Raw genomic sequence first — 56,563 nt, 5'->3', positions numbered from 1 at the left:
CCGGCATGGCGCTCTGCGCCGTGATGACGGGTGTGCTCATCACCAACCTGGGCCTTCCCGTGTGGGTCGGCGTGCTCGGCGGCATCGCGACCGGTGTGCTCATGGGTCTGGTGAACGGCGTCAACATCACCTTCCTGCGGTTGCCGCCGTTCATCGCGACGCTGGCCATGATGATGATCGCCGGCGGCCTCGCCCTCGTCATCTCGAACGTCGCGCCGATCTACTTCTCGACCTCGGCTCCCGACTTCAAGAAGATCGCGCTCGGCGTGCTCATCCCCGGCATCCCGAATGCGGTGCTCATCACCGCGGCCCTCGCGATCGTCGCCTGGCTCGTGCTGTCGAAGACACTCCTCGGCCGGTACACGTTCGCGATCGGATCGAACGAGGAGGCCACGCGCCTCTCCGGCGTCAACACCCGCCGCTGGACGATCCTCATCTACATGTTCGCCGGCGCCTTCACCGGCATCGCCGGCATCGTGATCGCCGCCCGCCTCGACTCGGCCCAGCCGCAGATCGGCACGGGTTACGAGCTGCAGGCCATCGCGGCCGTGATCATCGGCGGCACCTCGCTGCTCGGCGGCCGCGGCTCGATCCTCGGCACCGTGATCGGTGCGCTCATCATGAGCGTCCTCGTCAACGGCCTCCGGATCATGTCGATCCAGCCGGAGTGGCAGAACATCGTCGTCGGCGTCGTCGTCCTGCTGGCCGTCTTCCTCGACTCGCTGCGCAACCGCCAGCGCACCTGAGACACGGCGGCGGCGAAACCCGTGCCCGCCGCCGTCCCCGGCTCCGGCCGGACCCCGCGGAACCCTCCGCACAGGCACCACGAATGTCCACCCGCCGGTCCTGGCCGGCACCCACACAGAACAACGGAGTTTCCATGAAATTCGGCAAGAAGACCGCATTCGCGGCACTCGTGGCCGCATCCGCGCTCGTGTTCGCCGGCTGTGCCGGCGGCGGCGACGTGATCGAAGAGGGCTCGGGCGGCGACACCGGCAGCAGCGACGGCGAGATGTACATCGCCATGGTCTCGAAGGGCTTCCAGCACCAGTTCTGGCAGGCCGTCAAGAAGGGTGCGGAGGAGAAGGCCCAGGAGCTGGGTGTCAAGATCACCTTCGAGGGCCCGGCCGCCGAGACCGAGATCGCGCAGCAGCTCGAGATGCTGACCGCCGCGATCGACAAGAACCCGGACGCCATCGCCTACGCCGCCCTCGACCCCGAGGCGTGCGTCGCCCCGCTCGAGCAGGCGAAGTCGAAGGACATCCCCGTCGTCTACTTCGACGCCCCGTGCAACGGCGACGTCGGACTCAGCCTCTCCGCGACGGACAGCAAGGTCGCCGGCGCGCTGGCGGCCGAGCACATGGCCGAGCTGATCGGTGGCGAGGGCGAGGTCGCCATCGTCGGTCACTCGCAGATCAACTCGACGGGTGTCGAGCGTCGCGACGGCTTCGTCGAGAAGATCGAGGCGGACTACCCCGACATCGAGATCGTCGACATCCAGTACGGTGACGGCGACCACCTGAAGTCGGCCGACATCGCCAAGACGCTCATCGCGGCGCACCCCGACCTCAAGGGCATCTACGGCACTAACGAGGGCTCGGCCATCGGCGTCGTGAACGCCGTGAACGAGCTCGGCCTGGAGAAGGGCAAGATCACCATCGTCGGCTTCGACTCCGGTGCAGCCCAGATCAACGCCATCAAGGACGGCACCATGGCCGGCGCCATCACGCAGGACCCGATTGGCATCGGCGCCCAGGTCGTGCAGGCGGCCTACGACGCGGCCAACGGCGACGACGTCGAGGAGTTCTACGACACCGGTTCCTACTGGTACGACAAGAACAACATCGACGACGACAAGATCGCCGCGGTCCTCTACGAGTGACCCGCACGACGGAGCCCCTCGCCTTCGGGCGGGGGGCTTCGTCGTGTTCAGTGGTGTTCCGGGTCCGTGGGTCCGTGGTCCGTAGTCCGTGGTCCGTGGTCCGTGATCCGTGGTCGATCGTCGGTCCGATTGCACGACCCCGGGGCGGATGCACGATCGGAACCCCGGTTTCCTCGTGCGCCCGTGTCGGGGTCGTGCAGATGAACAGGGTCCGGGGGCGGGTCGGGTCGGCCTGGGGTCTGGGGTCTGGGTCTGGGATGGGTCTGGGGTCTGGGGTCTGGGGTCTGGGTCTTGGGTCTGGGGACTGGATCTGGGTCGGGCCTGGGATGGGACCGAGGGTGGGACGGAGGCACGACGTGGGGACCGATGTGTGACCGGGTGGGCGGTTCGGTCGTGCCGTCGTGGCAGGGGTGTGCAGGTGAAACCGGATGGCCGAGTGGAGTCGTTCGGCCGGGGACGGTGAGCCCAAGGTGCGGATGCACGACGCGGGGACCGATGTGTGACCGGGCGAGCGGTTCGGTCGTGCCGTCGTGACAGGGGCGTGCAGGTGAAACCGGAGGGCCGAGCGGAGCCGTGTGGCACGGGGGACGGTCAGCCAGAAGGACGGACGTGAGCACGACGAGGGGCGGATGCACGACGGGGTGACGGGGGCACGACGAGGGGGGGCCGGAACGGGCGTGCGGGCGTGGCGAGGTCGTGCAGGTGAAACAGGGAGACGGAGAGGGGAGACGGAGAGGGGTCAGGGGGGTCAGAGGGGGCGGAGGAAGGTGAGGATCGAGGTGGGCTCGACGATGAGTTCCTGGAGCGCGGCGTTGAAGGGGACGCCGGCGGGTGCGTGGAGATGGGCCTGGAAGGCGTCCTCGTCGCGGTAGACCTCGTAGACGAAGAAGCGGTCGGGGTCGTCGACGAGGCGGTGGGCCTCGAAGACGATGTTGCCCTCCTCGGCGCGGACGACCTCGGCGAAGTCCCGCAGCAGTGCCGCGACGCGGTCGGCGGCCCCGGGCTGCGCGGTGAAGACGGCGTGGAGGACGGTGGGTTCGGGCATGACGACTCCTCGGGTCCGGGTGGTCAGGGGCGGAGGGCCAGGAAGCGCGCCGGCGTCGTGACGAGCATCCGGTGCACCGCGTCATCGCCGACGGCTTCGCGGAGTCGCGGGAGGTAGCGGTCGCCGAGGTAGGCGAGACCCGGCATGCCGCCGTAGGCGATGTACCGGGTGCGACGGGCGACGTCGCCCCCGAGCAGGATCCGGTCGCCGGCCCCGCGCTCCACCACGGCGACCGTGAGCGCCAGCAGCTCCGCGTCGGACCGGGTGCGCGGCCTGGCGAAGCCGTCGTAGCCGAGGTGGGCACCGCGCTCGGCGAGCGAGACGTGCAGACCGGGGTCGGGGTCACGGTCGGCGTGGGCCAGGACGACGCGATCCGCTGCCACCCCCTCGGCCTCCAGGAGGTCGAGGACCTCGTGGGCCGCGGTGCCGAACTCCAGATGCACCATGACGGGCGCTCCCGTCTCCCGGTGCGCCCGGGCGACGGCGACCAGGGTCGTCCGCTCGAACGGGCTGATGCGCCAGTAGTCGGCGCCGCCCTTCAGCATCCCGGCGCGCACGGGCTCCGCTCCAGGGCCCGCGGCGAGGGGCACGTCTGGCGCCTCGAACACCGCGGCGTCATCCGCCGGCATCCCGCGCGTGAGGTCGGACACGAACAGGGCGGCCAGGCGGTCGGCGCCCCACACCTGCATCGGGTGGTCGGGGCCGTAGTGGGCCTCGCGGTGCCGGCCGGTCGTCGCGACGACATGCAGCCCGGTCGCGGCGCTGATGCGGGCGACGGCGGCGGGGCCGCGGCCCAGGCCGAACGGCGTGGCGTCGACCATGGCCTCGAAGCCGCTCGCCCGCAGCAGACCGGCCTCCTCGCCGGACGCGGCCTCGTCGTCGAGCTCGTCCCCGACCAGCAGCGGTGACACCTGGAACAGGTGCTCGTGGTAGTCCACGCGCCCGAGCTGCGACGGGTCGATGTCGCCGAGGACGGTCCGCACGGCGGGCATCAGCGCACCGACTCCGCAGCCTCCGCGAGGCGCTCGACGGTCTCGGGCGTGAGGTCGAGGTCGAACACGTCCGCCACGACCTGCGACCAGCCGTGGATGAAGTACCGCCAGCCGTCGACCATGTGCAGCGCGCGATCGTCCTCCTGCGCCTCGGCCTGGTGCAGGAACTCCAGCGATCCGCGGTAGTTGAACTCCCACACGTACGCGCCCTGGGGGAAGACGACCGCGTCGGTCAGGGGCGACCCGGGGCGGTCCTTGCCGAGCCCGGTGGCGTTCGCGATGACCGATCCCGCGGGGGCGGCCGTGACCAGAGCGTCGGCCTCCTCCGGCGTCTCGGTGACGACGTAGCGGAGCAGTCCCTCCGGGGTGCCGTGCTGGAGGTGCACTTCGCGGAGGTGGTCGAGCTTGTCCTGGGTGCGCGCGGTGACGGTGATGAGCGCGGGGGCGTCGTCCCGCTCGGCGAGGGCCCAGCTCAGGGCGGTGCCGGAACCACCGGCCCCGAGGATGACGACCTCGGCACCGGTGCGCGCGAAGTGATCGGCGGGCAGGAAGTCGCGCAGCGCGAGGTCGACCGTGATCGGGTCCTTCGCGCGGCCGGACAGCGTGGAGCCGCGCTTGGCGATGCTCGAGATCTCGGCGCAGGACACCGCGAACGGATCGAGCTCGTCGAACAGGTCGGACGCCGCCGCGTACACGTTCATCTTGTGCGTGGTGACGAGCGCGCCGCGGTGGTGCGGGTCGTCGCGGATCTGTTCGACCATGGCGCGGTACTGCGCGGGGTCGGCATCCATCGGCAGGTCGTGGCCGACGAGGGTCCGGGTGGGGAGGCCGAGGATGTCGGCCCACAGCGGGAACACCTTCATGATCGACGACGAGGCGGTGGTGACGCCCACGAAGCCCATGTAGTCGGCGGTGGCGGGCGGTGCGGAGGGCGTCGCGGCGGTGGTCATCGGTTCTCCTCGGGGGCGGACGCGGGGACGGGGACGGGGTGGGCGGGGTCGGCGCCACGGAGGACCGCGATCACGTCGTCGAGGGACAGCGCCCCCATGTTGTCGACGGCCTGGGTGGTCTGGGCACCGAGGTGCGGGGTGACGATGACGCGGTCGGCGAGCGCCGGGTCGAGCAGGGGGCTGTCGTGCGCGGCCGTGTCGCCGTCGAGGGTGTCCGCCGCGTACCCGGCGAGGATGCCGTCGCGGAGCGCGTCGGCCACGGCCTGCTCGTCCACGAGGTCGCCCCGGGCGGTGTTGACGAGCACGGTGCCCGGCCGCATCCCGGCGAGGCGGTCCGCGTCGACGAGCTGTTGCCCGCCGGGGGCGTGCAGGGTGATCACATCGGCGGTGCGGAACAGGTCGTCGAGGGTGACGGGTTCGGCGCCGCGGTCCCGCACGAGGTCGGCGGGCAGGAACGGGTCGGAGGCGAGCAGCCGCGGACCGAACCCGCCCAGTCGCCGCGCGACCCCCTGGCCGATCCGCCCGAAGCCGACGATGCCGACCGTCGCGGCGCCGAGCTCCCGGCCGCGGCGCACGGTCCAGTCGCCGGTCCGCACGCGGCGGTCGCCGTCCGGGATGGTGCGCAGGGCGGCGAGCATGAGGCCGACCGCGTGGTCGGCGACCGCGTCGGCGTTCGCGCCGGGGGTGTTCGTGACCGGGATGCCGCGCTCGCGCGCCGCCGCGAGGTCCACCGCCTCGGTGCCGACCCCGTAGCGCGCCACGACCTTGAGCTTCGGGCCGGCGGCGAGGTGCGCGTCGGTGACCGGTCCGGTGCCGGCGATCCAGGCGTCGGCGCCGTGCAGCAGCACCCGCAGCTCGTCGAGGTCGTGATGCGCGGGTCCGCGGAGGATACGGTGTCCGGCCTGCGCGGCGCGCCCGACCAGGTCGAGGTCGCCGTCCGAGAAGGAGCGGCTCGTGACGAGGATGACGCCCATCAGTGCGGCCTTCCGGCGAACCACGGCGCGAGGGCCGTGTAGGCGTCGGTGAAACGCGCGTGGCGCTCGGCGTAGACCGCATGCCGGGAGGGGTCGGGCGTGAACTCGGCGGTGACCTCGCTGAGCGCTCGGGCGGCGGAGAAGTCGGTGAGGCCGAGACCGACGGCTCCCGTGACCGCGGCACCGAGGCTGTTCGCCTCCTCCACGATGGTGCGGCGACGAACCGGCACTCCCCAGACGTCGGCGAGGACGGCGAGGTAGACGTCGCTCTGCGCCCCGCCGCCGACGGCGTCGATGCGGTCGATCGTCGCCCCGGCCTCGCGGAACGCCTGGATGCAGGTGAGGAGGTTGAACGCCGTCCCCTCCAGCACGGCGCGCACGAGGTGGGCGCGCCCGTGGTGGCGGGCGAGACCGACGAACGCGCCGCGCGCGTCGGGATCCCACAGCGGGGAGCGCTCGCCGAGCAGGTAGGGAAGGAAGTAGAGGTCGTCGGTGTCGACATCGCTCGCGGCCTCGGCGACGAGGCGCCCCGTCTCCGGGTGCGCGGGGTCGACGGAGAGGGCTTCGGCGATCCACTGCACGGAGGCGCCGCCGGCCTGCATGGTCGCGGTCGGCACGAACGAGCCCGGGACGACGTTGTCGAAGGTGAAGGTCCGCATCGCGGGGTCGTGCAGCGGGGCGTCCGCCGCGAAGGAGATCCACGACGAGGTGCCGAGGCAGACATAGGCGCCGTCCTCGGGCGCCACGATTCCGGAGCCGACCGCGGCGAGCGGTCCGTCGCCGCCGCCCATGACGACACGGACGCTGGTGTGCAGCCCGAGCGCGTCGGCCGCGGCGGCCGTGAGCGGGCCCGCGATCTGCGTCGACTCCAGGATCTCGGGGAACAGGGCGGGATCGAGCCGCGCGGCGGCGATGATCTCGGGGGACCACGTGCCGGCGACCTGGTCGTACGCGTTCGTGCCGGAGGCGTCCGAACGGTCGGTGGCCAACCGCCCGGTCAGCCGCAGCACGATGAAGTCCTTGGCCACGCACACCCGGCGCACGCGCTCCCACACCTCGGGTTCGTTGTCCCGGACCCACATGACCTTCTCGATCGAATAGGTGGGGTTGAGGCGGTGACCGAGGATGCCGTACGCGCGCTCGGCGCCGACCGCGGCCTCGAGCTCGCGCTGCTGGGCGCCGGCGCGGGTGTCGGCCCAGATGATCGCCGGCCGCGCGGGCTCTCCGTCGGGATCGAGCAGCACGGCGCCCATCATCTGCCCGCTGACCACGAGCCCGGCGACGTCGGCGGCGGCGGTACCGGTGCGCGCGAGCAGATCGCGGGTCGCCGTGACGACCGCGTGCCACCAGTCGGCCGGGTCCTGCTCGGCGACGCCGCCGGCCGCGAAATGCGCCGGATACGGCACCGTGACCGCGGCGATCAGGCGGCCGTCGTCGTGGTGCAGGGACGCCTTGTTCCCGGTCGTGCCGAGGTCGTGGGCGATGATCATGGCCGGAGCCTATTCCGCGTAGGGACGCAGGTCGACGCCGGACTCCGCGCGGAACGCCCGCGAGCCCATGCCGTGCTCCAGCACCCAGCCGTAGTCGTGGCCTGCACCACCCGGGTACACGGCGAGGAAGGAGTAGGGCTCGTCCCCGGTGTTCACGGAGCGGTGCGCCCAGCCCGGCGGGATGTAGCCGATGGTGCCCGGGAGCATGTCGAGCCATTCAGTGCGCTCGCCGTCGAACATGAGCAGTCCGCCGCGGCCGTGCAGCGCGAGGTAGATCTCGCCCTGGTGGTCGGGGTGCTGGTGGCCCTTGGTCATCCAGAGCTCGCCGCCGGTGTCGCCGGGCATGATCGTCGTGATCGACTGCGGCAGCTCCCGCTCGATCTCGGGCACAGGGGAGCTGACGACCGTGTAGACGATCGGGTCCTCGCCCGCGGCGGCGGCCGCCCAGGCGTCGTGGTCGCGGAACAGGCCCTCGAGGTCGGACATCCGCCGGGTCAGCGTGGGGCCTTCGGGGGAGAGGGTGAGCTTCTCGGCGTCGAAGGCGATCGCCATCGGGGAGATCGGCGGGGTCTGGTACTCGGGCATCCATGCTCCTCGAAACGGGTGCTGCGTCGTCGCGCAACCTGTAATGACAAGCTCACTGTACCTGTTATGACAGGTTGCGTCCAGTGCTCTCCCGCGCGCGAGGAGCCGCGCATGCGGCGGTCTCAGCGGGCAAGCACGCGCTCCAGATGTGCGCGCCCGTCGCGGATCGCGGCCGCCGTCACGTCGTCCCACCCGGGATACTCCGCATGGCCGGCCGGAAGCACCGCCAGCTCGAGATCGCGGGCCCCCGCGGCGACCGCGAACTGTCCCTGCGGCGGCACGTACTGGTCCCAGAGAGCCGCCTCCACCCGGACCGGTACCTCCGCGAAGCCGATGCTCGTGGAGGAATCGAACCAGCGCAGCACCTCGCGTGCCTCGGGGTGGCGCTGCACGTGCTGACGCACGGTCTCGCCGCTCCCCAGGCATGGCACCGCCAGCCGTTCGTCGTACTGGCCGAAGCTCGGCACGATCAGGGTGGCCCCCACGAACCGGTCGTCCCACGGCAGGGCGAGGGCGCCGATGCCGCCGCCGAAGCTCTCCCCGACGTAATAGAGAGGAAGCGCGCCGACGACCGAGACGAGGACGTCGGCCGCCAGCCACAGGTCGCGCGCGCACAGGCCGAGCACGTAGCGCTCCGGATCGTCGATGCCCGCGAGCACGTGCTCCGGGGTCGGCTCGGGTGCACCCACTCCCGCGTTCAGCACGCCGAGTCCGCGGGCCACGGGATAGATCGCCGCGACGTCGTCCGGCACCCGCGCGAGGTCGACCGCTTCGCGTCCGCCGTACCCGTGTCCGTGCACGACACCCGCGCGGGGCGTGCCGTGGAGGGGCTCGACGACCCAGGCGCGCAGTCGCACGCCGTCGACGCCGGCATGCTCGACGACGGAGACCCGACGGCCCTGCTCCTCGGAGGTTGACAGGATGACGGGGGACGCGTCCACCGCGGCGGCCTCCCGCCGCCAGCGTCGCCAGCGGTCGACGAACCCGGGCGGCGCGGGCACCGGGAGCACGGCACGGAGGTCGGCTTCGGTCCGGCCGTAGCTGCCGTCGAATGCGGCATCGGGGAACCAGGTGGCGTAGGGCTCGGGGAAGGTCATGCGGGCTGAGGGATCCTGTTCCGGGAGTGGGGCGGGCGGGGGTGCGTGGCAGACTGGAGGCTCCATCGGAAGGAGACCGCGTGCTGGTCACGGAACGCCGCGAGCGCATCCTCGCCCTGACCCGCGATCGCGGTACCGCCTCCATCGTCGAGCTCGCGGCGACGCTGCAGGTGAGCGAGATGACGGTGCGGCGCGACATCGATCAGCTGGCCGAGGAGGGTGCGGTCGAGCGCATCCGCGGCGGCGTGCGGGCGCGAGGTCATCAGCGCCTGGCTCCGGCTCCCGCGGCCTCGGCCGAACGGCGTGCGATCGTCGCGGCGGCCGCGGATCTCGTGGAGCCCGGCATGGCCGTCGGCATCTCCGGCGGACCCACGGCGCTGGCGCTCGCGCGGGAGCTCGTGCGCGTCCCCGAGCTCACGATCGTCACGAACGCTCTGCCGGTCTCCGACCTGTTCTCGCCGCCGGATCGCGCGGACGCTCCGTACACGCAGACGGTCGTGCTCACCGGGGGCGTGCGCACGCCGTCCCAGGCGCTCGTCGGGCCGGTCGCCGTTCGCGCCCTCGAGCACCTGCACTGCGACCTCGTGTTCCTCGACGCCCACGGCCTCGACGAGCAGGCCGGCATCACGACCATGAACCTGCTGGAGGCCGAGACCAACCGGGCGCTCATGGCTGCAGGGCGGGAGGTCGTCGTCCTCGCGGAGCACAGCCGCTGGGGCGTGGTCGGACTCACGACCGTCGCCGACCTCAGCGACATCGACCGCCTCATCACCGACGACGGCCTCGACGACTCCGCGCGGGAGCTGCTCGCCGCCCACGTCGGTACCCTGCACGTCGCGCCGCGCGACGGCGGCGACGAACGTGCGCTCGCGGCGGCCCTCGCGGACTGAGTCCGCCGCCGTCATCGGGCCGTGCTCGCCCGCGGGATCAGCCGGGCGCCGACCGTCACGTGCCGCACCGGGAGATCGGCTCCCGGGGGCGCGGCGATCTGCCGTTCCAGCTCCGTGAACGCGGCGTCCACGAGGCGGGCGTGGTCGGGGGCGATGGTGCTGAGGGCGGGGACGGCGAAGCATGCGGCGCGGATGTCGTCGATGCCGACGACGGCGACGTCTCCCGGCACGTTCCGTCCCTGGGCCTGAAGGGCGGCCAGGGCGCCGAGGGCAACGGAGTCGTTCGAGCAGACGATGCCGTCGAGGTCGGGGACCGCGGCGGCCATGGCGCCCGCCACGCGTTCACCCTCCTCGGCTGTGAAGGCGTCGACCTGCGCGGTGAGTGCGGGATCGGCGGGGATTCCGGCGGCGGCCAGCGCCTCCAGGTATCCGGCATGCCGACGGTCGGCGGCGTCCGACGGGCGGGCATCGCGGCGACCGACGAAGGCGATGCGGCGGCAGCCGACCGCGAGCAGGTGCTCCGTGGCGGTGTAGGCGGCGGCCCGGTTGTCGATCGTCACGTGCGTGAACGGGCTCACCTGGATGTGCTCGCCGAGCAGCACGAGCGGCCCGGGGGAGGTGCGGCGGGTGAGGTCGGCGACCGTGAGCGAGCGCGGGATGTGGATGAGCCCGTCGATGGGTGGCAGGCCGACGCCGTTGGCGACGTCGATCTCGCGGCCGTGGTCGCCCTCGGTCTGCACGATGAGCACCGCCAGCCCCCGGTCGTCGGCACCGCGGACGATGCGGGAGCCGAGCTCCGCGAAGTACGGCTCCTCCAGATGCGGCACCGCGAGCGCGATGAGTCCCGTGCGGGTGGCCCGCGCGACGGGGAGCACGCGGCCGCCGGGCGAGGTGGTCACCTGCGGCCTCCTGGAGGGACGACGGTCTCCGCCGGGACGACGGATGCCCTTCACGTTAGCGCCCTCCGTCACGATTGCACTCGGAACGCGATCACGCGTGCCTCCGCGACGCCGTTCGTCCGCTCCACCACGAGGCGGGCGGCCGTGAAGGCGCCGAGGTCCGCCGGCAGCGGATGCACCCGCAGGCGATGGCGGTTGTCGTGCTCCTCGGCCACGGTGCGCCACTCCTCGGAACCCGCCTGCTGCACCTCGACACGGTAGTCGCGCACGAGCTGGGGCAGCACCTCGTCGGGGCTGCGGTGGTGATGCAGGGTGTTGAGCTCCAGGTCCACGTCGTCGTCGAACACGAGGCGGATTTCGGAGGCCGTGACCGGCTGCTCCCAGTCCAGGCGCAGCCACTGCGGACCCTCGGCCTCCGGGGCGGACGCCCACAGGTGCGGTCCGCCGAACGGACGGTTGTAGCCGGAGACGGCGCGCTCCGGCGCGACGGCCTCGGAGTCCGGGCTCGTGCGGAACGCGGGCACCCGGCCGCGCAGCGGCTTGGTCGGCCACTGCACGAGGAGGCCGTCGCGGTCGACCTGCACGTTGCGGTCGTCGTTGTCGACGCGGTGCACGAGGGTGAGCACCCCTGGCGGCAGCTCGGAGGCGAGCTGCACGTGCACCTGCGGGTTCGCGCGGAGCACGACGATCGCGTTCTGCGGCTCCTCCGGCGCGAAAGGCGTCTCCGCCCGCACCCAGGACGGGCCACCGGCGGCGACGTCGATCACCGTGCGGTGCTCGAGCACCGCGGGCACGATGTTCTGCGGACGGCCGGTGGACCAGACCTCCACCATGACCTGCGTGTCGGCCTCGGCGCTGAGCAGGAGCTCGGTGGTGTCGAGGCGCGGGTGCACGGGGACGACGATGCCGAGGTCGTCCGTCAGGGTGTGCGGGGTCGCCGCGGCCACGGTGCTCTCCGGGGTGCCGATCGTGCGCAGGGTGCTGGACGCGGTGACGGCGGCGGTGCGGGCGAGGTCGGAGGGATCCTCGTTCGCGACTCCGATGAGGGAGGCGTCGGCGCGCAGCAGCGTCTGCCGGAGTTCCGCACGGTGGTTCTCGTACAGCTCCCGGGGCGTGGCGTCGTGGGCGTAGCAGAGGGCGGCGGCGGTGCCCGCGGCCTCGCCCATCGCCGCGCATGTCGCCATCACCCTGGCGGCACCGAAGGCGATGTGCGTGGCCGAGATGTCGCGGCCTGCCATCAGCAGGTTGTCGACGTTGACGGAGTACAGCGAGCGGAACGGGATCTCGAAGACGCCGTCCGAGAAGCGCTGCACCGCGCCCGCCCCCGTCGCGTACATGCCCTCGGCGGGATGCAGGTCGATGGACCAGCCGCCGAACGCGATGCCGTCGTCGAACGACGTCTGCTCCAGGATGTCCTGCTGGCGCAGCGTGTAGTCGCCGATGAAGCGGCGGTACTCGCGCTTGCCGGGGATGTTGCCGATCCATTCCAGTGTCAGGTTGTCGGCGTCGAACTCGCCGGAGTTCTTGATGTGGTCCCAGATGCCGAGGATCACCGCCCGCAGCTCATCGCGGATCGCCTCGTTGTCGTCGACGATGTCGAGCGTGCCGCCCCACTCGATCCACCAGTAGTGCGCCCCGCTGTCGCCGCTGCGGATGATGCGCGACGAGGGGATCGGGGTGGTCGAGATGTCCTTCGCGCTCTCCGGCGCGACGTACTTCACCGGGTGCCCGAGATCCTTCGTATAGAAGAGGAGCGTCGAGCCGAGGAACTCGCGCACGGGCTGCTCGGGCGCCCAGTCCTCACCGAACTCGCTGCGGCTCTCCTTGCCCAGCCGGTGCCGGGCGCCGACGAGACGGCCGACCAGCCCGTCGCCCGTGCAGTCCAGGAACAGGGGCCCGCGGAAGACCGTGCGGATCTCGGAGCCCATCGTCCAGCCGGTGACCGACCGGACCCGACGGGCGTCGTCGGGTCCGGTGGCCTCGGCCTCGAGCACCTCCGTGTTCAGGAACAGCGTGAGGTTGGGCTCGCGGCGCACGATGTCGAGCACCACGTCGTCCCAGTACACGGGGTTGCCCTCGGGGTTGCGGAACTGGTTCTCCCGGTACATCTCGCCGATGATCCCGGTCTCCCGCGCCCACCGCTGGTTGCCGTGGGCGGTCGCTCCGCACACCCAGACCCTCACCTCCGACGAGGAGTTGCCGCCGAGTACCGGCCGGTTGTTGATCAGCACGGTACGTCGGCCGAGGCGGGCGGCCGCGACGGCGGCGCTCACTCCGGCGAGGCCGCCGCCGACGACGATGATGTCGGCTTCGACGGTCTGGGTGCGCATGGGGATGGGTTCCTTTCGGGAGGGGTGGTGGTGCCGCTCAGCGCGCGGCGATCGCTTCGATCTCGTAGACGCGGGCGACGTCGGTGGCGGAGTCGGACGGGTCGGTGATGAGGAGTCGCACGGCGTCGGCGGTCCGTCCCTGGGCGTCGACGACGACCGTCGTCTTCGTGTTGCCGGTGATGGTGCCGACAGTGACCCAGCCGCCGGCGGTCCGGAGCTGCACGGTGAAGTCGCGCAGCACCGACGTCTGCGGCGGCCCGACGGTGTAGCCGCTGCGCACCCGGACGACGTCGAGCGGCGCGGCCTCGTCCCACGCGACCGTGATGGTCGGCTGGGTGTCGGAGGCCGCCGAGATCCACCGGCTCGCATCCGTGCACCCGCCGTCGATGGCCTTCTCCGGGCCGGTGTCGGCGCGGAGCTGGGACGAGGCGGTCGCGGTGCCGCCGAGCGCCAGGTTCTCGCCGCCGGCATCGCCGCGGAGGGAGGCGACGATGGCGGAGAGGCTGGTGGTGCCGGCCTGGCCGTCGCGCGGGATCTCGGCGTGCCGCAGCGTCCCGCCGCCGGGAACAGCGGGGGCGCTGAGGTAGACGACGTCGGTGCCGTCGGCGCGGGTCGCCGCGCGGAGCCGCTGCTGGCCCACGACGGGGTCGCCCACGGTGTCGGCGGTCCATCCGGAAGCTCCGGCGGTCAGCAGCACCGTCTGACTGCGGGTGATTCCGCAGTCCTGCACCGACACCACGGCGTAGACGCGGGTCTCACCGCCCGCGGTCGTCGTGTCGAGGGCGGCGATGGTCTGCACGCCGCCACCCAGGGCGTCCGTGTCCACGAGGGTCTCACTCGTCCAGGCCGAGCCGGTCCAGGTCGCCCATCGCACGTCGAAGGAGTTCTCCGTCTCATCCGCGTACCGGTAGGTCACGCCCACGAGCTCGCCGTCGGCGAGGGCCATCTTCGCGGTCTGCACTGCCGGCACGGCGTCGCCGATGGTCTCGCCGGGCTCGTAGCCGCGCCACACGACGGCGCCGGGGGTGTCCGGGCGGATCGGTGTCGGCAGCGCCTGCCCGGCGACGTCGCGGAAGCCGCCCGTGGCCGGGTCGTACACCGCGTACGAACCGAGGTGACGGTAGGGATCGGCGGGCCACGGACCCCACTCCCACAGCACGTGCACCTTGCCGTCCGTGTCGACCTCGAGGTCGTCCGGGTAGAAGGAGTGGTTCACGGCCGCGGCGATCGTGGTCTCCCGGCTCCACGTCCCGGCGGCGGGGTCGTAGTGGTACAGCACCCCGTCGCGGCGGGCCTGCGGGTCGGCGCCCACCCGCACCATGAGCCAGATGTCGCCGTCGGCGCCCTGCGCGGTGACCGGGTAGGAGATCGCGGCGCCGGCGTCGGGCATCTCGGCGCTCACGTCGACGAGCGAGGTCGCGTCGTAGGGCACGGTGGAGCGGAAGTACTTCCACGGCTCGTGGTGCATGGAGACGAACGCGTGGATGTACCCGTCGCCGTCGATCGCGATGGACGGCTGGTTGTGGCCGTTGTCGTCCGCATACTCCGCGCAGGCCCCGGTCGCCAGGCGCAGGCAGCCCGATGTCCACGTGCCGTCGGCGGCGCGGACGGCCAGGTTCACCTGGTGCTTCGCCGCCACCGAACCGGGCACGTTGTAGGCGAAGTACGTCTCGTCGCCGTCGACGACGAGCGGATTCCACCAGCCGGACTGGTTGGAGCTGTCGACCGTGACGGGTACGGTCTCGACGTCGGGGGTCGCGGCGGCGGCCGGAGCCGGCGCAGCGAGGACGAGTGCGGTGAGGGCGGCGGCAGCGGTGGCGCCGGCCTTCCAGCGGAGGGTCATGGCGATGCTCCTCAGCCCAGCAGCTTCTGCGCCTGGCCGCCGGCCTGCGCCATCGCGTCCTTCGCGCTCTGCTGTCCCACGAGGACGGCCTGCACGCGGTCCGCGATCACGGTCTCGATCTGGGCGTACTGCGGGTACTGCCAGAACGGGTTGGTGGTCGCGGTCGCCGTGATCTTCTCGGCGAAGCGCGAGCCGAACGCGTCGGACGCCACTTCCTTCGAGGCCTGCGCCTCCTCGGTCACGGGCGGCAGTCCGCGCAGCTCGTAGTCGCCGAGCACCGCCTTCAGGTCGCTCGTGGCCCACTGGCCGAAGTCCGCGGCCGTGCGCGTGCTGTCGCCGGCTCCGCCGCCGACGATGGCGATCGCGCCGCCCCAGACGAGAGCGCGCGGGGTGTCGCCCTTCTTCAGGACGGGGCGGGACTCGGGCACGAGCTTGGAGGCGAGGTCCGGATCCGGGGAGTCCTTCGTGACGGACGCGCGGCCCACGGGGGCGTCGTCGTAGATGGCGGCGCGGCCCTGGGAGAACAGCGAGCGGGCGTCGAAGCGGTCGACGTCGGCGGCGATGAGCCCCTGGTCGTACAGCGACTTGTACCAGGTGACCGCCTCGATGCTCGCGTCGTCGCCGATCGTGACCTTGCCGTCCTTGACGAGGTCGCTGCCGAACGTCTGCATCCAGATGAGAACGTCCTTGAGCTGGGCGGCCTTGGTCGAGGCGGCGTAGGGGATGAGGCCGCCGCCGAGGGCCTTGAGCTTCTTCAGCGCCGCCTCGAAGTCGTCGACGGTGGTCGGGAACGTGGAGATCCCCGCCTTCTTCAGGAGCTCCGAGTTGGTGATGAGCCCGATCGCGCCGATGGTCCACGGGAACGCGTACTGCTTCCCGTCGAGCTGCGTGGCCTCCAAGCTCGACGCGGTGTAGCCGCGGCCCTTCGTGAGTGCCGAGACGTCCTCCAGCTTGCCGAGCGCGGCCAGCGAGGCGAGCCAGGCGACGTCGACGTGCGCGGCGCCGGTGAACTGCCCGCCGCGCACCTGCAGCATGAGCTGCTTGAAGTACTCGTTGTAGGGGAAGGAGACCTCGGTGATGCCGACCTCGTTGGTCTTCTTGTAGCCGTCGAGCAGCGCGCGGGTCGCCGGGGCGGCGGCCTCCTCGGTCAGCGACCAGCTGGAGAAGGAGAAGTCGGTGGCGGTGAAGTCGCCGGTGCCGAGTCCGGCGCCGGGGGAGGAGGACGGACTGCCGTTGCCGCCGCCGCTCGGCATGCAACCGGCGAGGAGGAGGCCGGCGGCGCCGAGCCCGGCGAACTGCAGGAGCTGGCGACGGGAGACGGTGGTGTTCTCGGGCATGGGGGTGCTCTCTCTTCTTCGAGGGACTGCGGATGAGGGGGTGGTGCGGGTCAGCCCTTGACCGCGCCGGCGGTGAGCCCGCCGACGAGGAAGCGCTGCAGGGCGATGAACGCGATGGCCACGGGGAGCGAGACCACCAGCGAAGCCGCCATGAGTTCCGGCCAGGCGGTGGACGCCTCGCCGATGAACGTGTTGACGAGTCCCGGCGGCAGGGTCTGCTTGTCGGGGCCGGCGAGCGTGAGGGCGAAGATGAAGTCGTTCCAGCCGCGGACGAACGCGAACAACCCCGCGGCGATGAGGCCGGGCGCGGCCAGCGGCAGCACGATGGAGTGGATGATGCGCATGCGGGAGGCCCCGTCGACGCGGGCGGCCTCGATGAGCTCGTCCGGAATCGTGTCGAAGAAGCCCTTCAACATCCACACGCACAGCGGCAGCGTGAACGTCGTGAACGACAGCACGAGCGCCGTGTAGGTGTTGAGCAGGCCGTATGCCGAGAACACCGCATAGAGGGTGATGAGCAGTAGCGCCTGCGGGAACATCTGCGACGCCAGCACGAAGTACATGAGGCTGCGGCGGCCGCGGTAGCGGAACTTCGAGAACGCGTAGCCCATGTACGCCGACACCAGGACCGAGAGGATCGCGGTGATGACGGAGACGACGATGCTGTTGCGGAGGTAGCCGAACAGGGCCGGGTTGTTCGCGAGGGCGGCGTAGGCCTCGAAGGTGATCTCGGTGGGGAACAGCTTCGGCGGGTAGCTGAACACCTCCGTGCGCGGGGTCAGCGAGGTCGCGAGCAGCCAGTACACCGGCAGCAGCGCGAACCCGCCGAACACGACGACGGCGATCCAGGCGCTCACGGTGGAGGCGCGGTGGTCGGCGCGGTGGCGCCGACGACGGGGTGCGGCGGGCGGGGCGGAGACGGCGGCCACCGTCTCCTCGGTCAGCACGGCGGTCATCGCTTCTCTCCCTTCTCGGACAGGCGGACGTAGACGACGACGAGCGCCATCAGCAGGATCATCCAGAGCAGGCCGATCGCGCCGGCGTGGCCGAGGTCGAAGCCGTCGAACGCGGTCTCGTACACGGCGGTCGCGAACGTCTGGGTGGAGCCGGCGGGACCGCCGCCGGTGAGGACGTAGATGATGTCGAAGTGCTGGAAGTTCCAGATGAACTCCAGCAGGATCACGAGGCCGATGATGCCGCTCATCTGCGGGACCGTGATGGAGAAGAAGCGGCGGACGGTGCCGGCGCCGTCGATCTCGGCGGCCTCGTGCAGCTCGATCGGCACGGTCTGCAGGCCGGCGAGGAGCATGACCATCATCCAGGGGAACGACTGCCAGGTCTTCGCGACGATCACGGCGATCATGGCGGTGGTGGGGTTCGCGAGCCACGCCTGGGGGGAGTCGATGAGGCCGACGGTCTCCAGGGCCGCGTTGAGCACGCCGTAGTTGGCGTTGAAGATCCACATCCACAGGAACGACACGACCACGCCGGGGATCAGCCACGGGATGAGCATGAGGCCGCGGAGCACTTTGGCGCCGCGGATGCGCGTGTTCAGGGCGAGGGCGAGGCCGAAGCCGATCACGAACGGCGCGATGGTCGTGCCGAGGGTGAAGACGAGGGTCTGGGTGAGGAGGGGGAAGAACTCGCCGGTGAGCACGTCGACGATGTTCTGGAAGCCCACGAACTCGCGGCCGGGCTCGACGAGGCTCTGCTTGTAGAACGCGGTGATGAGGGCCGTGATCAGCGGGTACACGACGACGGCGGCGAGGAGCGCGAGGCCGGGAGCCGTGAGGAGGAGCGCGAACATCCCGTCCGAGAGGCGACGGGGCCGGCGACCTGTTCCTATCTGTGAGGAAATGGTCTGTTCTGTCATCTAGGTCATCCTTGGCCTGGGGTGATGTGTCCGCACTCTCGCGGTGCGGTCTCGGGCTTCCTCAGTATTTCCGGCAGATTACGGCGACGTCAACTGGAGAGCGCAATAGTCAGAAAGTGGTGGAAAGTGTTTGTTTTGTGAACTGACTCCTTCGGAGGGAGCCCTCGGTACGATCACGACATGGGGTTCTCACTGCTCGGCCTGGCGGTGAGTCTCGCGATCTTCCTGCCGAACCTGCTGCTGATCCCCTTCCCGCCGAGGCCGAAGCTCGAAAGCCCGGCGGTGCCCCGTGTGCTCCTCGTGTTCGAGAGGGCAGGGCAGGCGCTCTGCATGACGGTCCCGGCGATCACGGCGACCGGCGCAATCGCGTGGGGGTGGGCGGTGCCGGTGGCGCTGGCGGTGCTCGCGTACGGGGCCCTCTGGATCCGCTACCTGCGTCGCGGCCGGCCCGCGTCGGCGCTGTTCGACACCGTCCTCGGCATCCCGGTCCCGATGGCCCTCGCGCCGGTGGCCGCCTTCCTCGGCACAGCGGCTTGGCTGCAGAACCCGTGGATCGCGCTGGCCGCGGTCGTCCTCGCGGTCGGGCACATCCCGACCTCCCTCCTCGCGGCTCGGGATCACTAGGCGTACTGCTCAGTGTGGGGCGGGCGTTCTGACACATCGCCGACCCGAAACGATCAGTATCGATCCTTGCTAGTCGATTATCGATTGGCTACGGTCGGAGCAGCCGCTCCCGCGGCGCCGCGCGCATCGGCCGTGCGGGAAGCGACAGTTCGGAGACGCGATGAAGCGTGTACTGGCAAGCCTGACCCTGGCGGCGGTGTTCGGATCCGCCCTCGGCGCGGCGATCCCGTCGGCGGCTGCGGCCGCGGACGATGACGCCCTCTACCTCGCGCCGGGAGGTGACGACGCGGCCTCCGGCACGATCGACGACCCCCTCGCGACGCTGGAAGGCGCCCGCGACCGGATCCGCGCGCTGAAGGCGGATTCCGCGCTCCCGAACGACGGCCTCACGGTGTACCTCCGGGAGGGCACGTACCCCCGCTCGGCGTCGTTCGAGATCGGCGCGCAGGACTCGGGCACTGCCGACGCCCCCATCACCTACCGCTCGTACCCGGGGGAGACTGCCACCCTCACCGGCGGTCGCGAGCTGCCGCGCGACCAGTTCGCCGCGGTCGACGACGCGGCGGTGACCGACCGCATCATCGACCCAGCTGCCCGCGACCGTGTCGTCGGGATCGACCTCGCCGACCTCGGCATCACCGACTACGGCCAGCTCAGCCGCCACGGCTACTGGAAGGCCAACGACGTCAGCACCACCCCGCCCATGGAGCTGTTCATCGACGGCCAGGGCATGACCCTCGCGCGCTGGCCCAACGCCGACGCGGCCACCCCGACCGTGCAGATGGGCGACATCATCGACGCCGGGCCGGACCGCAACGACGCCGACCTGCAGGAGCGCGGCGGCACGTTCAGCTACGGCTACGACCGCCCGAAGCACTGGACGCAGGCCGAGGACGTCTGGCTGGACGGCATCTTCGGCTACAGCTGGGAGTGGTCGTACAACAAGATCGAGAGCATCGACACCGAGGCGAAGACCATCACCCTCCGCTACGGCGAGATGTCCGGGATCATGAAGAGCTGGTTCCCCGACTTCCACTTCGCGCAGAACCTGCTGGAGGAGCTCGACGCCCCCGGCGAGTACTACATCGACCGCGACGCCGGGAAGCTGTACCTCATCCCCAACGCCGCGTTCACGTCGGGTCGCGGCGCCGTGACGGTGACGACCCTCGACGAGCCGATGCTGCGCGCCGACGGGGCCTCCTACGTGAGCTTCGACGACCTCGTGATGGAGTACGGACGCGCGACGGCCGCGGTCATCCTCGGCGGCTCGCACGTGACGATCTCGCACAGCGACATCCGCAACTTCACCGACGGCGGCGTGCTCATCAACTCGCCAGGCCGCTACACCTACGACGGCATCCCGGTGAACCGCGGCGGCCGCGACCACGCCGTCACCGACAGCCGGCTCACGCACGTCGGCGGCGTCGGCGTGGTGCTCCAGGGCGGTGACAAGACGACGCTCGAACCCGGCCGCAACCGGGTTGAGAACTCCGAGATCGCCGACTTCGCGTACTACCACAAGGCCTACAACCCCGGCGTGATGTTCGACGGCGTCGGCAACATCGCCAGGGACAACGAGATCCACGACGCTCCCCACCCCGGGATCATCGTGCACGGCAACGACCACCTGTTCGAGCGCAACGAGGTGTACGACGTCTGCAAGCAGTTCCACGACCTCGGTGCGATCTACATGAACTCCGGTAAGACCCCGCAGCAGCGCGGCCACGTGTTCCGTGAGAACTACTTCCACGACATCGGCGTCGGCATGGCGGGCGTCGAGGGCATCTACGCCGACAACTTCACGTGGGACCTCACGATCGAGAAGAACGTGTTCGTGAACATGGGCAACGGCGCGATCAAGAGCGGCTCGGCCGACTACATCGAGGCGCGCAACAACGTCTTCGTCGACGCGTACGCCCCGTACGACAACTACGAGCAGTGGATGGGCGACCAGGAGGGCAACGTCGTCGACCGCGACTACATGCCGGCCTGGGAGAAGGTGTTCGCCGACAACAACGACTTCGTGGGCACGCCGTACCTGACCAAGTATCCCGAGCTCGCGCACTTCTTCGAGGACGACCACCACTTCCCGAACCACAGCACCTTCGCCGAGAACGTCGTGTGGAACCCGAACCGGGCCCGGATGGCCGGCGTCAACGAACACGGCGCGAAGGACGGGAAGAACCTCCTGAACTACGAGGACAACTGGGTGGCCGACGCCGACCCCGGCTTCGTGGACGCCGCGAACGGCGACTACACGCTGAAGGCCGATGCGGCCGTGTTCGACCAGATCCCCGGCTTCGAGTCCATCGCCTTCGGCGAGATCGGGGTCGACGGCGCGATCGGGCAGACGCAGCAGCCGCAGACCATCCCGCTCGAGGGCATCGCGTTCGACAGCGACACGCTCACGATCGACGCGGGCGACGAGGTGCGCGTGCGCGCCGTGCCGCTGCCGTGGAACGCCGACGACGCCGCGGTGACCTACGCCTCGGCCGATGCCGCCGTCGCCACCGTGAACGACAAGGGCGTGGTGCTCGGCATGGGCCCCGGCACGACCACGGTCACGGCGACGGCGAAGGCCGATGCCACCAAGACCGCGACCATCGAGGTGATCGTCGAGGAGGGCGACGGCGTGCTGCACTTCACCGACTTCGAGTCGGGGGCGAACGGCTGGCCGACCGACCCGAACCGCTCCATTCAGGTGGATGCATCGGGCGACAAGGTGTACCGCATCCTCAAGGGCGCCAACAGCATCCTGCCGCGGGACTTCACGGAGTTCGTGCTCGACTTCGACGTCACGGCGCCGGCGACGACCCCTGCCAACGCGGGACTCATCGTCTACGACCGCAACGGCAAGGGCGGCGGCTACATCCGCTTCCGTCAGGCCGCGGCCGGTCCGACCTGGACGATCTTCGACGACGCCTGGAAGGTCGTCGCCGAGAAGGTCGTGCCGGCGGCGCAGGGCCTGACCCCCGGGGAGACGTCGCACGTCCGCATCGCGGTGCAGGACGGGCAGATCCGGATCTCCGTGAACGGGGCGATCGCGCTGGAAGGCGCCGACCCCGGCCCCGGCAAGGCCGGTCGGGTCGGGTTCTACGTGGAGAACTACGCCTCGCTCGACTTCGACGACATCGGGTTCTCGCTCTCCGGCGTGCCGGTCACGGGCGTGAGCCTGGACGCCGACGCCGTGGGACTGACCGTGGGGGAGCGGCGGTCCGTCGCGGCCACGGTCGCCCCGGAGGACGCCAGCGACGCCCGGGTCACCTGGACGACCGATGCGCCGGAGGTCGCCACGGTCTCCGGCGGCCGGATCGCGGGGGTCACGGCCGGAACCGCGACGATCACCGCGACCTCGGTCGCCGACCCGAGCCTCAGCGACACGGTCACCGTCACGGTGGACGATGCCGAGTACCCGACCACCCGCCTCGACGGCCAGCTGAAGGACGGGGCGAACTGGAGTCAGTCCGACCACATCGCCGTGGACGACACCGGCGTCGTGATCAGCGGCCAGGGCGTGCACGGCTACGAGGCCGAGCGCTTCGGCGACACCCTGCTGCAGTTCGAGGCGGAGGTCGGTGCCTTCGACGGCGGCTGGTACGGCTTCCAGGCGCGCTCCGATCAGACCGGGCTCCCCGCCTGGCAGAACTCCAACACCGGCTACCTCGCGGTGATCAAGGAGGACGTGATCGAGTTCCAGAGCTGGACCCCGGGCCAGACCATGCTCGACAGCATCCCCAACACCGTCATCGAACCGGGCTCCACGCACCGCATCGAGTTCGGGGCCGTCGCCGAGGACGGTGGCACCCGCATCGTGCTCCGGGTGGACGACGTGACCGTGTGGAACATGGTCGACGCCAGGGAGAACCTCCGCATCGGTGCCGACGGCTTCTTCAACGTCTACCACTACGGCAAGACGAACACCCTGGCCGTGCGGCCGACGCCACCGCCCGCGACGGTGACCGGCATCTGCTGGGCCCCCGAGGCAGACCCGAAGACCCGCTACGTGCGCGGCGAGGCGCTCGACGTGACCGGCATGCTGCTGGGGGTGGACTGGAGCGACGGCTCCCGCACCACGCAGCAGGTGACGGCGGACATGGTCAGCGGCTTCGACAGCAGCAAGGTGCGCCCGCACCACACGCTCACCGTGACGTACGCTGGCGCGAGCGTCGAGCTCCCGATCTCGGTGCGACCCAAGCTCAAGAACGACGAACAGGACGTGCCACGATGCGGGTGACCTTCATCGGAGACTCGATCACCGACGCGGGGCGCGATCGCTCCGACCCCGGGTCCTTCGGCGATGGCTACGTGTCGCTCCTCGCGCCCGAGCTGCAGGCGGCGGGAGCCACGGTCCGCAACCTCGGGATCGCCGGGGACCGCGCCCGCGACCTCGCCGCCCGGTGGGACGCGGAGCTGCTGCCGACGGCGCCGGAGCTGCTGACCGTGTACGTCGGCGTGAACGACATGTGGCGGCGGTTCGACAGCGACGACCCGACCCCGGCCGAGGACTTCGAGGCGACGCTCGGCGACCTCCTCGGCCGCGCGGTGGCGGCGCACGCCCCGCGGCTGATCCTCATGGAGCCGTACTTCCTCCCGGTGACGGAGGAGCAGCGCGCATGGCTCGACGACCTCGACGGGAAACGGGCGGCGGTGCGGGCTCTCGCCGCGGAACACGGGGCGGCGTTCGTGCCGCTGCACGATGTCTTCACGGCGGCCGCGGAGGAGCATCCGGTCGTCGAGCTCGCGCCGGACGGGGTGCACCCGACGCCCCGCGGATCCGCCCTCATCGCGGATGCCTGGCGCACGGCCGCGTCCATTAGCGATAGTCGATAATGGACGTAGACTGATGGTCATGACGGATGCTCTCGGCACGGCCGGACTGCAGCGCGGACTGCTGTCTGATCAGATCTACGCGCTCATCAAGGCGATGATCAAGGACTCCACGCTGGCTCCCGGCGAGCAGCTCGTGGAGTCGCAGCTCGCCCGGCAGATGCAGGTGAGCCAGGCGCCCGTGCGCGACGCCCTCAAGCGGCTCGCCCACGAGGGTCTCGTGTCGCACGTGCGCCATCAGGGCAACTTCGTCGCGAGCTACTCCGCGGAGGAGGCGGCGCAGGCCAAGGTCGCCCGCGTCGAGCTGGAGGGGCTGGCCGGACGGCTGGCCTGCGGAGCGCTCGACCCGGCTCGCCGGGCCGAGCTCGTCGGCCTCATCGCACAGATGCACGAGGCGGCCGAGGCGGAGGACCTCGCCCGGTTCCGCGAGCTCGACTTCACCTTCCACCGTGCGGTGATCGAGGCCAGCGGCAACGTGTACCTCCCCCGCATGTGGGACCTCCTGGAGCCGAGCCTGCGCGTCATGCACGTGCTCGGCGACCCCACCTTCACGGGGGACTGGCACGAGGTCGCGGATTGGCACAAGGGCCTGCTCGACACGCTGGACGACGGTGATGAAGAGGCCGCGTCCTCCCTGTTCCGCGCCCACGCCGCCGGCACCCTCCTCGACTGACCCCCGCGCGAGTTCGCAGTTTCGCACCGGGGTCGCACGGCTGGCCGGAGCCCCTGCGACACGGGGCGGATCCGCGACGGGGGTGCGGAAGTGTCCCGGGGTGGGGAGTCCCTGCGCGGGGTCGCAGTTTCGCACCGAGGTCGCACGGGTGACCAGAGTCCCTGCGACGCGGTGAGGATCTGCGACGGGGGGCTAGGCCGTGAAGGGGGAGAGGCGGTCGGCGGTGCCGGACCAGAATGCTCGAGCTTCGGAAGGGGACAGGGGAGGAAGGGCCCGCCGGGTCGCGGCGAGCACCTCCGCGTAGGTCGTGGTCCGCGTGGACATCGGCCAGTCGCTGCCGAACATCAGCCGGTCCGCGCCGAAGAGGGTGAATGCGGAGCGCAGCAGTTCCTGCGACTCGTCCGCCCCGCGCGCCGCGAGGTCGAGCCCGGAGACCTTCGCCGACACTCCCGGAGCCGACGCGGCCTCGGCGAGGGCGGAGAGCCATGCGGCATCGGCCGTCCGTGCGCCGAGGCCGAGGTGGCAGAGGACGATCGCGGTGCCGGGGTGCCGTCGGGAGAGGGCGGCCGCGGCGGGAAGCTGCTCCGGGCGGATGAGCAGTTCGAGGGTGCGGGCGGTCGCGCCCAGGTGGTCGGCGAGGGCGTCGAGGCCGTCCACATCGGACAGGTCAGCGGCGTACTGCGGCACCGCGGCGCGCACGCCGACCACGGCGGGAGAGAACGCGACTGCGGTGGCGCCGGCGGCCCGTCCCGGCGCGGGGGTGTACTGCAGCACCACGCGCCGCAGGTACGGGTCCCGGGCGGCCGTCGCCGTCAGCCATTCCGCCTCGGCCACCGAGTCCGCTGCTTGCACGGCGATGGCGGAGGAGACGCCGGCGTCCGTCAGCTCCCGCCCGAGGTCTGCGGCCGCGGCATGCCGCGGGAGTCCGAGATCGTCGCGGAACCACGGGATCGGCACGGCGTCCACATCCCAGAGGTGCACGTGGGCGTCGACGATCCGCACGTCAGCTCCTGCGCCGCGCGATCACGCGGCCTCCGCGTCGAGGGTGTCCCACAGCGCGGCGGGCAGCTCGGCATCGAGGCCGTCCACGAACGCGTCCACCTCCGCGGGCGTCCGAGCCCCGACGACCACGGCGTCCGCACCGTGCCGCAGCGGGAACTGCACCGCGGCGTCGGCGAGCCGCACGCCGTACGTCGCGGACACGGCCTGCAACCGCAGCGCCCGCTCCCGGAGCTCCGGGGGTGCGGGCTTGTACTCGAAGAACGGGGAGCCGACCGGGTCGACGAGGATGCCGGAGTTGAACACGGCGGCCGCGAGCACCCCGATGCCGCGGGCCGCCGCGGTCGGCAGCAGCCGGTCCAGGGCGGTGCGGTCGAGCAGAGTGAGTCGTCCGGCCTCCATCACCACGTCGAGCGGCGCCTCGGCGACGTAGCGCTCCAGGGGGTCGAGCCGCCCGAGGCCCACACTGATCGCGCGCACCACTCCTTCGTCGCGCAACTCGACGAGCGCCGGGAGTGCTGTCGCGAACGCCGCCTCCACGTCCAGGGGGTCGTGCAGATGGAGCACGTCCACGCGATCGACGCCCAGCCGGGCGAGGCTGCCGTCGAGGCTCCTCCGCACGCCGTCCCTGCTGAGATCGACGACCGAGTCGTGCCCGCTCGCGGCTCCCGAGACCGGCCGGCCGTCCGCATCGACGAGCACCCGGCCGACCTTCGTCGCGATCACGTAGTCGTCGCGCGGGACGTCGCGGAGGGCGAGGCCGAGCTTCCGTTCGCTCTCACCCGACCCGTACAGGGGCGCGGTGTCGAAGAACCGCACGTCCCGGGCGAGCGCCGCATGCACGGTGGCCACCGCGTCGGCGTCCGCCACGGGGGCGAAGAGGTTGCCGATCGGCGCGCAACCGAGTCCGACGTCGTCGCGCGCGGCGACGGCGGGGTTCAGCGGACGGAGCTCTGGACGGAACGCCATGCCTCGTACTCCTCGCGGCTGTCGGGGGTCAGCGGGTAGTAGTCGCTCAGGCGCGCGCCCTCGTCGAGGCGGCGGCGGCTGAACACCTCCCACTCCTCATGATCGCGCGCGTCGTCCACGACCTGCGGCGCCATCGCCTGCGGCACCACGACGGGGCCGTCGTCGTCGGCGACCACGAGGTCGCCCGGCATGCACAGCGCACCGCCCACCGCGACCGGCACGTCGTATGCCCACGGCACGAGCTCCGACTGCGAGGCGTAGTGCGGGGTCGTGCCCGTCGACCACACCGGGATGCCGAGCTCGCGGATGCGGCCGGCGTCGCGGATGCGGCCGTCCACGACGATCCCCGCCCCGCCCTTGCGTGCGAAGTAACGCGCCAGGATGTCGCCGATGCACCCGGAGAAGCGGCTGCCGTAGGCCTGGATCACCAGCACGTCGCCGGGCTGCACGGCCTCGAGCACGTGCCACAGGGCGGTGTGCCGCTCGGCGTACTCCTGACCGTCGCCGGAGGCCATGTCCTCGCGCTGCGGCATGAACTGCAGGGTCAGCGCCGAGCCGACCACGCGCTGACCGAGGCTCAGCGGCTCCGGCCCGTCGATGTAGCTGCGGCGGATCCCGAGCCCGTGCAGCTTGGCGCACGCGGTGGCGGAGGAGATCGCGTCGAAGGAGTCGACCACCTCGCGCGAGGGTCGCTCGTAGGCCGCACCCCGCACGGGCAGGGCGAAGTCGGGTCGGATCAGATCGGCGCTCATGCGTCTCCTTCAGGGAACAGGTGGCGCGGCGAGCCGGTCGCCCGCGCGATGGTCAGGTCGAGGTCGGCGCTGTGCGCCGGGGGCAAGGTCACCACGAGGTCGTCGTCCACGTCGAACGTCGTGGTGACGAGCGGGGCGTCCGGGGCCGTGTAGGTGCCCGAGGCGCCGGGCCAGAAGCCGGGCTCCTCCCCGGTGGCGGTCACCTGGACGATCCGGTCGAGCCCGAAGCGCCCGCCGCGCAGCCGCACGGTGCGGGTGTGCACGGCGGAGGTGTTCACGAGCTGCACGCCGATGCCGTGGTCGTCGAGGCGGTGCACGAGCGCGGCGACGTCCTCCGGGAGCCCGGGTCGCGCGCGGTCCACATCCTCGTAGCGCAGAGCCGTGAAACCGAGTCCGCCGTTGTAGAGCACCTGTGGAGCCCCGCCGACGAGCTGGGTCAGCACCTCGGTCACGACGGGGTTCACGCGCTGCCAGAAGTGCAGGTGCGCGGCGTCGGGGTCGCGGTCGTCGGCGAGCATCATCGCGGCACGGCGCGCCACCTGGCCGAGCGCCATCTCCAATGCCCGCACCGGGTAGTCCGGAAGGTCGCCGGAGAGATACGCGAACCAGCCGGCCTCGTGGCCCGCCTCCTCCTTGTCGCGGAACGGCGCGACGAGGTCGGTGGAGTCGGGGAGACCGGCGATCGCCGTCTCCAGCCGCTCCCGGTCAGACGCCCGTCGCGACCACCACCAGAGCCACAGAGGGAGGTCGAGTTGCAGCGGACCGTAGTCGAACCAGCCGTCCGCGCCGTGACGGTAGGGGACGAGCAGACCCGGCTCGGTGGCGGCGGCACCGAGCCGGGCCATCCATCCGCCGCGCAGGCTGTAGGTGGACTCGGCGACGCTGCCCGTGCGCGCCTCGGCGAGCACGGTGTCGAGCATCGTGCGCACGAGGTCGAGGGCGGCGTCGTCGCCTGTGACGAGCGCGTGGTTGAGGGCACCGATCAGGGCGCTCATGCCGACCGAGTGCAGCCCGTGCGGCCAGGCCCAGCCGTAGTGCCCGCCCCACCAGCGGCCGTCGTGGAGGGAGCCGACGGTGCCGTCCGGGCCGACGTTGTCGGGGAGCAGCCCGCCGTCCGCCCGCGCGCGCCAGCCGTCGACGTACCGGCGGATCCACGCGGCCGCCTCCTCGTGGCCGTCGTAGAGCCAGCGGTTCGCGGCGAGGGAGGTCGCGGCGAGGTTCACGGCGATGTCACCGGCCGCGCGGCGCTGCATCTCCTCCGCCATGCGCTGGGCGTGCGCGGGATCGGCGAGGTCTTCCCACGAGGCGATCCCGTCCACACCGTGCAGCGGCAGGCCGTAGGGGCGCATCTCGTCCCGGTCGGCCGTGTACGGCACGATCTTCTCGTCGAGCCCCTCGCGGGCGCCCAGCGCGCCGTTGTGCGGTGAGCGGATCATGTTGCGCTCGGCGTCGTAGTTGCCCTTCGCGGGGTCGGTGAAGAGGGCCGCGAACCGGGCGGCGCGCGCGGCGAACGCGGTGTCGGCCGGGTCGGCGGCGCAGATGCCGGCGAGGAAGAGCAGCGACTCGCCTTGGTGGAACCAGTCGTAGCCGTTGTCGTACTCCTCGGCGAGCATGCCCGCCTCGGCCAGCTGCACGGTCACGCCCTCCCAGTGCCGCTTGGCGTCGGCGAGGACCTCGTCGGGGCCGCCGAGCAGGTAGAACGCGGGCCAGTTGAAGAACGGCTCGTACAGGTCGTCCACGCCGTCGCGGTCGATGAACTCGGCGACGCCGCGGAGGCGGCCGTCCGGCAGCGTGTAGCGGTCGCGGAAGAGGCGGCGGGCCTCCTCGACCTCGGCGAAGAGCCGGCGCTGCAGCACGGCCCATGCCGGGATCGTGCGCAACGGACGGGTGAGCGGGGTCTCCGGCACGGTCATCCCTTCGTCGCTCCGGCGACCAGGCCGCCGATGATGTGGCGCTGCATCACGATGAAGAACACCATCGCGGGCAGCACGGCCAGCAGGAGGGTCGGGAACACCTGCGTGTAGTCGGTGGAGAACTGTCCGACCGCCGCATACACCCCGGTGGTCACGGTGTAGATCCCGGAGCTCGGCCCGAGGATGATCTGCGGACTCACGAAGTCGTTCCACACCCCGATCGAGTTGAGCACCACGACCGTCGCGACCACGGGCTTCATGATCGGGAAGATGCACGCCCAGAATGCGCGGATGGGACCGGCGCCGTCCAGGGACGCCGCCTCGTCGATGTCGCGGGGCACGCTACGGAGGTAGGCGGTGAACAGGAAGATCGTCACCGGCAGGGTCGCCGCGGTCTCGAAGAGGATGAACCCGGGGATCGTGTTGATGAGCCCGAGCACCCGCAGCACGAAGACCACAGGGATCAGCGTCACCTGGCCCGGGATGAAGAGCCCGGAGACGAAGAGCAGCAGGAGTCCCAGGTGCCACTTCGACCGTCCGCGCGCGATCACGTAGGCGACGGGCGCGGCGAGGGCGATGCAGCACAGGTTCACCAGCACGACGAACAGCAGCGTGATGCCGTACGCGGCGATCACGTTGAACTTGCTGCTCGTGATCGCGGCCCACAGGTAGTCGAACGTGAACATCTGCGGAGTGATCAGCAGGGGGTTCTCGATGATGTCGGCCTGCGGTTTGAAGGCGTTGATCAGCATCGTGTACATCGGGATCAGCATCGTGATCGCGACGACGCCGAGGACGATCCACCGGATCGCGCTGACGGCGAGGGCCGGGCGGTTGCGGGTCTGCTTCATCAGTCGGTCGCCTTCTGCTCGGCGCGGCGTCGCACCAGGGTGACGGCGAGGCCGACGACCGCGGTGACGATGAGGAGGATCATGGACTGCGCGGCGCCGAAGCCGAGGGCCGAGTTCGCGAAGGAGTCCTTGAGGATCTGGTACACGATGGTCTGCGTCGAGCCGGCAGGCCCGCCGTCGGTGAGCGACAGCACCACGTCGTACGCCTTGAGGAGCCCGACGAGGGTGAGCACGAGGTTCACGGTGAAGACCGGCGCGATGAGCGGCAGCGTGATGGACCGGAACTGCTGCCACCGCGAGGCGCCGTCCACGGTCGCCGCCTCGTAGTACTCCGCGGGGACGGACTTGATGCCGGCGAGGAACAGGATCATGTTGAAGCCGAAGTGCGACCACACGATCGTGAAGATCACGCTCGCCTTGGCGAAGGTCGGGTCCGTGAGGAACGGCATCGCCGGGAGGCCGAGCGTGCTGAGCAGACCGTTGACGGCGCCGGTGGGGGAGAGCATCGCCGACCACAGGAAGCCGATGATGAGGGCGCTGATCACGTACGGGTAGAAGAAGACCGTCCGCAGGATCGTGTTCGAGCGGCCGGGCCCGGAGATGAGGGCGGCGATCGCGAGGCCGATGGCGTTGCAGAGGATCGTGCCGACCACGGCGATGATGCCCGTGAAGATCGCGGCCTGTATCGAGCGCGGGCTGCGGAACGCCTTGATGTAGTTGTCCCAGCCGACGAAGGTGAAGTTGAGGCTGTACCCGTTCCAGTCGGTGAAGCTGAGCACCGCCGCGAGGATCATCGGTATGACGAACATCGCCAGGAACACGGCGACCGCCGGGCCTCCCATGAGGATGCCGGGGATCCGGTTCCGCCACTGCTGCAGCGCGGTGCGGCGGCGCGGGGCGGGGGTCGAGCTCATCGGCGTCGATGGTCCTGTCGGGGAGGTGGCCGCGGCCGGGGGCGGCGCGGTCGTGGTGGGCGGGGTCATGGCGGCACTCTCGTTCTCGGTGGCGCGTAAGCGGGGAGGGCGCTCGGGGCGCCGGGGAGGAGCCGGGGACGGTGCGTCCCCGGCTCCTCGAGGGTCAGCCGGCGTTCGCGGCGAACCAGTCGTCCATGGCCTGCAGCACCTGGTCGGCGGGCGCGCCGCCGAGGAGGGCCTGGGTCTGGGTGTTGATCTCACCCGCGTAACCGTCGGGGAGGGTGCGCTCGCCGTAGCCGCCGCCGGTGGGCGTGTAGGCCTCGGCGGGGGTGTCGGCGACGATCTGCAGCAGCTCCTCGCCGAGCGGCGTCATGTCGTACTCGTAGCCGTCGCGGAAGTTGCCGTCGACAGCGAGCTGGTCGCTCACCGCGGTCTGGTCGGTGGTGAGGAACTCGATGAGCTTCGCCGCGGCATCCTGGTTCTTGCTCGCCTTGAGGATCGAGTAGGGGCTGGCGATGTTGGCGCCCATCGCGGGCTGCTCGTCGGCGCTCATCGCGGGGGCGCGGAAGACGCCGATGTCGGCCGAGTCCGTCGCCTTCGCCTGGGTGCCGGCGAACCAGCTGCCCATCGAGTACACCGCGGTCTTGCCGGAGAGGAAGGCCTGCTCGGCATCCGGGTACTTGATGCCCAGGGCGTCGCCGGGGATGTACCCCTCGGACACCCAGTCCGCGTAAGTCTCGACCGCGTCGCCGTAGGTCTCGCTGAACGTGACGTCGCCCGCCGAGATGTCCTGGAACCACTCCGGGTCGTCGGCGATGATGGTCGGCAGTCCGAGCGCCTGCAGCGTGTGGCTGGTCATCCAGTCGCCGCCGGTCTGGACGGGGGTCCACCCTGCGTCCTTGAGCTTCCCGAGGGCGTCCGTGAGCTCGTCGACGGTCGTCGGCAGCTCCGTGATCCCGGCCTCCTCGAAGGCGGTCTTGTTGTAGAAGAAGAGGCTCTGCAGCTGCACGCCGATGCCGGCCATGTAGTTCTTGCCGTCGATCGAGTACTGGTCGGCGAGCGGACCGGACGACGCCCATTCGTACTGCGAGAGGTCGACGAGCTCGGGAGCGAGCTTGGTCGTCGGGGCGATGGACTGCACGACGTCGGGAGCGTCACCGGCGGCCAGCAGACGCGGCACGGCGGCTTCGACCCCCTCGGCACCCGGGTTCTGGATGACGACGTCGATGTTCGGGTTGGCGTCCTCGAACGGGGCGACGAGGTCGTTCCAGAACTCCTCGGTCAGGTTCGGGGTGACGTTCACGAGCATGCGGACGGTGACGTCGCCGCCGGCATCGCCGCCGTCGTCACCGGCGGTGGTCGAGCAGCCGGCGATGGCGAGGGCGGATACCGCCGCGATGCCGGCGAGGGGGAGGACTCGGGCCTTGATCATCGTTGATCCTTTCCTGATGCATGAGGGAGGGCCGCTCGCGACATTACACTAATCGATAATCGTTTGTGAAGAGCGGGCAGCATCAGATCCCGCTCGGAGAGGGCGGCCTCCGAGCGTGGTGGGTGCCGCGGTCAGCGGGCGGCGCGACGAGCGCGGTAGGCGGCCACGGCATTCCGGTTGGCGCAGCTCGTGGAGCAGTACCGTTTGGAGCGGTTGCGGGAGAGGTCGAGCGCGATCGCCTGGCAGGCCTCGTCCGCGCAGACGGTGAGGCGAGAGCCTTCGTCCGTGCGGATGACGTCGATCAGAGCCATCGCCGTCTCCACGAGCACGCGTTCGGCCAGCGGGCGCTCATCGGCGAGGCCGTGCAGGTGCCAGTCCAGCTCGTCGTGACGGATGAGCCGCGGGGTCAGACGCACCTCCGCGAGAGCGGCGTTCACGTGCCCGGCCATCTCGTCGCGCGGAGCCAGCAGCATGGCACGGAGCCGCGGGCGCAGAGCGCGGAGGTCGTCGAGCTCCACCGCGTCCCTGTCGACCCGTCCCGTGTACGGGAACACCTGGAGGAAGGTCTTCTCGTCGTCGATATCCACGAGGGTGTCCGGCTCTTCCGCCGAATTCGCGAGCCAGACCGCCGCTCGGAGTGCGTCCTCGGTGTCATCGGTGAAGACCATGTTGACAGCTTACTCCCGTCGGCGTAGCGTCATCTCCCATGAGCACCGTGGCTGATGACACGATAAGCACACGGGCGAGTGTGCGTCTCGGCCTCCCGCTCGCGATCGCCGCCGCTTTCGCGTTCGGGTCCTCCGGGGCCTGGGCGCGCGGACTCATCGATGCGGGGTGGACGCCGGGTGCCGCCGTCACCGTGCGGGTGTGGGTCGCGGCGCTCGTGCTGCTCGTCCCCACTCTTCTCGCGCTGCGGGGACGGTGGCGTGCGCTCCGGCAGAACGCGGGGATGGTCGCCGCCTATGGCCTGCTCGCCGTCGCAGCCACCCAGCTCTGCTACTTCCAGGCCGTGGCGGTGATGGACGTCGGGATCGCTCTGCTCATCGAGTACACCGCCCCGGTCGCGGTGCTCCTCTGGCTCTGGCTGCGTCGGGGAGAGCGTCCCACGCGGCGCAGCGTCCTCGGTGCCGGCATCGCCTTCGTCGGGCTCGTCCTCATGCTCGACATCGTCACCGGTGCGCAGGTGAACGTGCCCGGGGTGCTCTGGGCGCTCGGTGCGATGGTGGGGGCCGCGAGCTACTTCGTGCTGTCCGCCCGGGCCGACACCGGCATCCCGCCGATCGCGCTCGCGGGGAGCGGGTTGCTGCTCGGTGCCGTCGGCCTGAGTCTCGCCGCGCTCGTCGGGGTGCTGCCCTTCGCGTGGACGACCGCCGACGTCGACTACCGCTTCGGCGCGGTGCCCTGGTTCGTGCCGGTGCTCGCGATCGGCGTGATCGCGACGGCCCTCGCGTATGTGCTCGGCATCGTCTCGACACGGATGCTCGGCTCGCGGCTCGCCTCGTTCGTCGCGCTCGCCGAGGTCGTAGCGGCCCTGCTCTTCGGCTGGCTTCTGCTCGGCCAGCTCCCCGGCCCGCTGCAGGCCGTCGGTGGCGTGCTCGTGCTCACCGGCGTGGTCGTGGTCAAGCTCGGCGAGCCCCGCCCCGCGACCTGAGCGGCGTCTCCGCGCACAACTTCGGACTCCAGGGCCGACACGCCGGCCCCCGGCCCCGCCGTGCGGCGTGTCCCCGGCGGTCTCCGAAGCTGTGCCCGGATGGGGGAACGGCTGGGCGGAGATTATGTATACGAATGCACCGCCTGAGCAAGACAGGTGGCCTGCTGGGGCCATTTATGTATACACTGGCGATATGGTCCTCCCGGTCGAGCGCACGTCCATGGGTGATCGCGCCTATGCGGCGCTCCTGGACGGCATCCAGTCCGGGGAGCTGCCGGCCGGTTTCGTGCTCGGCGAGGTGGAGCAGGCCGAGCGCCTCGGCGTGAGCCGGACGCCGCTGCGGGAGGCGCTGCGTCGTTTGGCAGCCGACGGTCTGGTCGTGCAGCAGTCGCCCCGCGTCACCGTGGTCGCCGACCTCGACGCCGACGACATCCGGTCCCTGTTCGAGATCCGCCGCGCGCTGGAGGAGACCTCCGCCCGCCTCGCGGCCGTCCGGGGCGACGCCGACCGGTTCGCCGCGCTCGCCGCGGAGTTCGCGCACGTGGACCTCACCAGGGCGGAGGGCCGCGACGCCTACTACGCGCTGATCGCGCGGTTCGATGCGGCCCTCGACGACGCCGTCGCCAACGACTACATCGCCGCGGCGCTGCGCACCGTCCGCACCCACCTCGTGCGCGTGCGGCGCATGGCCCGTGACAAGCCCGCGCGGCTCGCCGCCTCCGCGGCCGAGCACCGCACGATCGCCGAGGCGCTCGCCGCCCGCGACGGCGACCTCGCCGCCCATGCCACGCATGTGCACCTGCACAACGCGCTCACCGGCATCCTCGACTCCCTCCCCGACAGCGAAGGACACTCATGACCGTCACCCACCACGTCCGCGTGCACGCCAGCTCCGAGAACCTCGTCCGTGAGGACCAGCTCGCCTGGAAGATCGCCGAGGTCGCGGTCGACCAGGTCGAGGTCGAGCAGCCCGTCGTCGACATGATCATCAACCGCATCATCGACAACGCGTCCGTCGCCGCGGCCTCCCTCACCCGTGCGCCGATCGTCGCAGCCCGCGCGCAGGCGTTCAGCCACCCCGTGTCCACCGGTGGTGCCGGCGCCAACCTCTTCGGAACACCGCTCGACCGCCGCACCAGCCCGGAGTGGGCGGCCTGGGCGAACGGCGTGGCCGTGCGCGAGCTCGACTACCACGACACGTTCCTCGCCGCCGAGTACTCGCACCCGGGCGACAACATCCCGCCGATCCTCGCGGTCGCGCAGCACACCGGCAAGGACGGCAACGCGCTCGTGCGCGGCATCGCCACCGGCTACGAGATCCAGATGGACCTGGTGCGCGCGATCTGCCTGCACAAGCACAAGATCGACCACGTCGCGCACCTCGGCCCGTCCGCCGCCGCCGGCATCGGCACCCTCCTCGGCCTCGACGTCGACACGATCTACCAGGCGGTCGGCCAGGCGCTGCACACCACGACCGCCACCCGGCAGAGCCGCAAGGGCGAGATCTCCACGTGGAAGGCGCACGCCCCGGCCTTCGCCGGCAAGATGGCCGTCGAGGCGGTCGACCGGGCGATGCGCGGACAGACGAGCCCCGCGCCGATCTACGAAGGCGAGGACGGCGTGATCGCCTGGATGCTCGACGGCAAGGACGCCGCCTATGAGGTGCCGCTGCCCGCTGCGGGCGAGCCCAAGCGCGCGATCCTCGACTCCTACACGAAGGAGCACTCCGCGGAGTACCAGGCGCAGGCGTGGATCGACCTCGCCCGCAAGCTCGGCACGGCGAACCCGGCGCTCCGCGACCCCGCGAACATCGCCTCGATCGTGCTGCACACCAGCCACCACACGCACTACGTGATCGGCTCGGGTGCGAACGACCCGCAGAAGTACGACCCGACGGCGTCCCGCGAGACGCTCGACCACTCGATCCCGTACATCTTCGCGGTGGCGCTGCAGGACGGCGGCTGGCACCACGTCGACTCCTACACGCCGGAGCGCGCCGGCCGGGCCGACACGGTCGCCCTGTGGCACAAGATCACCACGGCCGAGGACGCGGAGTGGACGCGCCGCTACCACTCGGAGGACCCGGACGAGAAGGCTTTCGGCGGCCGCGTCGAGATCCGCCTCACCGACGGCTCGGCCGTGGTGGACGAGATCGCCGTCGCCGACGCCCACCCGCTCGGTGCCCGACCGTTCGCACGGGAGAACTACATCGCCAAGTTCCGCCTGCTCGCGGAGCCCGTGCTCGAGGCCGCTGAGATCGAGCGGTTCCTGGAGCTCGTGCAGCGCCTGCCCGAGCTCACGGCCGCCGAGGTCGCCGAGCTCTCGATCGTCGCGAAGCCGGGTCTGCTCGACGACGCCGCGGCGCCCGCCGGTCTGTTCTGATGCCCACGCCGTTCATAACTCAGGAGAATCGGCGCGGAACGCGTCGGCTGACCGCCTACACGGCACTTTCCCCCGCCGGTCTCCTGAGTTGTGAACACCGATCGAAGGGGAGCAACTGATGCTGTACTCCACCACGACGCCGGCCGAGAAGCGGCGCCTGTTCCGGGAACGGCTCGCCTCCGGGGAGCTGCTGCGCTTCCCCGGCGCGTTCAACCCCCTGAGCGCCCGACTGATCGAGCAGAAGGGGTTCGAGGGGGTCTACATCTCGGGCGCCGTGCTCTCCGCCGACCTCGGCCTGCCCGACATCGGCCTCACCACGCTCACCGAGGTCGCCGGGCGGGCGAAGCAGATCGCCCGGATGACCGACCTCCCCGCGATCGTCGACGCCGACACCGGCTTTGGGGAGCCGATGAACGTCGCCCGCACGATCCAGGAGCTCGAGGACGCCGGCCTCGCGGGAACGCACATCGAGGACCAGGTCAACCCCAAGCGCTGCGGCCACCTCGACGGCAAGGCCGTGGTCGACGAGGACACCGCGATCAAGCGCATCCGCGCAGCCGCCGACGCCCGCCGTGACGAGAACTTCCTGATCATGGCGCGTACCGACATCCGGGCGATCGAGGGGCTGGACGCGGCGATCGACCGGGCCCAGGCGCTCGTCGACGCGGGAGCCGATGCGATCTTCCCCGAGGCGATGCGCACGATCGGCGAGTTCGAGGCCATGGCCGCGGCGCTGGACGTGCCGATCCTCGCGAACATGACCGAGTTCGGCAAGAGCGAGCTGTTCTCCGTCGACAGTCTCCGCGATGCCGGGGTGCGCATGGTCATCTGGCCGGTGTCGCTGCTGCGCATCTCGATGGGGGCCGCGGGCCGCGCACTGGATACGCTGAACGACGAGGGGCACCTGACCTCGAAGCTCGGCGAGATGCAGCACCGCGCCGACCTCTACGAGCTGATCGACTACGAGTCGTACAACCGTTTCGACTCCGGCGTCTTCAACTTCACCGTTACGAAGGAGTGACCATGACCGAGCCGGACATCAAGAAGGGCCTCGCGGGCGTCGTCGTCGACACGACCGCGATCTCGAAGGTCAACCCCGAGACGAACAGCCTGCTCTACCGCGGCTATCCCGTGCAGGAGCTCGCAGACACGCAGTCCTTCGAGGCCGTGGCGTACCTGCTGTGGAACGGCGAGCTGCCGACGGGCGACGAGCTCGCCGCGTTCCGGCTGGAGGAGCGCAAGCACCGCGCCCTGGCCGACAACGTCAAGGCCGCGATCGATCTCGTGCCGCTCGAGGCGCATCCGATGGACGAGGTGCGCACCGCGGTCAGCCTGATCGGCGCATCGGACCCCGAGGCCGGCGGCTCGGTGCTCGACGCCGGTGGCAGCCCGGAGCAGAACCTGGCGCGCAGCATCCGCCTGTTCGCGGCGCTGCCGGCCATCGTCGCCTACGGTCAGCGTCGCCGTCGTGGCCAGGAGCTCATCCCTCCGCGCGACGACCTCGACTACTCGGCGAACTTCCTCTGGATGACCTTCGGGGAAGAGGCCGACGACGTCGTGGTCGACGCCTTCAACCGGTCGATGATCCTCTACGCCGAGCACTCCTTCAACGCCTCGACCTTCACCGCCCGGGTCATCACCTCGACCCTCAGCGACATCTACTCGGCTGTGGTCGGGGCCATCGGTGCGCTCAAGGGCCCGCTGCACGGCGGGGCGAACGAGGCCGTGCTGCACATCTTCAAGGAGATCGGATCGGCGGACGCCGTCGAGACCTGGCTCGACAAGGCTCTCGCGGAGAAGCGCAAGATCATGGGCTTCGGACACCGCGTCTACAAGAACGGCGACTCACGGGTGCCGACCATGAAGGCCGCGCTCGACACCCTCGTCGCGCACTACGGCCGGGAGGACGTCGCCGAGCTGTACGACGCGCTGGAGTCGCAGTTCGTCGAGCGCAAGGGCATCCACCCGAACCTCGACTACCCGTCCGGCCCCGCGTACAGCCTCATCGGCTTCGACACGCTCACCTTCACGCCGCTGTTCGTCGCGGCGCGGGTGACGGGATGGACGGCCCACGTCATCGAGCAGGCCGGCGCGAACGCCCTGATCCGTCCGCTGTCCCACTACGACGGCCCCGACGAGCGGCACGTGGCCGGCTGACCCCTCCGTTCGAATCGCCTGAATGGCTCCATCTCACCGCGGGATGGAGCCATTCGCGCGATTCGGAGCAGTAGCGTGCCGACGGCCCCCGGGTCAAGCGGATGCGGCGGATTTCGGGGAGGAGTAAACCGGATCCGGGACTAAAGCATGTCCCGCGAGAAGGAGGCCCCATGTCCGCGTCCGACGTCACCGTCAAGGAGGTCCGGTCGCTCGTCCCCGCGCGCATGGACCGGCTCCCCTGGTCGCGCTTCCACTGGATGATCGTCGTCGGACTCGGGTTCTCCTGGATCCTCGACGGCCTCGAGGTGCAGATCGTCGCGGCTAACGGCTACGCGCAGACGCTGGGGATGGGTCCCGCCGAGGTCGGCCTCGCCGGCACCTGCTACCTGCTCGGCCAGGTGTTCGGCGCCCTCGTGTTCGGCCGCCTCGCCGACCGCCTCGGCCGCAAGAACCTCTTCCTGCTCTCGCTCGGGGTGTACCTCGTCGGATCGGCCGTCGCCGGTCTCGCGTTCGCCCCCTGGTTCTTCTACATCTGGCGCTTCGTCGCCGGCGCGGGCATCGGCGGCGAGTACGCGGCCATCAACTCGGCCATCGACGAGATCATCCCCGCGAAGTACCGCGGCCGCGTCGACATCGCCATCAACGGCACCTACTGGGGCGGTGCGGCGCTCGGCGCCGTGGCCAACATGTTCTTCCTCAACACCGACCTCCTCCCCGCCGACATCGGCTGGCGGCTGAGCTTCTTCGTCGGTCCGATCCTCGGCATCCTCATCATCTGGCTGCGGCGGCACATCCCGGAGAGCCCCCGCTGGCAGATGACGCACGGCCGCGAGGAGGAGGCCGAGCGCAACGTCGACGAGATCGAGGAGCGCATCCGCAAGGAGGGCAAGTCGATCGAGCCCGTGGACGAGAGCAAGGCCATCACGGTCAAGGAGTACGGCAGCGTCCCGCTCCTCGTGATAGCGAAGGTGCTGTTCAAGAAGTACCCGCGGCGCACCCTCGTCGGCATCACGATGATGGTGACGCAGTCCTTCCTCTACAACGCGATCTTCTTCACCTACGCGCTCGTGCTGGAGAACTTCTACGACACCCCGCCGGCGTCCGCATCGCAGTACTTCATCGTCTTCGCGGTCGGCAACCTCGCGGGCGCCCTCATCCTCGGCCACTTCTTCGACACGTGGGGCCGTCGGCGGATGCTGTTCGGCACCTATGTGCTCGCGGGTCTGATCCTGCTCGTCAGCGCCTTCCTCTTCAACGCGGGTGTGCTGAACGCGGGCACGCACACGGCGTTCTGGTGCGCGTCGTTCTTCTTCGCCTCGGCCGGAGCATCGGCCGCGTACCTGACCGTGAGCGAGATCTTCCCGCTCGAACTGCGCAGCCAGGTGATCTCCTACGTGTTCTCCATCGGGCAGCTCGTCGGCGCGGTCGCTCCGGTGCTCTACGGCGCGCTGATCGGCGCGAGCGCGGAGTCGGGCGACCGCGGTCCGCTGTTCTGGGGGTACGTGCTCGGTGCGGCGATCATGATGTTCGGCGGCGTCGTGTGTGGTGTGTTCGGCGTCAGTGCGGCCGGGAAGTCACTGGAGGACATCGCCGATCCGCTGTCACTCGTGGAACCGGCGAAGAAGGGCGTCACCCCGGGGTCGGAGTCCGGCTCCTGAGAAGGCGGTTCCGCTAGCGGGCGAGCCAGTTCCGCAGGGAGCGCGTGACGAACGGCAGAACCCAGTACGTCATGATCGGCGTGAGCACGAGGGTGGTGATGAGCACGCGGAGCCACAGCGGAACGACGTCCCATCCCGGCACCGGGCTCATGGCGTAGGTGAACGCGAGGTTCACGGGGAAGAAGCCGAGCCAGATCGAGACGGCCTGCTTCCACCGCGGCGGCGCCGGGGCGACGGTCACGGTGCTCGTCGTGCCGTCCGGGTCGACGACGGGGATGGAGCCGGTGGACGGCTCGTCGAACCAGCCCTCGATGCCCGAGCGGCGCTTGGACCTCTCGCTGCGGACGAAGCCCTGGCCCATCGACAGCCACCACGCGCGTTCCCCGGACTGCTCCCACGCGGTGAGCGCGTCCTCGCTCGCGAAGCGGTAGAGCATGTGCCAGACCTGGGAGTCCTCGCCGGCACGGACCCAGCCGGAGCCGAGGAAGCCCGGGTACTTCGTCGCGAGGTTCACCCCGGTCTGCACCCACGCGGTCGCCTCGGCGATGCGCTCCGGGTCGACCTCGCGGCGGATGGAGACGGTGACGGGTTCGGACACAGGGGCGGATGCGGACATGGTGCGGTCCTCGGGGTGAGCGGCGTCGGGGTGCGGACGCGGGGCGACGGCGCCAGGGTCGCGGCGCCTGGTCGATTCTAGTTCTCCTTCGAGTCGCGCGATTGGCTCCAGATCCGGGCCGGATGCCGCCAGCATCTCCCGCAGCTCATCGATCGTCGCCCAGGGCTGCCACGCGACATCCGGCCGCCCGACCCCCGGCCTCCAGCGTCGGCAGAAGTAGTCGCCGAGCGCCACCAGGTCCGCGAGCGGCAGCGTGTCGAGGGGGACCCAGGTCGCGGCGGGGGCGGTCACCCGGAGGCCGTCCCGATAACGGATCGAGGTGAGGCTGGACAGCGTGCGGTGTCCGGTCACGCCGCGGGCGCGAGGGAACGGGATCCCGCCGGACGCGCTGACGTGGAGGGCGAGGTCGTCCGCCGTCGCGACGCTCCCGCGGTCGTCGAAGGCGAGTGGTAGCGGGCCTCCCCAGATCGAGGCCGCGGTCTCGTGGCTGAAGAAGTGTCCGGTCGGATCCGCGCAATCGACCGCGGCTCACGCCGTGCAGTCGCGCCGTCCGTACCGCGAAGTCCACCCCGAAGCGGGCCGGAAGCTCGTGTCGTCGTCCCATGCCCCCACGCTCCCACCGCTGCTGTCGGGCTGGGTTCGAAGGGAAGAAGAAGACCCCCGCCGACCCGATTCGGCGGGGGTCTCGGGAGCGAGAGTGCTCACCGTGTGCACGGGAGACGCGACTACCCGATCCGGTCTGAGTCTGTGCCGTGCATCTGCAGTTGTAATCGGCCCAGGTGGCCAGCGGGTGAACGAGGGGCGAACGGCGCCGTGCGGCCACTCGTCTGCCCGACGACAAGAGATGCAAGGACGTCCTCGTATTTTCACGGTCGTCGGAGTAAACTCGCCGATGTGCCAAAGAGGGCACGGAGGGATGTCGCACAATGACCCGTACTATCCCGCACTTCGTGGGCGGAACGCATGTCACCCCGGAAGACGGCCGCTTCGCCGACGTCTTCGACCCGAGCACCGGGGCGGTGCAGGCCCGCGTGCCGCTCGCATCCGCGGAGGAGGTGCGCCGCGTCATCGGGAACGCCGAGCAGGCCCAGGCCGCGTGGGCGGCGACCAACCCGCAGAAGCGCGCCCGCGTCCTCCTGCGGTTCCTCGACCTCGTGCAGCAGGAGATGACCTCGCTCGCCGAACTCCTCGCGAGCGAGCACGGCAAGACCGTCGACGACGCCAAGGGTGACATCCAGCGGGGTCTCGAGGTCATCGAGTTCTCCGCCGGGGCCCCGCACCTGCTCAAGGGCGAGTACTCCACCGGGGCCGGGGCGGGCATCGACGTGTACTCGATGCGGCAGCCGCTCGGGGTCGTCGCGGCGATCACGCCCTTCAACTTCCCCGCCATGATCCCGCTGTGGAAGGCCGGCCCCGCCCTCGCCGCCGGCAACGCCGTGGTGCTCAAGCCGAGCGAGCGCGACCCCTCGGTGCCCGTGCGTCTCGCCGAGCTGTTCCTCGAGGCGGGCCTGCCCGCCGGTGTCCTCAACGTCGTGCACGGAGACAAGGAGGCGGTGGACACGCTGCTCACCGACGACCGGATCCGCGCGGTCGGCTTCGTGGGCTCCACGCCCATCGCCGAGTACATCTACGCCACCGCGGCCGCGCACGGGAAGCGGGCGCAGTGCTTCGGCGGCGCGAAGAACCACATGGTCGTGATGCCCGACGCCGACCTCGACCAGGCCGTCGACGCCCTCATCGGCGCCGGCTACGGCTCCGCGGGGGAGCGGTGCATGGCCATCTCCGTCGCGGTCCCGGTCGGCGAGGAGACCGCGGACGCCCTCGCCGCCAAGCTCACCGAACGCGTCGCCCAGCTGCGCGTCGGGCCGTCCCTGGCGAAGGATGTCGACTACGGCCCCCTCGTCACGAGCGCCGCGGTCGAGCGGGTCGAGGGCTACATCCAGCAGGGCATCGACGAGGGCGCGACGCTGCTCGCCGACGGCCGCGGCTTCACGGTCCCCAGGCACGAGGAGGGCTTCTACCTCGGGCCGACGCTCTTCGACCACGTGACCACCGACATGGCGATCTACCGCGAGGAGATCTTCGGCCCGGTGCTCGTGATCGCCCGCGCCGCCGACTACGAGGAGGCGCTGCGCATGGCCTCCGAGCATGAGTACGGCAACGGCGTCGCCATCTTCACGCGCGACGGTGACGCCGCCCGCGACTTCGCCGCACGCGTGGAGGTCGGGATGGTGGGCGTGAACGTGCCCATCCCGGTGCCGATCGCCTACTACACGTTCGGCGGCTGGAAGCGCAGCGGCTTCGGCGACCTCAACCAGCACGGCGCCGACGCCTTCCGCTTCTACACGAAGACCAAGACCGTGACGAGCCGCTGGCCGTCGGGGATCCGCGAGGGCGCGAGCTTCGTGATCCCCACCATGCACTAAGGACACGCGATGACCATGACCACTGTCACCACCACTGACGAGGAGCGCGAGGCGATCCTCGACGCCGTGCGGGAGTTCGCCGATGCGGAGCTCGCTCCGTTCGCCGCCGAACGCGACGAGAAGCACCTGTTCCCGCGGGAGTCGCTCCAGCGCGGTGGCGAACTCGGCCTCGGCGGGATCTACGTGAGCGAGGAGTTCGGCGGCACGGGGCTCACCCGCGTCGACACCGTCGCCATCTTCGAGGAGCTCGCCAAGGCCGACCCTGCGGTGGCCGCCTACATCTCCATCCACAACATGGTGGTGTGGATGATCGACACCTACGGCGACGACGAGCAGCGGTCGCGCTGGCTGCCGTCGCTGACCGCCATGCAGAAGTTCGGCGGCTACTGCCTCACGGAGCCGGGAGCCGGATCCGACGCGGCGAACATCGCGACCAGCGCCGTCCGCGAGGGCGACGAGTACGTGCTGACCGGGGTGAAGCAGTTCATCTCCGGAGCCGGTGAGGCCGCGGTGTACGTCGTCATGGCGCGGACCGGCGAGCCGGGAGCCCGGGGCATCAGCGCCTTCCTCGTCCCCGGCGACGCGGAGAACCTGAGCTTCGGCGCCCCGGAGAAGAAGATGGGGTGGCATGCGCAGCCCACCCGTCCCGTGATCATGGACGGCGTGCGGGTGCCGGCGTCCGCGATGCTCGGCGACGAGGGCCGCGGCTTCGCGATCGCGATGTCGGCGCTCAACGGCGGACGCCTCAACATCGCGGCGTGCTCGATCGGCGGTGCGCAGGCAGCGCTCGACAAGGCCGTGCAGTACGTTCACGAGCGCGTCGCGTTCGGGGAGCCGCTGGCGGAGAAGCAGTCGATCCTCTTCGCGATCGCCGACATGCGCACCGACCTGCAGGCGGCGAGGCTGATGATGCGCGACGGCGCGCAGGCAGTGGACGAGAAGGCGCCGGACGCGACGATGCGCTGCGCGATGGCCAAGCGCTTCGCGACCGACGCCGGCTTCGAGGTGGCCAACCGCGCCCTCCAGCTGCACGGCGGCTACGGCTACCTGCAGGACTACGGCATCGAGAAGATCGTCCGCGACCTCCGCGTGCATCAGATCCTCGAGGGGACGAACGAGATCATGCGCCTCATCGTGGGGCGGGAGATGCTGCGACCCGCGGGGTCGACGTCGATGCGGAGCGCCTCATGACCCGCGTGGCCTTCCTCGGCCTGGGCCACATGGGCCTGCCGATGGCGAAGAACCTCGTCGCCGCCGGACACGAGGTGCACGGCTTCGACCTCGTGCCCGCGGCGATCGAGGCGGCCGGGACGGCCGGGATCCCCGTGGCGGCGAGCGGCGCGGAGGCGGTGGCGGACGCGGAGGTCGTGGTGACGATGTTCCCGGCGGGGAAGCACGTCATCGAGGCCTACCGCACGGAGCTGCTGGCGGCCGCGCGCCCCGGAACGCTGTTCATCGAGTCGTCGACCATCGCGGTGGACGAGGCGCGGGCCGCCCATGCGCTCGCGCTCGCCGCGGGCCATCGGCACATCGACGCCCCGGTCTCCGGAGGTGTGGTCGGGGCGGAGGCCGGGACCCTGGCGTTCATGGTCGGGGGCTCCGACGACGACTTCGCGGCGGCGCTTCCGCTGCTGGAGATCATGGGGAAGCGCATCGTGCACTGCGGCGGACCGGGACTCGGACAGGCGGCGAAGGTCTGCAACAACATGGTGCTCGCGGTGTCGCAGATCGCCGTGGCCGAGGCGTTCGTGCTGGGCGAGCGGCTCGGACTCGAGCATCAGGCCCTGTTCGATGTGGTGTCCCAGGCGTCGGGGCAGTGCTGGGCACTCACCACGAACTGTCCCGTCCCCGGCCCGGTGCCCACGAGCCCCGCGAACCGGGACTACCAGCCGGGATTCGCCGGAGCCCTCATGGCGAAGGACCTCGGTCTCGCGCTGCAGGCCATCGAGCAGACCTCGACGGATGCCCGGATGGGTCGTCTGGCGCAGGAGCTGTACGCCGCCTACGCCGCCGGCGACGGCGCCGCCCGCGACTTCTCCGGCATCATCACCGATATCCGCGGCTGACCTCTGGCTTTCGAATCGCCTGAATGGTCGCGAATCCGGCCGAAATGCAGCACATCGGGCGATTCGAAGGGGAGGGTGGAAGACAAACGACAGGAAGGCGGCAGCGATGACCGAGTACGAGACGATCCTGGTGGAGCAGCGCGGACGCGTGGGGTGGATCACCCTCCACCGTCCGGAGGCGCTCAACGCGCTGAACAGCCGGCTCGCCGAGGAGGTCACCGCGGCCGCGCAGGCCTTCGATGCGGATGACGGGATCGGCGCGATCGTCCTGACCGGCTCCGAGAAGGCCTTCGCGGCCGGTGCCGACATCAAGGAGATGGAGGGCATGTCCGCGGCGGAGATGCTCGAGACCGACCACTTCGGCGTCTGGCACGACTTCGCTGCCGTGCGCACCCCGGTCATCGCGGCGGTCTCCGGATTCGCGCTCGGTGGCGGCTGCGAGCTGGCGATGATGTGCGACATCATCCTCGCCGCGGACACCGCGAAGTTCGGACAGCCGGAGATCAATCTCGGCGTGATCCCCGGCATGGGCGGCACGCAGCGGCTCATCCGCGCGGTCGGGTACTACAAGGCCGCGGAGCTCGTGCTGTCCGGCCGCTTCATGGGGGCCGAGGAAGCGGAGCGTTCCGGACTCGTGTCCCGCGTCGTCCCGGCGGCGGACCTCCTGGCCGAGGCGACGACGTTGGCGGAGACGATCGCGTCGAAGTCGCTGCCGTCGGTCTACGCCGCCAAGGCCGCGCTCGATGCAGCGATGGAGACGACGCTGTCCGCCGGCCTCGCCCATGAGAAGCAGGCGTTCGCGGCGCTGTTCGACACGCACGACCAGAAGGAGGGCATGGCGGCCTTCCGCGAGAAGCGCACGCCGGACTTCCAGAACAGCTGATCGCGGTTCACAACTCAGGAGGTCGAGTCGCGGAGCCGGCGTTCTGCGGTGTCGGGGCCCGGTCGGCCGCAATTCTCCTGAGTTGTGAACGGGTCAGTCGCGCAGGGACTCCACGATCTTCGCGATCCGGCGCTCGCGCGTCGTGTCCTGCTTGGCGTCGGCGACCGCCCTGGCGTGCTCCTTCCGCGCTGAGGGGGAGAGGGCGTCGAAGGCCGCGCGCACCGCGGGGTCGGCGTCGAGGGCGGCGGCCAGGGCGGGCGGCACCTCGACCGTCCGCTCTGCGGTGTCGAGCCGGATCACCGCGTCCACCTCCTGGTCGATCTCCACCCCGAGGTCTGCGCGGGCGGCCTTGCTGAGACCGATCATGTTCTCGCCGCCCATCCGGGCCAGGCGCAGGCGGGCGGTGCGGCCGCCGATCGTGACCGCGACCGGGAAGGTCTTCCCCGCGCCGAAGGAGGCCACCTGTTCGTCGGTGAGGAGGATCGCCGCGGCGGGACCGCGACCGGTGAGGACGGTGTGCACGCGCAGTTCGCTCATGCAGGAAGAGTACGCCCGCCGTCCTCGATCGCGGCGACGAGGGCGGTGTTGCGCTCCGCGATCAGCCGCTCCATGTACCGCCCCAGGACCAGGGCGTCGACGAGGCGGCCGAGGGGCCCGAAAGGCGACCGGAACACGACGGTGTCCCGCATGAGGGTGCCACGCGGGTGCTCCTCGAACACATGCTCGTGCCGGAGCTCGCGGAACGGTCCGGCGATCTGACGGTCCGTGAACCGATGCGGCGCGTCGATGTCGAACACCACGGAGCGCAGGCGGAACGGGATGCCGAAGTGCCGCGCGCGCCAGGTCACCGTGGATCCCTCGGTGAACGCGCCGCCCGCAGGCTCCTCGATCATGGTCTCGCTGTAGCGCGCCATGGACTGCAGATGCAGTTCGGGGTCCAGTGCCGCGGCGAAGACGACCGGGCGGGGCGCCGCGATCACGGTGTCGAGCACGAACCGGGGCATCAGAGCGGTTCGGGGAGCGGGCGCGGATCGATGAAGTCGCCGGCGTCACGGCGCAGGCGGGCGACGATGGCGACGAGCTCCGCGGCATCGGCCTCGCTCATGCCGGGGTCGGCGAAGACGTCGACGTTCAGGGCGGTCGTGGCGCGCTCGACGAGGTCGCGCCCGGCGTCGGTCAGGGCGAGCATCGCGGCGCGTCCGTCGTGGGGGTGCGGTTCGCGGATCACGAGGCCGTCGCGCACGAGCCGCTCGGCGGTGCTGGTGATGGTGGTGGCGTGGACCTGCAGGCGCGCGACGACGCTCGACAGCGGCAGTCGTCCGGCCCGGCTGAAGGCGAGCAGCCGGAGCACCTCGTACCGCGCGAAGCTCAGCGCGAAGGGTTTGAGGGCCGCGTCGACGCGGGCGAGGAGGAGCTGCTGGGCCCGCATCACCGACGTGACGACCGTCATGCCGTCTGCGGCCTCGGTCCAGCCGTGCGCGATCCACTGCCGCTTCGCCTCGGCGAGCGGGTCGACGGGAAGCGGGCGGGGTCGGACCACGTCTCTACGGTACCGGCGTGGGGCGCCCCCGGTCGCCAGCGGCGAGCCGAGGACGGCAACTGTCGACTATGTATACATTCGTGACCGAAATGTCGGGTGCAGCCTGCGGATCCCTCTGCCTTTGGCTACATAGAAGAGCGGGCGGATAGACTCAGCGTGTCGTGAGGAGCATTCGATGAAGATCTTCGTCCTGGTCAAAGAGGTGCCGGACACCTATGGTGATCGCACGTTGAATCTGGAGACCGGCCTCGCCGATCGCGGCGCCGGGGATGTGGTCCTCGACGAGATCACGGAACGGGCCCTCGAGGTCGCTCTCTCCTACGCCGACAAGAACGAGGGCACCGAGGTCGTGGCCCTCACGATGGCGCCGGAGAGCGCGACCGCGTCGGTGCGACGGGCCCTCGCGATCGGCGCCGCCTCCGCGATCCACATCGTCGACGAGCAGCTCGTCGGTGCCGACCTGGGACTCACCGCCGAGGTGCTCGCCGCCGCGATCCGCCGTGGCGCCCCCGACCTCGTCATCACCGGCAACCTGTCCACCGACGGCGCCGGCGGCGTGCTCCCCGCGATGCTCGCCGAGCACCTCGGCTGGGCGCAGGCCACCGCCCTCTCCGCGGTCGAGATCACGGCCGACGGCATCTTCGGCACCCGCGGTGCGGACGCGGGGAACCAGCAGGTGACCGCGCCGCTGCCCGCCGTGATCTCCATCACCGAGGCGCTCCCTGACGCCCGGTTCCCGAACTTCAAGGGGATCATGGCGGCGAAGAAGAAGCCGCTGGAGGTGCTGTCCCTCGCCGACCTCGACGTGTCGGCCGACCCCGCGGCGGCTCCGCGCACCATCATGACCGCCGTCTCCGAGAAGCCTCCGCGGGCGGCCGGTGTCAAGATCACCGACGAGGGCGATGCCGCCGAGAAGCTCGTCGAGTTCCTCGTGCAGAACAGGCTGGTGTGACATGGCGTACCCCGAGAACCCGATCCTCGTGCTCCTCGACGTCGACCCGTCCGGCGAGCTCGCCAGCAGCACCGCCGGACTCCTCGGCGCGGCGGCGGGCATCGGCACCCCGGTGGCGTTGATCGTCGGCGGTTCCGAGTCCGCGGTCGCCACGGCCGCGGCGGCCGGAGCCGCGGTCGTGCTCACGGCCGAGGGCGACCCGTCGGCGCTCACCGTCCCGATCGTCGACGCGCTGCAGGCCGCTTCCGCGCAGGTGCAGCCCGAAGCCGTCCTCATCTCGAACTCGATCTCCGGGCGCGATGTCGCCGGCCGGTTCGCGGTGCGATCGAAGAGCGCTCTCGCCGTGGATGCCGTCGGGGTCTCCCGCGACGACGAGGGCATCGTCGCCCACCACTCGGTCTACGGCGGGGCGTACCTCGTCGATGCGGCCGCGACGTACGGCACGCTCGTCGTCACGGTGCGCCAGGGCGCGGTGGAGGCCAGGGCCGAGGCGGTCGCCTCCCCGCAGGTCGAGCAGCTCGCGGTCACCCCGTCCGGAGCGGTCGCCGCGACGGCGGGCCCCGTCGAGACCGTCGAGGCCACCTCGTCCCGTCCCGAGCTGCGCGGAGCGACCCGCGTCGTCTCCGGTGGCCGCGGCCTCGCGTCGAAGGAGAAATTCGTGCTCGTCGAGGAGCTCGCCGACGCTCTCGGCGCGGCCGTCGGCGCCTCGCGCGCCGCGGTCGACGCGGGCTACATCCCGCAGTCCCACCAGGTCGGGCAGACCGGGGTCTCCGTGTCGCCGCAGCTCTATGTCGCGCTCGGGATCTCCGGGGCGATCCAGCATCGCGCCGGCATGCAGACGTCGAAGAACATCGTGGCGATCAATAAGGACCCGGAGGCGCCCATCTTCGACGTCGCCGACTTCGGCATCGTCGGCGACGTGTTCGCGATCGTCCCGCAGGTGATCGCCGCGCTCGAGGCGCGGAAGAAGTAGTCATGGCGACGCGGGTGCTGCGCCGCGGGCTTCCGCGGGTGCCGGGCGGCGAGCCGTGGCCGCCCGCCGATGCGACGGTCGAGACCGTCGATGCGGGCCCGGCCGAGATCGTCGTCGATCCGCCGGTGGCGACGCCGGTCTCCGCGACGCCGGAGGGCGGGGAGGACGACCCCACCGCGGTCACGCCGGACGCCACCGGCGTCCAGGCTGCGCAGCCGGACGCCGCGCCGCGTCGGGCGCTCCGCCGGGGTCTCCCGCGCGTTCCCGGCGGTGAGCCCTGGCCGCCGTCTACGGTCGCGGCCGCGCCCGCGGCGCCGTCCGCACCCGCCGTGGTGCCGGGCGAGACCGCACCTTCCGCCGCGGCGTCCGCCGCGCCCGTTGCGCCTCCTGCCGCGCCCGCTGCCGCCGCGTCGTCCGCCGCGCCGGCTCGAACTCCTGCTGCGGCGCCCGCTCCCGAGACGCCCGCCGCAGGCGAGAGCGTCCGCCGCGGACTGCCCCGAGTCCCGGGTGGCGAGCCCTGGCCCCCCGCGGGGACCGTGCCCGCCCGTCCGACCTCCGCTCCCTCCCCGGCCGCGGCGGCGGATGTCTCCGCGATCCCGGAGACGGCGGCACCGTCCGCGACCCTCGTCTCCGAGCCCGCCGCTGTCCCGGGGACCGCGCTCGCCACCGGCGCCGACATCAGCGCGCCGCTGCCCTGGACCCGTACGGTCTGGAACGGTCGAGCACCGCGGCATCTCCCGGCCGCCGCCTCGGCGGCCGCGACCGCTCGCCGGCGCCCGACCTGGACCCAGGCGATCGCGACGCTGTTCGGCGCCGCCGCCCTCGGCGTGCTCGCGGCCGCGGCCGTGGCCCTCGTCCGCACGCTGCTGAGCCTCCCGTTCATGCAGGACTTCCTGGCGGCCTTCCCTGGCGAGTACGAGCCACCGATCCCGGTCGAGCCCGGCTTCGCGCCGTGGGTCAACTGGGCGCACTTCTTCAACATGTTCCTGATCGTGCTGATCATCCGCTCGGGGCTGCAGGTGCGCACCGAGAAGCGGCCGAGCGTGTTCTGGTCCCCGCGGAACAACCCGAAGGGCAAGATCAGCCTGAACCTCTGGTTCCACCAGGCACTCGACATCCTGTGGCTGGTCAACGGCGTGATCTTCGTCGTCCTGCTGTTCGTCACCGGGCACTGGGTGCGGATCGTGCCGACGAGCTGGGAGGTCTTCCCGAACGCGCTGTCGGCGGCCCTCCAGTACATCTCGTTCGACTGGCCGCACGAGAACGGCTGGAACAACTACAACAGCCTGCAGCAGCTCGCCTACTTCGTCACCGTCTTCCTCGCGGCGCCGCTCGCCGCGGTCACCGGGTTCCGCATGTCGGGGCTCTGGCCCAAGAGGGCGGAGCGCCTGTCGAAGGCGTACCCGGTGGAGTGGGCGCGCGCCCTGCACTTCCCGGTGATGCTCTACTTCGTGGCGTTCATCATCGCGCACGTCGCGCTCGTGATGCTGACCGGCTTCCTGCGCAACCTCAACCACATGTTCGCGGCGCAGGATGCCGCGACGTGGACGGGATTCTGGGTGTTCATCGCCTCGCTCGTCGTGATCGCGGTCGCCTGGGTCGCTGCGCGTCCGCTCGTGCTCGCCCCGATCGCGAAGGCGTTCGGCAAGGTCTCGGGGCGCTGATCCATGACCGATCGCACCGCCATCGAGGACTACTGGCGCGAGGCCCGCATCGCGCTGCCCCACCTGCCGGAGCCTCTTCCCGAGGCGTGGGGTTTCGGCGCGACGCCGGAGCACGCCGACGAGCTCCTGGAGCTCGTGCTCGCGGGTATCAAGGTGGGCACGGCGTCCTCTCTCTGGGACTACGAAGAGTCGGGGGATCCGCTGCCGACCGTCGGCGAGCTCAGCATCATCCTCGATGGGACCGGCGCTCCGCGCGCCGTGATCGAGACCACGGCGATCGACATCGTTCCGTTCGACGAGGTCGACGAGGTGCACGCCTTCGCCGAGGGGGAGGGGGATCGCACCCTGGCGCACTGGCGCGAGGTGCACGAGCGCTACTGGCGCACCCACTCCGAGAACCCGCGCGGCTACGAACCCGATATGCCGGTGCTGTGCGAGCGCTTCCGGCTGCTCCTGCCGGCCGGCACGGAGGACTGAGAAGAGGGAGATCATGGCAGAGGCCTACATCGTCGACGCGGTCCGTTCGCCGGTCGGACGCCGTGGCGGCGCTCTCGCGGAGATCCACCCCGCCGACCTCGGCGCGCACAGTCTGCGGGCCCTCGTCGATCGGATCGGCATCGACCCCGGCGCCGTGGACGACGTGATCCTCGGAGCCATCGATGCGATCGGCGGGCAGGCCGGGAACGTCGCGCGCACCGCGTCGCTCGTCGCCGGCTTCCCGGAACACGTGCCGGGCGTCACGATCGATCGGCAATGCGGATCGAGTCAGCAGGCCGTGCACTTCGCCGCGCAGGCGGTGCTCAGTGGCACCAGCGACCTCGTGATCGCCGGCGGGCTGCAGAACATGTCGCGGATCCCGCTCACCGCGGCCGCGACCGTCGGCCGGGAGTACGGCTTCACGACGCCGTACGCCGAGTCCCCCGGGTGGCGGGAGCGCTACGGCGACCAGGAGATCTCGCAGTTCCGCGGCGCGGAGCTCATCGCCGAGCGGTGGGACATCTCACGGGAGGAGATGGAGAGGTACGCGCTGGAGAGCCACCGCCGGGCGGCCCAGGCCCAGGACGAGGGGCGGTTCGCGGCGGAGATCGCGCCGCTCGCCGGGCTCGACCACGACGAGGGCGTGCGCCGGGACACCACCCTCGAACGCATGGCGGGATTGCAGCCGCTCGCGCCCGGTGGACGGATCACCGCCGCCGTCGCGTCGCAGATCAGCGATGCGTCGAGTGCCGTGCTCATCGCCAGTGCGCGGGCGGTGCAGGAGCACGGCCTCACGCCGCGGGCCCGCATCCACCACGTCTCCGTCCGCGGCGACGACCCCGTGCTCATGCTCACGGCACCGATCCCGGCGACCCGGCACGCGCTGGAGCGCACGGGCCTCCGGATCGGTGACATCGACCTGTTCGAGGTCAACGAGGCGTTCGCCTCCGTCGTGCTCGCCTGGATGCGCGAGACCGGTGCGCCGCACGAGAAGGTCAACGTCAACGGCGGCGGCATCGCACTGGGGCACCCGATCGGCGCGACCGGCACGCGCATCCTCGCGACCCTGCTCAACGAGCTGGAGCGCACCGGCGGACGGTACGGCCTGCAGACGATGTGCGAGGGCGGCGGCGTCGCGAACGTCACGATCATCGAACGCCTCTGAGCGCAGACGAAAGGGCCGCCCCGCGGGGCGGCCCTTTCGGTGAGGACGAGGGTCAGGGGCGCACGAAGCGGACCTCGGTGAGCGTCTCGCCCAGGAACGGCTCGGTGTGCGCCGCGCCGTCGAGGTGGAACCCGTTGCGCGTGTAGAAACGGTGCGCGCGAGGGTTGTCCTCGGCGACCCAGAGGTAGAGCGGCTCGTCCTTCTCGACGGCCGCGTCGAAGAGCTTCTGTCCGATGCCCGTCGAGTGGTAGGCGTCGAGCAGGTAGATGAAGTACAGCTCGCGGAACGCCGGGGCGTCCTTGTCGCGGGCCGGACCCGAGCCGACGAAGCCGACGATCTCGCCGTCGACGAGCGCCGCGTTCATCTTGAAGTCGGGGCCCTGCGAGGCCCAGTGCGTCCACAGCTCGGCCATACGGCGGGGCGAGACCTTCTCCAGCGCCGCCTTGCTGATGAGGTGATCGTAGGTCTCGTGCCAGCACTGCGCATGCACGCGACCGAGGGCTTCCGCATCCACATCACGGACCGGACGGACGATGACTTCGGGCTGGGCTTCGGCGCTCATGCGGTGACTCTACGGCGGGTCCGTGGAAATCGGAAATCGGGATGACGGCCCGTGGGAGGCCCTTCGACGGCATGGAGGAATCGGACAACGAAGTTCGACCGTCGTGCGCGGATGGCTACGATCAGTGCTCGTGAATGTGATCTGGCGGACCCTCCTCGTGATCCTCGGTGCGCGTCGTCGCGTACGGCAGGGGAAGACCCTCGACCCGACCGCCGTCGGCACCGTCACCGTCACCACCCTGCCCACGGACCTCGACATCCTCCGCCACATGAACAACGGCCGGTACCTGTCGCTGTTCGACCTCGGCCGCTGGGACCACCTCATCCGCACGGGGCTGTTCGACGTGATGAAGGAGCAGGGCTGGTACGCGGTGGTCTCCAGCGAGACCATCACCTTCCGCAAGTCGCTCCAGCTCTGGCAGCGGTTCGAGGTGCAGTCCCGCTTCATCGGGCACGACGAGAAGGCGCTGTTCCTGGAGCACCGGGCGGTGGTCGCCGGCGAGGTCTACGCCAGGGCCATCGTGCGGGCCCGCGTCCTGCGCCGGTCCGGCGGCACGGTCAGCAACGAGGAGCTGTTCGCCGCGGTGGGCAAGCCCGACGGGGTGCCGGAGATCGATGCGTGGGTGCACGACTGGGCCGCCGCGTCCGCCCTGCCTCCCGTGCGCACGCCCGCCCCCAGCATCTGGAACTGACCCGGCTGCGGCCCGCCCGGTCGGGCACCCCGGGATTCCGCGACCGGAGACCTAGGGTGGTCACATGGCAGAGTCGTCGTCATCCTCCGCGGAGGCGGGGGCATCCGCATCCCTCGCCGATCAGGCCGTCGAACTCGCGCGCCGTTGGGTGATCGAGGCGGCTGCGGCCGACGTCGACCCCGCCGCCGAGCGTCTCGCCGGCGTCCTCCGCGACGCCAACGGCCTGCCGTTCACCCTCGGTTTCGTCGACGGCGTGATGCGGCCGGAGAGCCTGACCGCTGCGGCCGCCCAGCTGCGCCGGATCGCGCCCATCGTGCCGGAGTTCCTGCCGTGGTACCTGCGCTCCGCCGTGCGGCTCGGCGGCGGGGTCGCCCCGGTGCTGCCGACGCCGGTCGTGCCGATCGCGCGGCGGGCGCTGCGCGAGATGGTGGGGCATCTCGTGGTGGACGCCCGGCCGGCGAAGCTCGGACCCGCGATCGAGAAGCTGCGGGAGTCGGGGGCGCGCCTGAACCTCAACCTCCTCGGGGAGGCGGTGCTCGGGGAGGCGGAGGCGCAGCGGCGGCTCGACGGCATCCACGAGCTCATCCGGCGTCCGGATGTCGACTACGTGTCGGTCAAGGTCTCCGCCATCGTCAGCCGCATCTCGATGTGGGGCTTCGACGAGGTCGTCGAGCGGGTCATCGACCGGCTGCTCCCTCTCTACGTGACGGCTGCGGAAGACGGCACCTTCATCAACCTCGACATGGAGGAGTACCGCGACCTCGACCTCACGATCGCCGTCTTCACGCGGATCCTGGAGGACCCTCGGCTCACCGGACTCGAGGCCGGGATCGTGCTGCAGGCCTACCTGCCCGACGCGCTGCCGGCGTTGCAGGAGCTCACCGCCTGGGCACAGGATCGCGTGATCCACGGCGGGGCCCGCATCAAGGTGCGCCTCGTGAAGGGCGCGAACCTCGCGATGGAGCACGTCGAGGCGACCCTGCACGGATGGACGCCCGCGCCCTACGACACGAAGCTCGACACCGACGCCAACTACCTGCGCTGCCTGGACTGGGCGCTGCAGCCCGAGCACACGACCTCGGTGCGGATCGGGGTGGCCGGCCACAACCTCTTCGGCATCGCCCATGCGTGGCTGCTCGCCGGGGAGCGCGGGGTCCGCGACGCGGTCGAGTTCGAGATGCTGCTCGGCATGGCTCAGGGGCAGGTGCAGGCGGTGTCCCGCGAAGTGGGTCCGGTGCTGCTGTACGTGCCGGTCGTCGCGCCCGCCGAGTTCGATGTGGCCATCAGCTACCTCGTGCGGCGGCTGGAGGAGAACGCGTCGTCCGAGAACTTCCTCTCCGCGGCGTTCCACCTGCACGACGACGAGTCCCTCTTCGCGCGGGAGGCCGAGCGCTTCCTCGACGCCCTAGACCGGGCGGGGGACCCGGCCCTCGGCCTCGGCCCGCGGCGCACCCAGGACCGCCTCGCGCCCGTGCACGAGTCCGTGCGCCCCGCCCCGGTCGGTCCGGTGGCGGAGGCCGACCTCACGAAGGCGGTGCTCGGCATCGTGCGCGGCTCCGACGACACCGACACCGGCGCCTACCTTGAGACCGCCGTGTACGCCGCGCGCGAGCGCGGGGAGGACACCGGGGGCGCGCCGGGCTTCGTGAACACGGCCGACACCGACCTCGCCCTCCCCGCCAATCGCGAGTGGGCAGCGGGGATCCGTGCGAGGCTCGCGGACTCGACGGTCGGGAGGGATGTCCTGGACGCGGCCCGCGTCGATGACGCCGATGACCTCGGCCGCATCGTGCGCGGCGTGCAGGGCGCGGCGGCAGCGTGGGGATCACGTCCCGCGGCCGAGCGGGCGGAGGTGCTGCTGCGCGCGGCGGCCGCTCTCGAGTCCCGCCGCGGGGAGCTGATCGAGGTCGCGGCCGCGGAGACCGGCAAGGTCTTCGCCGAGGCTGACGTCGAGGTGAGCGAAGCCGTCGACTTCGCCCGGTACTACGCCGCGACGTGCCGCGAGCTCGATGCGATCTCCGGCGCCGTGTTCGTCCCCGCCAGGGTGACCGTCGTCGCTCCGCCGTGGAACTTCCCCCTCGCGATCCCTGCCGGTGGCGTTCTGGCGGCGCTCGCCGCGGGGTCCGGCGTCGTCCTCAAGCCCGCCCCGCAGGCACGCAGGTGCGCGGCGGTGCTCGTGGCGGCGCTGTGGGAGGGCGGCGTGCCCCGCGAAGCCCTCGCTCTCGTCGACATCGAGGAAGGCGACCTCGGCCGTGCCCTCATCACGGACGAGGCCGTGGACCGGGTGATCCTCACCGGCTCATGGGAGACCGCGGCGCTGTTCCGCTCCTGGCGCCCCGACCTGCCTCTGCTCGCGGAGACCAGCGGCAAGAACGCGATGATCATCACGCCCTCGGCCGACCTCGACCTCGCCGTGGCCGACCTCGTGAAGAGCGCGTTCGGGCACGCGGGGCAGAAATGCTCCGCGGCGTCGCTCGCGATCCTCGTCGGGCCGGTGGGGCGCTCGCAGCGCTTCGCGCGTCAGCTCGCCGACGCGGTCCGCTCGCTGCGGGTCGGCTG

The 56,563-nt window shown here is 71.0% G+C and carries 50 protein-coding genes (2 of these 50 running past the window's edge); 24 read left to right on the top strand and 26 right to left on the bottom strand.

Features of this window, described 5'->3' with window-relative positions:
• Both MICNX66_RS14920 and MICNX66_RS14915 read left to right on the top strand, forming a co-directional pair.
• Positions 1 to 746 carry the 3' portion of an ABC transporter permease gene (locus MICNX66_RS14920; protein WP_025105378.1) on the top strand. It extends 289 nt beyond the left edge of the window, so only the last 746 of its 1,035 coding nucleotides appear in the window; the start codon falls outside the window, past its left edge; its stop codon occupies positions 744 to 746.
• A gap of 134 nt (positions 747 to 880) precedes the next feature.
• Positions 881 to 1,882 carry an ABC transporter substrate-binding protein gene (locus tag MICNX66_RS14915; protein ID WP_071329175.1) on the top strand — a complete coding sequence of 334 codons (1,002 nt, stop codon included), beginning with the start codon at positions 881 to 883 and terminating at the stop codon, positions 1,880 to 1,882.
• Positions 1,883 to 2,630: 748 nt separating this feature from the next.
• Here MICNX66_RS14915 and MICNX66_RS14910 read toward each other — a convergent pair.
• The 7 genes from MICNX66_RS14910 to MICNX66_RS14880 all read right to left on the bottom strand — a co-directional run bounded on the left by MICNX66_RS14910 (position 2,631) and on the right by MICNX66_RS14880 (position 9,015).
• Complete coding sequence (locus MICNX66_RS14910; RefSeq protein ID WP_126894150.1) at positions 2,631 to 2,927, bottom strand: putative quinol monooxygenase; 297 nt, start codon at positions 2,925 to 2,927, stop codon at positions 2,631 to 2,633.
• Between the two features lie 23 nt (positions 2,928 to 2,950).
• Positions 2,951 to 3,919: a phosphotriesterase family protein gene (locus MICNX66_RS14905; RefSeq protein ID WP_187662518.1), complete on the bottom strand. Its 969-nt coding sequence runs from the start codon at positions 3,917 to 3,919 to the stop codon at positions 2,951 to 2,953.
• Entirely contained in the window at positions 3,919 to 4,869 is a 951-nt protein-coding gene (locus tag MICNX66_RS14900) for a shikimate dehydrogenase family protein (RefSeq protein WP_187662517.1), read from the bottom strand. Before MICNX66_RS14900 ends, MICNX66_RS14905 begins: the two co-directional genes overlap by 1 nt.
• A complete protein-coding gene (locus tag MICNX66_RS14895) occupies positions 4,866 to 5,843 on the bottom strand; it encodes a phosphoglycerate dehydrogenase (protein ID WP_232089109.1) in 978 nt (325 codons plus the stop codon). The genes MICNX66_RS14900 and MICNX66_RS14895 overlap by 4 nt, the downstream gene beginning before the upstream one ends.
• A complete protein-coding gene (gene xylB / locus MICNX66_RS14890; protein ID WP_187662515.1) occupies positions 5,843 to 7,333 on the bottom strand; it encodes a xylulokinase in 1,491 nt (496 codons plus the stop codon). The genes MICNX66_RS14895 and xylB overlap by 1 nt, the downstream gene beginning before the upstream one ends.
• Before the next feature lie 9 nt (positions 7,334 to 7,342).
• Complete coding sequence (locus MICNX66_RS14885; RefSeq protein ID WP_025105385.1) at positions 7,343 to 7,918, bottom strand: glucose-6-phosphate isomerase family protein; 576 nt, start codon at positions 7,916 to 7,918, stop codon at positions 7,343 to 7,345.
• A 122-nt stretch (positions 7,919 to 8,040) separates the two neighbouring features.
• Positions 8,041 to 9,015: an acetylxylan esterase gene (locus MICNX66_RS14880; RefSeq protein ID WP_187662514.1), complete on the bottom strand. Its 975-nt coding sequence runs from the start codon at positions 9,013 to 9,015 to the stop codon at positions 8,041 to 8,043.
• Between the two features lie 80 nt (positions 9,016 to 9,095).
• On the opposite strand from MICNX66_RS14880, the gene MICNX66_RS14875 reads away from it, so the two are divergent.
• The gene (locus MICNX66_RS14875; protein ID WP_187662513.1) at positions 9,096 to 9,905 is read left to right on the top strand and encodes a DeoR/GlpR family DNA-binding transcription regulator; all 810 of its coding nucleotides are present in this window, start codon (positions 9,096 to 9,098) and stop codon (positions 9,903 to 9,905) included.
• Between the two features lie 11 nt (positions 9,906 to 9,916).
• Here the strand turns inward: MICNX66_RS14875 and MICNX66_RS14870 are convergent, their stop codons facing one another.
• The 6 genes from MICNX66_RS14870 to MICNX66_RS14845 form a co-directional block, all read right to left on the bottom strand.
• Complete coding sequence (locus MICNX66_RS14870; protein ID WP_232089108.1) at positions 9,917 to 10,804, bottom strand: LacI family DNA-binding transcriptional regulator; 888 nt, start codon at positions 10,802 to 10,804, stop codon at positions 9,917 to 9,919.
• A gap of 68 nt (positions 10,805 to 10,872) precedes the next feature.
• Positions 10,873 to 13,134 carry an FAD-dependent oxidoreductase gene (locus tag MICNX66_RS14865; RefSeq protein WP_187662512.1) on the bottom strand — a complete coding sequence of 754 codons (2,262 nt, stop codon included), beginning with the start codon at positions 13,132 to 13,134 and terminating at the stop codon, positions 10,873 to 10,875.
• 37 nt (positions 13,135 to 13,171) lie between these two features.
• Complete coding sequence (locus tag MICNX66_RS14860) at positions 13,172 to 14,977, bottom strand: BNR-4 repeat-containing protein (RefSeq protein WP_187662511.1); 1,806 nt, start codon at positions 14,975 to 14,977, stop codon at positions 13,172 to 13,174.
• Positions 14,978 to 14,988: 11 nt separating this feature from the next.
• Positions 14,989 to 16,314, bottom strand: coding sequence for an extracellular solute-binding protein (locus tag MICNX66_RS14855; RefSeq protein ID WP_187662510.1), 1,326 nt, complete (start codon positions 16,312 to 16,314; stop codon positions 14,989 to 14,991).
• Between the two features lie 50 nt (positions 16,315 to 16,364).
• Positions 16,365 to 17,270 carry a carbohydrate ABC transporter permease gene (locus MICNX66_RS14850; protein ID WP_187662509.1) on the bottom strand — a complete coding sequence of 302 codons (906 nt, stop codon included), beginning with the start codon at positions 17,268 to 17,270 and terminating at the stop codon, positions 16,365 to 16,367.
• A complete protein-coding gene (locus MICNX66_RS14845) occupies positions 17,267 to 18,121 on the bottom strand; it encodes a carbohydrate ABC transporter permease (RefSeq protein WP_187662508.1) in 855 nt (284 codons plus the stop codon). Before MICNX66_RS14845 ends, MICNX66_RS14850 begins: the two co-directional genes overlap by 4 nt.
• Before the next feature lie 246 nt (positions 18,122 to 18,367).
• On the opposite strand from MICNX66_RS14845, the gene MICNX66_RS14840 reads away from it, so the two are divergent.
• The 4 genes from MICNX66_RS14840 to MICNX66_RS14825 all read left to right on the top strand — a co-directional run bounded on the left by MICNX66_RS14840 (position 18,368) and on the right by MICNX66_RS14825 (position 24,311).
• Positions 18,368 to 18,811, top strand: coding sequence for a hypothetical protein (locus tag MICNX66_RS14840; RefSeq protein WP_187662507.1), 444 nt, complete (start codon positions 18,368 to 18,370; stop codon positions 18,809 to 18,811).
• A 160-nt stretch (positions 18,812 to 18,971) separates the two neighbouring features.
• Positions 18,972 to 23,045, top strand: a complete 4,074-nt coding sequence (locus tag MICNX66_RS14835; RefSeq protein ID WP_187662506.1) for an Ig-like domain-containing protein — start codon at positions 18,972 to 18,974, stop codon at positions 23,043 to 23,045.
• Entirely contained in the window at positions 23,036 to 23,641 is a 606-nt protein-coding gene (locus MICNX66_RS14830; protein WP_187662505.1) for an SGNH/GDSL hydrolase family protein, read from the top strand. Before MICNX66_RS14835 ends, MICNX66_RS14830 begins: the two co-directional genes overlap by 10 nt.
• 19 nt (positions 23,642 to 23,660) lie before the next feature.
• Positions 23,661 to 24,311, top strand: coding sequence for a GntR family transcriptional regulator (locus tag MICNX66_RS14825; RefSeq protein WP_187662504.1), 651 nt, complete (start codon positions 23,661 to 23,663; stop codon positions 24,309 to 24,311).
• Between the two features lie 192 nt (positions 24,312 to 24,503).
• Here the strand turns inward: MICNX66_RS14825 and MICNX66_RS14820 are convergent, their stop codons facing one another.
• The 8 genes from MICNX66_RS14820 to MICNX66_RS14785 form a co-directional block, all read right to left on the bottom strand.
• On the bottom strand, positions 24,504 to 25,313 hold the full coding sequence (locus MICNX66_RS14820) for an amidohydrolase family protein (protein WP_187662503.1): 810 nt from the start codon (positions 25,311 to 25,313) through the stop codon (positions 24,504 to 24,506).
• A 21-nt stretch (positions 25,314 to 25,334) separates the two neighbouring features.
• Positions 25,335 to 26,279: an aldo/keto reductase gene (locus tag MICNX66_RS14815; protein ID WP_187662502.1), complete on the bottom strand. Its 945-nt coding sequence runs from the start codon at positions 26,277 to 26,279 to the stop codon at positions 25,335 to 25,337.
• A complete protein-coding gene (locus MICNX66_RS14810) occupies positions 26,249 to 27,031 on the bottom strand; it encodes a ribonuclease activity regulator RraA (protein ID WP_187662501.1) in 783 nt (260 codons plus the stop codon). The genes MICNX66_RS14815 and MICNX66_RS14810 overlap by 31 nt, the downstream gene beginning before the upstream one ends.
• Entirely contained in the window at positions 27,028 to 28,944 is a 1,917-nt protein-coding gene (locus MICNX66_RS14805) for a hypothetical protein (RefSeq protein ID WP_187662500.1), read from the bottom strand. Before MICNX66_RS14805 ends, MICNX66_RS14810 begins: the two co-directional genes overlap by 4 nt.
• A complete protein-coding gene (locus MICNX66_RS14800) occupies positions 28,941 to 29,795 on the bottom strand; it encodes a carbohydrate ABC transporter permease (protein ID WP_101848193.1) in 855 nt (284 codons plus the stop codon). The genes MICNX66_RS14805 and MICNX66_RS14800 overlap by 4 nt, the downstream gene beginning before the upstream one ends.
• On the bottom strand, positions 29,795 to 30,778 hold the full coding sequence (locus MICNX66_RS14795) for a carbohydrate ABC transporter permease (protein WP_232089107.1): 984 nt from the start codon (positions 30,776 to 30,778) through the stop codon (positions 29,795 to 29,797). Before MICNX66_RS14795 ends, MICNX66_RS14800 begins: the two co-directional genes overlap by 1 nt.
• Before the next feature lie 94 nt (positions 30,779 to 30,872).
• Complete coding sequence (locus MICNX66_RS14790; RefSeq protein WP_187662499.1) at positions 30,873 to 32,141, bottom strand: ABC transporter substrate-binding protein; 1,269 nt, start codon at positions 32,139 to 32,141, stop codon at positions 30,873 to 30,875.
• Positions 32,142 to 32,272: 131 nt separating this feature from the next.
• Complete coding sequence (locus MICNX66_RS14785; RefSeq protein WP_187662498.1) at positions 32,273 to 32,809, bottom strand: CGNR zinc finger domain-containing protein; 537 nt, start codon at positions 32,807 to 32,809, stop codon at positions 32,273 to 32,275.
• Positions 32,810 to 32,847: 38 nt separating this feature from the next.
• Between MICNX66_RS14785 and MICNX66_RS14780 the strand changes: the two genes are divergently transcribed.
• The 6 genes from MICNX66_RS14780 (at position 32,848) to MICNX66_RS14755 (ending at position 39,989) form a co-directional block, all read left to right on the top strand.
• The gene (locus MICNX66_RS14780) at positions 32,848 to 33,792 is read left to right on the top strand and encodes an EamA family transporter (protein ID WP_187662497.1); all 945 of its coding nucleotides are present in this window, start codon (positions 32,848 to 32,850) and stop codon (positions 33,790 to 33,792) included.
• Positions 33,793 to 33,985: 193 nt separating this feature from the next.
• Positions 33,986 to 34,651, top strand: coding sequence for a GntR family transcriptional regulator (locus MICNX66_RS14775; protein WP_187662496.1), 666 nt, complete (start codon positions 33,986 to 33,988; stop codon positions 34,649 to 34,651).
• Complete coding sequence (locus MICNX66_RS14770; protein WP_187662495.1) at positions 34,648 to 36,174, top strand: MmgE/PrpD family protein; 1,527 nt, start codon at positions 34,648 to 34,650, stop codon at positions 36,172 to 36,174. The genes MICNX66_RS14775 and MICNX66_RS14770 overlap by 4 nt, the downstream gene beginning before the upstream one ends.
• A 118-nt stretch (positions 36,175 to 36,292) precedes the next feature.
• The gene (prpB, locus tag MICNX66_RS14765) at positions 36,293 to 37,195 is read left to right on the top strand and encodes a methylisocitrate lyase (protein WP_187662494.1); all 903 of its coding nucleotides are present in this window, start codon (positions 36,293 to 36,295) and stop codon (positions 37,193 to 37,195) included.
• A gap of 2 nt (positions 37,196 to 37,197) precedes the next feature.
• Positions 37,198 to 38,331, top strand: a complete 1,134-nt coding sequence (locus tag MICNX66_RS14760) for a bifunctional 2-methylcitrate synthase/citrate synthase (RefSeq protein WP_187662493.1) — start codon at positions 37,198 to 37,200, stop codon at positions 38,329 to 38,331.
• A 170-nt stretch (positions 38,332 to 38,501) separates the two neighbouring features.
• Positions 38,502 to 39,989 (top strand): MFS transporter, encoded by a 1,488-nt coding sequence (locus MICNX66_RS14755; protein WP_187662492.1) that lies wholly within the window; start codon positions 38,502 to 38,504, stop codon positions 39,987 to 39,989.
• Between the two features lie 13 nt (positions 39,990 to 40,002).
• Here the strand turns inward: MICNX66_RS14755 and MICNX66_RS14750 are convergent, their stop codons facing one another.
• The gene (locus MICNX66_RS14750; protein WP_187664235.1) at positions 40,003 to 40,587 is read right to left on the bottom strand and encodes an antibiotic biosynthesis monooxygenase; all 585 of its coding nucleotides are present in this window, start codon (positions 40,585 to 40,587) and stop codon (positions 40,003 to 40,005) included.
• Positions 40,588 to 41,531: 944 nt separating this feature from the next.
• Here MICNX66_RS14750 and MICNX66_RS14745 point away from each other — a divergent pair.
• The 4 genes from MICNX66_RS14745 (at position 41,532) to MICNX66_RS14730 (ending at position 45,980) form a co-directional block, all read left to right on the top strand.
• Complete coding sequence (locus MICNX66_RS14745) at positions 41,532 to 43,031, top strand: CoA-acylating methylmalonate-semialdehyde dehydrogenase (protein WP_187662491.1); 1,500 nt, start codon at positions 41,532 to 41,534, stop codon at positions 43,029 to 43,031.
• A 9-nt stretch (positions 43,032 to 43,040) separates the two neighbouring features.
• Entirely contained in the window at positions 43,041 to 44,222 is a 1,182-nt protein-coding gene (locus MICNX66_RS14740) for an acyl-CoA dehydrogenase family protein (protein ID WP_187662490.1), read from the top strand.
• Positions 44,219 to 45,097 carry a 3-hydroxyisobutyrate dehydrogenase gene (gene mmsB, locus MICNX66_RS14735; RefSeq protein ID WP_187662489.1) on the top strand — a complete coding sequence of 293 codons (879 nt, stop codon included), beginning with the start codon at positions 44,219 to 44,221 and terminating at the stop codon, positions 45,095 to 45,097. The genes MICNX66_RS14740 and mmsB overlap by 4 nt, the downstream gene beginning before the upstream one ends.
• Positions 45,098 to 45,203: 106 nt before the next feature.
• Complete coding sequence (locus MICNX66_RS14730; protein WP_187662488.1) at positions 45,204 to 45,980, top strand: enoyl-CoA hydratase-related protein; 777 nt, start codon at positions 45,204 to 45,206, stop codon at positions 45,978 to 45,980.
• Positions 45,981 to 46,073: 93 nt separating this feature from the next.
• Here the strand turns inward: MICNX66_RS14730 and MICNX66_RS14725 are convergent, their stop codons facing one another.
• The 3 genes from MICNX66_RS14725 to MICNX66_RS14715 are packed head-to-tail and all read right to left on the bottom strand — an operon-like array spanning position 46,074 to position 47,520.
• Positions 46,074 to 46,517 (bottom strand): YdeI/OmpD-associated family protein, encoded by a 444-nt coding sequence (locus MICNX66_RS14725; protein ID WP_187662487.1) that lies wholly within the window; start codon positions 46,515 to 46,517, stop codon positions 46,074 to 46,076.
• Positions 46,514 to 46,984: an SRPBCC family protein gene (locus MICNX66_RS14720; protein WP_187662486.1), complete on the bottom strand. Its 471-nt coding sequence runs from the start codon at positions 46,982 to 46,984 to the stop codon at positions 46,514 to 46,516. Before MICNX66_RS14720 ends, MICNX66_RS14725 begins: the two co-directional genes overlap by 4 nt.
• Positions 46,984 to 47,520, bottom strand: coding sequence for a MarR family winged helix-turn-helix transcriptional regulator (locus tag MICNX66_RS14715; RefSeq protein ID WP_187662485.1), 537 nt, complete (start codon positions 47,518 to 47,520; stop codon positions 46,984 to 46,986). Before MICNX66_RS14715 ends, MICNX66_RS14720 begins: the two co-directional genes overlap by 1 nt.
• A 175-nt stretch (positions 47,521 to 47,695) precedes the next feature.
• Here MICNX66_RS14715 and MICNX66_RS14710 point away from each other — a divergent pair, with 175 nt between their 5' ends.
• The 5 genes from MICNX66_RS14710 to MICNX66_RS14690 are packed head-to-tail and all read left to right on the top strand — an operon-like array spanning position 47,696 to position 52,751.
• Positions 47,696 to 48,472 carry an electron transfer flavoprotein subunit beta/FixA family protein gene (locus MICNX66_RS14710; RefSeq protein ID WP_187662484.1) on the top strand — a complete coding sequence of 259 codons (777 nt, stop codon included), beginning with the start codon at positions 47,696 to 47,698 and terminating at the stop codon, positions 48,470 to 48,472.
• 1 nt (position 48,473) lies between these two features.
• Entirely contained in the window at positions 48,474 to 49,445 is a 972-nt protein-coding gene (locus tag MICNX66_RS14705) for an electron transfer flavoprotein subunit alpha/FixB family protein (protein WP_187662483.1), read from the top strand.
• A 2-nt stretch (positions 49,446 to 49,447) separates the two neighbouring features.
• On the top strand, positions 49,448 to 51,109 hold the full coding sequence (locus MICNX66_RS14700; protein ID WP_187662482.1) for a cytochrome b/b6 domain-containing protein: 1,662 nt from the start codon (positions 49,448 to 49,450) through the stop codon (positions 51,107 to 51,109).
• Between the two features lie 3 nt (positions 51,110 to 51,112).
• The gene (locus MICNX66_RS14695; protein ID WP_187662481.1) at positions 51,113 to 51,586 is read left to right on the top strand and encodes an ASCH domain-containing protein; all 474 of its coding nucleotides are present in this window, start codon (positions 51,113 to 51,115) and stop codon (positions 51,584 to 51,586) included.
• A 13-nt stretch (positions 51,587 to 51,599) separates the two neighbouring features.
• On the top strand, positions 51,600 to 52,751 hold the full coding sequence (locus tag MICNX66_RS14690; protein ID WP_187662480.1) for an acetyl-CoA C-acetyltransferase: 1,152 nt from the start codon (positions 51,600 to 51,602) through the stop codon (positions 52,749 to 52,751).
• Between the two features lie 52 nt (positions 52,752 to 52,803).
• Here the strand turns inward: MICNX66_RS14690 and MICNX66_RS14685 are convergent, their stop codons facing one another.
• A complete protein-coding gene (locus MICNX66_RS14685) occupies positions 52,804 to 53,313 on the bottom strand; it encodes a GNAT family N-acetyltransferase (protein WP_060922628.1) in 510 nt (169 codons plus the stop codon).
• Positions 53,314 to 53,443: 130 nt separating this feature from the next.
• Between MICNX66_RS14685 and MICNX66_RS14680 the strand changes: the two genes are divergently transcribed.
• Together MICNX66_RS14680 and MICNX66_RS14675 are read left to right on the top strand one after the other, a co-directional pair.
• A complete protein-coding gene (locus tag MICNX66_RS14680) occupies positions 53,444 to 54,004 on the top strand; it encodes an acyl-CoA thioesterase (protein ID WP_187662479.1) in 561 nt (186 codons plus the stop codon).
• Positions 54,005 to 54,068: 64 nt separating this feature from the next.
• On the top strand, positions 54,069 to 56,563 hold the 5' portion of the coding sequence (locus tag MICNX66_RS14675; RefSeq protein WP_187662478.1) for a proline dehydrogenase family protein. Its footprint extends 1,180 nt past the window's final position; the window shows 2,495 of its 3,675 coding nt (coding positions 1-2,495); it begins with the start codon at positions 54,069 to 54,071; its stop codon lies beyond the right edge, outside the window.

This window comes from Microbacterium sp. Nx66 (assembly GCF_904066215.1).
In the GTDB taxonomy this organism is placed as follows: Bacteria; Actinomycetota; Actinomycetes; order Actinomycetales; family Microbacteriaceae; genus Microbacterium; species Microbacterium meiriae.
Note: the sequence above shows the minus strand (reverse complement) of the source record. Positions and strands in the feature narration are given on the sequence as shown.

Coding starts and splice junctions, on each gene's coding strand:
- MICNX66_RS14915 (WP_071329175.1), top strand. CDS start 881: ATGAAATTCGGCAAGAAGACCGCATTCGCGGCACTCGTGGCCGCATCC.
- MICNX66_RS14910 (WP_126894150.1), bottom strand. CDS start 2,927: ATGCCCGAACCCACCGTCCTCCACGCCGTCTTCACCGCGCAGCCCGGG.
- MICNX66_RS14905 (WP_187662518.1), bottom strand. CDS start 3,919: ATGCCCGCCGTGCGGACCGTCCTCGGCGACATCGACCCGTCGCAGCTC.
- MICNX66_RS14900 (WP_187662517.1), bottom strand. CDS start 4,869: ATGACCACCGCCGCGACGCCCTCCGCACCGCCCGCCACCGCCGACTAC.
- MICNX66_RS14895 (WP_232089109.1), bottom strand. CDS start 5,843: ATGGGCGTCATCCTCGTCACGAGCCGCTCCTTCTCGGACGGCGACCTC.
- xylB (WP_187662515.1), bottom strand. CDS start 7,333: ATGATCATCGCCCACGACCTCGGCACGACCGGGAACAAGGCGTCCCTG.
- MICNX66_RS14885 (WP_025105385.1), bottom strand. CDS start 7,918: ATGCCCGAGTACCAGACCCCGCCGATCTCCCCGATGGCGATCGCCTTC.
- MICNX66_RS14880 (WP_187662514.1), bottom strand. CDS start 9,015: ATGACCTTCCCCGAGCCCTACGCCACCTGGTTCCCCGATGCCGCATTC.
- MICNX66_RS14865 (WP_187662512.1), bottom strand. CDS start 13,134: ATGCGCACCCAGACCGTCGAAGCCGACATCATCGTCGTCGGCGGCGGC.
- MICNX66_RS14860 (WP_187662511.1), bottom strand. CDS start 14,977: ATGACCCTCCGCTGGAAGGCCGGCGCCACCGCTGCCGCCGCCCTCACC.
- MICNX66_RS14855 (WP_187662510.1), bottom strand. CDS start 16,314: ATGCCCGAGAACACCACCGTCTCCCGTCGCCAGCTCCTGCAGTTCGCC.
- MICNX66_RS14850 (WP_187662509.1), bottom strand. CDS start 17,270: ATGACCGCCGTGCTGACCGAGGAGACGGTGGCCGCCGTCTCCGCCCCG.
- MICNX66_RS14845 (WP_187662508.1), bottom strand. CDS start 18,121: ATGTTCGCGCTCCTCCTCACGGCTCCCGGCCTCGCGCTCCTCGCCGCC.
- MICNX66_RS14840 (WP_187662507.1), top strand. CDS start 18,368: ATGGGGTTCTCACTGCTCGGCCTGGCGGTGAGTCTCGCGATCTTCCTG.
- MICNX66_RS14835 (WP_187662506.1), top strand. CDS start 18,972: ATGAAGCGTGTACTGGCAAGCCTGACCCTGGCGGCGGTGTTCGGATCC.
- MICNX66_RS14830 (WP_187662505.1), top strand. CDS start 23,036: ATGCGGGTGACCTTCATCGGAGACTCGATCACCGACGCGGGGCGCGAT.
- MICNX66_RS14825 (WP_187662504.1), top strand. CDS start 23,661: ATGACGGATGCTCTCGGCACGGCCGGACTGCAGCGCGGACTGCTGTCT.
- MICNX66_RS14815 (WP_187662502.1), bottom strand. CDS start 26,279: ATGGCGTTCCGTCCAGAGCTCCGTCCGCTGAACCCCGCCGTCGCCGCG.
- MICNX66_RS14810 (WP_187662501.1), bottom strand. CDS start 27,031: ATGAGCGCCGATCTGATCCGACCCGACTTCGCCCTGCCCGTGCGGGGT.
- MICNX66_RS14805 (WP_187662500.1), bottom strand. CDS start 28,944: ATGACCGTGCCGGAGACCCCGCTCACCCGTCCGTTGCGCACGATCCCG.
- MICNX66_RS14800 (WP_101848193.1), bottom strand. CDS start 29,795: ATGAAGCAGACCCGCAACCGCCCGGCCCTCGCCGTCAGCGCGATCCGG.
- MICNX66_RS14795 (WP_232089107.1), bottom strand. CDS start 30,778: ATGACCCCGCCCACCACGACCGCGCCGCCCCCGGCCGCGGCCACCTCC.
- MICNX66_RS14790 (WP_187662499.1), bottom strand. CDS start 32,141: ATGATCAAGGCCCGAGTCCTCCCCCTCGCCGGCATCGCGGCGGTATCC.
- MICNX66_RS14785 (WP_187662498.1), bottom strand. CDS start 32,809: ATGGTCTTCACCGATGACACCGAGGACGCACTCCGAGCGGCGGTCTGG.
- MICNX66_RS14780 (WP_187662497.1), top strand. CDS start 32,848: ATGAGCACCGTGGCTGATGACACGATAAGCACACGGGCGAGTGTGCGT.
- MICNX66_RS14775 (WP_187662496.1), top strand. CDS start 33,986: ATGGTCCTCCCGGTCGAGCGCACGTCCATGGGTGATCGCGCCTATGCG.
- MICNX66_RS14770 (WP_187662495.1), top strand. CDS start 34,648: ATGACCGTCACCCACCACGTCCGCGTGCACGCCAGCTCCGAGAACCTC.
- prpB (WP_187662494.1), top strand. CDS start 36,293: ATGCTGTACTCCACCACGACGCCGGCCGAGAAGCGGCGCCTGTTCCGG.
- MICNX66_RS14760 (WP_187662493.1), top strand. CDS start 37,198: ATGACCGAGCCGGACATCAAGAAGGGCCTCGCGGGCGTCGTCGTCGAC.
- MICNX66_RS14755 (WP_187662492.1), top strand. CDS start 38,502: ATGTCCGCGTCCGACGTCACCGTCAAGGAGGTCCGGTCGCTCGTCCCC.
- MICNX66_RS14745 (WP_187662491.1), top strand. CDS start 41,532: ATGACCCGTACTATCCCGCACTTCGTGGGCGGAACGCATGTCACCCCG.
- MICNX66_RS14740 (WP_187662490.1), top strand. CDS start 43,041: ATGACCATGACCACTGTCACCACCACTGACGAGGAGCGCGAGGCGATC.
- mmsB (WP_187662489.1), top strand. CDS start 44,219: ATGACCCGCGTGGCCTTCCTCGGCCTGGGCCACATGGGCCTGCCGATG.
- MICNX66_RS14730 (WP_187662488.1), top strand. CDS start 45,204: ATGACCGAGTACGAGACGATCCTGGTGGAGCAGCGCGGACGCGTGGGG.
- MICNX66_RS14725 (WP_187662487.1), bottom strand. CDS start 46,517: ATGAGCGAACTGCGCGTGCACACCGTCCTCACCGGTCGCGGTCCCGCC.
- MICNX66_RS14720 (WP_187662486.1), bottom strand. CDS start 46,984: ATGCCCCGGTTCGTGCTCGACACCGTGATCGCGGCGCCCCGCCCGGTC.
- MICNX66_RS14710 (WP_187662484.1), top strand. CDS start 47,696: ATGAAGATCTTCGTCCTGGTCAAAGAGGTGCCGGACACCTATGGTGAT.
- MICNX66_RS14705 (WP_187662483.1), top strand. CDS start 48,474: ATGGCGTACCCCGAGAACCCGATCCTCGTGCTCCTCGACGTCGACCCG.
- MICNX66_RS14700 (WP_187662482.1), top strand. CDS start 49,448: ATGGCGACGCGGGTGCTGCGCCGCGGGCTTCCGCGGGTGCCGGGCGGC.
- MICNX66_RS14695 (WP_187662481.1), top strand. CDS start 51,113: ATGACCGATCGCACCGCCATCGAGGACTACTGGCGCGAGGCCCGCATC.
- MICNX66_RS14690 (WP_187662480.1), top strand. CDS start 51,600: ATGGCAGAGGCCTACATCGTCGACGCGGTCCGTTCGCCGGTCGGACGC.
- MICNX66_RS14685 (WP_060922628.1), bottom strand. CDS start 53,313: ATGAGCGCCGAAGCCCAGCCCGAAGTCATCGTCCGTCCGGTCCGTGAT.